A 57671-nucleotide genomic window follows, 5' to 3' on the forward strand; every position below is an offset into this window, starting at 1 on the left:
AAAAGCCAGTGATACCACCATTTCTGAATGCTCAGCCAGCAAACACTCATCGAAAAACGGCTAAATTCCAATGGGATATATGCGTATATCAACAAAAGCAGGACCTGCCTCACAAATAGGCAGGTCCTGCGATTTTTGGCTTAGGCGGGTGTTTTGAGAAAGGCGGTTACGCTACCCAAGCACACCCACTTCCCAGTAAGTCCCCCTACTCAGCGAGCATCCATGTGCTCTTGAACGGGGATATCAATGGTCGGAAGGTCGTGGACCGCCTGACGCACTGCCTTCGAAACTGCGCCGGGGACGGCCTCGTTGAAGACACCGGGGATGATGTAGTTCGGCGAAAGCTCGTCGGGGCTAATCACATCGGCAATTGCGTTTGCAGCTACGCGCAGAACCTCGGTCGTGATCTCCTTGACCTTTGCATCCAGGAGGCCACGGAACAGGCCCGGGAAGGCCAGAACATTGTTGATCTGGTTCGGGTAGTCGCTACGACCGGTCGCAACGATCGAGGCGTATTCAGCAGCTGCAATCGGATCGACCTCGGGGGTCGGATTTGCAAGAGCAAAAACGATCGCACCCGGAGCCATCTTCGCGATATCCGAAGGCTCCAAGATGTTGCCGTGGGAGACACCAATGAAGACATCGGCATCGACAATGCCTTCCTTCAGGCTGCCATGAACCAAGCGCGGGTTCGTATTTTGCGCCAACCATGCGCGTGAGGGGTGCATACCCTCGATGTCATCACCTGCAAGCGCGCCAGTACGACCGTAGCCGACAATGTCGCGCGCACCTTGAGCCAGCAGGAGCTTGATGATTGCGGAGCCTGCTGCACCAACGCCGGAGACGACGATGCGCACGTCCTCGATCTTCTTGTTCACGAGCTTGAGCGCATTGATCAGTGCTGCCAGCACAACGATTGCCGTGCCGTGCTGATCGTCGTGGAAAACCGGGATATCGAGCTCTGCGCGCAGACGCTCTTCAATTTCGAAGCAGCGGGGAGCAGAAATGTCCTCGAGGTTAATGCCACCATATGCGGGTGCGATTGCCTTAACAATCGAAATGATTTCCTCAGTGTCCTTGGTATCAAGGACAACGGGCCATGCATCAACATCACCAAACTGCTTGAACAGAACGGCCTTGCCTTCCATCACGGGAAGAGCAGCTTCAGGGCCGATATCGCCCAAGCCAAGAACCGCGGTACCGTCCGAGACAACGGCGACAGAATTGGCCTTCATGGTCAACAGGTGGGCCTTAGAAGGCGTGTCATGAATCGCTGTGCAGACACGTGCAACACCGGGGGTGTATGCGCGAGAAAGATCGTCACGGTTACGCAGAGGAACCTTGGGCTTAACCTCGATCTTGCCGCCGACGTGGGCCATGAAGGTCTGGTCTGCCACGGAAGAGGTGTGAACACCTTCAAGGTCATCGAGAACTTTTTCAACCTCGCGGCGATGTTCGGAATCACGCATGTCGCAGGTGAGGTCAATAACGATGCGACCACGGTCAGAATCGGCAACATCAAGGCCTTTAATCTGAGCACCGGTAGCAGAAACGGCATCCACGATCTGCGAAACCGAAAGGTTGGCTTCGTCGACTTCAAGACGGTAGGACGCGGTGTATGACGGAGAAGTACGCATTGGTCACCTTTGCATATCCGATTGTTTTGAGGAGAGCCGAGAAGGACTCCTCCTCCATCGTAGCCGCGCCAGTGCGCGGGTGCAGCAGTGTCCATTTTGAGCCTATTTTCCGAGGCCGTGGTATGAAGTCCCGATTCTTCGCCCCCCTGCGCTCCTCAACCCTCGACAGGCATGGAAAGGGCCCGGTCTGCTGTGCAGACCGGGCCACGGGCATTTAATCAACGAAGGATCAAGCGCCAACCATTTCCATAATAAGTTCGCGAACGCGGGCAGCATCTGCCTGGCCACGGGTAGCCTTCATCACCGCACCGACAAGAGCACCAGCGGCCTGAACCTTGCCACCCTTGATCTTCTCGACGATATCGGGATTTGCGTCCAGTGCTTCCTGAACGGCTGCAGTGAGTGCACCCTCGTCAGAAACAACTTCAAGTCCGCGTGCAGCAACGACCTGCTCGGGATCACCTTCACCCGCAAGAACACCTTCAAGGACTTGACGAGCAAGCTTGTCGGTCAGGCGACCGCTATCCACCAAGGACTGGAGCTGCGCGATCTGAGCCGGAGAAACCGGGAGTTCCTCAAGCGCAACCTGATTATCCTTCGAGTAACGCGCCAGTTCACCCATCCACCACTTACGTGCAGCTGCGGGATCAGTTCCGGCTTCGACGGTTGCCTCGATGAGTTCAAGCGCACCCGCGTTGATGACGTCGCGCATTTCCTTATCCGCAAAACCCCATTGCTCGCGCAGACGGCGCCTCTTGGCGATCGGAAGCTCAGGCAGGGACTGACGCAGGGATTCAACCCATTCCTCAGAGGGAACAACCGGGACAAGATCCGGCTCGGGGAAGTAGCGGTAATCCTCTGCATCGGACTTTTCACGACCGGACGAGGTCGTTCCGTCTTCCTCGTGGAAGTGACGGGTTTCCTGAAGAACTGATCCACCGTCAGCCAAGATCTGCGCCTGTCGCTGAATCTCGAAACGAACAGCGTTCGCGATACCCCTAAAAGAGTTCACGTTCTTGGTTTCGGTTCGAGTCCCCAAAGGAGAGGTCGGGGTCGGACGAAGAGAAACGTTGATATCGGCACGGACATTTCCGCGCTCCATACGCGCCTCAGAGACGCCAAGGGTACGAAAGATATCGCGCAGTGCCTGAACGTATGCAGCGGCAACCTCAGGTGCTCGCTCCCCTGCTCCTTCAATAGGACGGGTCACGATCTCAACCAAGGGGACGCCCGCACGGTTGTAGTCAACCAGCGAGTGGTCCGCACCCTGAATACGACCATCCGCACCACCGATGTGAGTATTCTTTCCGGCGTCTTCTTCCATGTGCGCACGCTCAATCTGAACGCGGAACATGGTGCCGTCCTCTAGCTCAACATCCACATAGCCGTCATAAGCGATGGGCTCATCTGACTGTGAGGTCTGGAAAGCCTTGGTCAGGTCCGGGTAGAAGTAGTTCTTACGCGCGAAACGGCAACTCTTGGCAATTGAGCAATTCAATGCGAGGCCGATCTTGATCGCGTATTCGACTGCCTGGTGGTTGACCACGGGGAGCGAGCCGGGAAGACCAAGCGACACGGGGGTCACGTAGGTATTCGGGTCGCCACCGAAGGCGTTGGGAGCCGCATCGAACATCTTGGTCGCGGTACCCAACTCGACGTGAACTTCAATTCCGAGAACCGGATCGAAGGAAGCAGTAGCCTCCTGGTAATCCATCAGCTCAGTCATTAGTTTTCCTCCCACTGCGCTGCGGGGCAGTTACCCGCGATATCGCCACTGAGTTGCTCAACGAGGCTTGCGACTTCGTACATCTTGAGGTCGTGGTGAGCCGGAGCAAGAATCTGGAATCCAACGGGAAGTCCCTCGGCACTGACGGCGTTTGGAACACTCATCGCAGGAATTCCGGCAAGGTTTGCAGGGATGGTCGCGATGTCATTGAGGTACATCGCCATGGGATCATCCATCTTCTCTCCGAAACGGAATGCCGTTGTCGGACAGGTCGGCGAGACCAGAACATCGACCTCTTCAAAGACACGCGCGAAGTCGCGCTGAATCAGGGTACGAACCTTCTGCGCGCTTCCGTAGTAGGCGTCGAAGAAGCCTGCCGATAGGACGTGAGTGCCCAAGATAATACGGCGCTTCACTTCATCACCGAAACCGGCTTCACGAGTCGCTGCCATAACGCGCTCTGCGGTAACAGGGCCTTCGCTGGGCTCGACGCGGATGCCATAACGCATACCGTCGAAACGTGCCAAGTTCGAGGAAACCTCAGCCGGCATAATCAGGTAGTAGGCAGCAAGTGCGTAATCGAAGCTTGGGCAGGAAACCTCAACGATCTCAGCCCCGGCGGCACGCAACTTCTCAACGGTCGCGTTGAAGGCCTCGAGAACATCATCTTGGTAGCCCTCACCGGAAAGTTCGCGGACAACGCCAACGCGCAGCCCCTCGATCTTCCCGTCCTTGGCGACCTGAGCAACACTTTCAGAGAGCGCAGGAACCGGCTCATTCAGGGAGGTCGAGTCGTGGGGATCGTAGCCACCGATCACCTCTGTCAGCGCAGCCGCGTCCTCAACCGTGCGGGTTACAGGGCCAATCTGGTCCAGCGACGAGGCCATAGCGATCAGTCCGTAACGCGAAACTGCGCCGTATGTGGGCTTTGCGCCCACGGTACCCGTCACAGCGCCGGGCTGACGGATCGAACCACCAGTATCAGAACCCAAAGCCAGAGGTGCCATGAAAGACGCAACAGCTGCAGCAGAGCCACCTCCGGAACCACCGGGGATACGATCAAGATCCCACGGGTTGCCGGTGCGACCGTAAGCGGAGTGCTCGGTCGAGGAGCCCATAGCGAACTCGTCCATATTGGTCTTACCCAGGATGGGCATTCCAGCCTTGTGCAAAAGCTCGACGACGGTTGCATCGTAGGGAGGCAGCCATCCCTCAAGGATCTTCGAAGCGCATGTCGTGGGAACGCCTCGGGTCACCATGTTGTCCTTGACCGCGATGGGCACGCCCGCCAAGCGAGGCAGTTCTTCCCCAGCGGCACGACGCGCATCCACGTCGGCAGCAGTTGCAAGAGCACCCTCACGATCGACATACAGGAAGGCGTGAACCTTGGGGTCAATCGCATCGATGCGATCCAAGCACGCCTGAGTGAGCTCAACAGAGGTAATTTCACCGCTACGGAGCAGGTCAGCAAGCTCGCAGGCGGACTTCTTCAGCAACGGATTCATCAGTCCTCCTCCAAAATCTGCGGAACCAAGAACATTCCGTCTTCTTGTGCGGGGGCCTGCGCCAAAACCTCGTCGCGGTCAAGCGTTGGGCCAACGACGTCTTCACGCCACACATTCGACAGTGGAATGGGGTGCGAGGTCGCGGGTACGTCCGGGGTCGCAACCTCGGAGACCTTTGCAACGGCCTCGGTAATAACGTCTAGCTCACCAGCAATTCTGGTGATTTCTTCGGGTGTAAGTGCAATTCGAGCCAATCCCGCCACACGGGTGACCTCATCAGTACTGATCCTTGCCATAACAAGGATGATACCCGCCCGGGGCGCACCTCTCATACCATGCCCATCGGTGGTCACTTTTGAGTAGGCTTAAAACATGTCTCATCATCGACTGTCTTTTTCTTCGCGTACCCTCAAGGCACTGAAAATCACTGGAGCAGCGCTTGTGGGTGCCCAAGCAGCGGCACTGATCGGCATCCATATCGTTGATAAGCTCCGTAAAGACCGCGTTCCGCAGGTCGCAGGCGGTTTCCCGACTTTCCCTCCCCTAGACACCGAAGTCGATGGGACGGATGTTCGCACCTATACCGAGGGCACCTCTCTTTATGAGGACATGCTTGAAGCAATCACCTCGGCAAAGGACTACATCTTCTTCGAATCGTATATTTGGCGCTCGGACACATGGGGTAAACGTTTCAAATCAGCACTCGTAGCCGCAGCGCAGCGCGGGGTCGACGTGCACATCGTTTACGACGGCTTTGCTGTCATGAACCAAGACCCATTCTTTTACGTCTTCCCCAAGACTCCCCACCTTTACATCCGCCGTTTCCCTGAAATCCGTTCGGGAATGTTTACCTTCAACCTGCGCAAGACAGGTCGTGATCACCGCAAGATCATGGTCGTCGACGACCGTGTTGCCTTCGTCGGCGGCTACAACATTGGTGATCCATTCGCCCTTGAATGGCGCGATACCCACGTGCGCGTAACGGGGGACGCAGTTGCAGAGTTGAAGTACGGCTTCATTGACTTCTGGAATCACTTCAAACGCCGTGGACAGCCTAAACTTCCGCGCATTCGAGCGCCCAAATGGGACAGCGATGTATCACTGGCCTTCAATCAGCCTTCACGCTTGCTCTACCCCGTTCGAGGCCTCTACATCGACGCAATCGATCGGGCGCAGCACTCAATTCGTATCACCAGTGCGTATTTCATCCCTGACCGAGAGATTTTCGAATCCCTGGTACACGCAGCGCGTCGCGGGGTCCGGGTACAGATTCTGATCCCCGAGTATTCCAACCACATCCTCGCCGACTGGGTTGCACGTCCCTATCACGGGCCACTGTTGAAAGAAGGGGTGGAAATCTGGCTGTACCAGGATGCAATGATCCACTCCAAGACCATGACGATTGACGGAGTCTGGTCAACTGTCGGAACCGCAAATATCGACAGGCTTTCCCTGCAGGGCAACTACGAAGTCAATGTCCAATTCCGTTCGCAAGCCTTCGCGGCAACGATGGATCGGATCTTTGAGCTTGACCTGACCAATGCGCGCAAGCTTAGCTTCGAGGAATGGGAAGAACGCTCACTGCTCACCCGAATTTCCGAGCGTCTTCTGCACCCCTTCGAGTTCATCGTTTAGTCATCGAGGGCGGCGAGCCCCTGCTCAAGTACCCGCTCAAAATAGCTTTCGTCAACGACGGGCACTCCCAGGGCCTCGGCCTTTGCGGCTTTCGAACCCGCACCGGGCCCTGCGATGACCAGCGATGTCTTCTTTGATACCGATCCCGAGGCCTTTCCTCCTCGGGCGACGATCGCTTCCTTCGCGCCCTCTCGCGTGTAGCCGGGCATTGCTCCTGAAACGACAACGGTCAGACCTTCGAGGGTCTGTTCGATATCCTCGCGAACTTCATCTTCCATACGGACTCCCGCAGCTTGCCACGCACGAATAATTTCCACATGCCAATCTACGTCGAACCATTCCCGCAAAGATTGAGCAATTACTTGACCAACACCATCGACTTGCGCGAGTTGCTCGACGGAAGCCTCCATTAAGAGATCCATCGAGGGGAAGGTCATTGCCAGAGCTGAGGCTGCAGTTGGCCCAACATGGCGGATCGAGAGCGCAACCAGAATGCGTGCAAGCGGGCGCTCTTTTGCGGCCTCGATCTGCTCAAGCATCATCTTCGTATTCTTCGAAGGAGTGCTCTCAACCGGAGTATAGACTCCGCTATTTCCCTTCTGTTTCCATGCCTTAGTCCAAAAATACCGAACCTGCATCCAGTCCCCGGTTTCTTGGCCTTCCTTGGTCACGGGCTTCCACACCATGACATCGCGTAGCTGTTCAGCTTCGAGGCTGAAAACATCGCTTTCCGAGGACAAAACTGGCGTTTGAACGGGGGAAAGAAGGGCCTCGGCATCACCGATCAATTCGCCATGAGTCAGTGTGTCGGTGTTTTCCATGTGCAGCGCGGTCCCGTTTTCCAGGAAAACAGTCCGCCCTGCCGCGAGCGCGGCGGCAACCTCATCGCGATTGGCCTCGGGCTGGGTAAGGGCAAGCGCAGCCTCGTCCCCAAGTCCTTCAATGTCCAAGGCGGAGCGGGCACCCAAGTGAGCAATCCGCTCGGTAATTTGTGCCGGGCACCCCGCTTGGTTCGGGCAACGAAGATCCACATCCCCTTCCTTCTGGGGAGCCAGCTTCGTCCCACACGAAGGGCAGTTCTCCGGCATAACGAAGGGATATTCACTGCCATCGCGGGCAGCGACTACGGGGGCGACGATCTCGGGGATAACATCCCCGGCTTTCCGCAAAACAACAAGGTCGCCAATCAGAACGCCTTTTCGGGCAACTTCACTAGCGTTGTGCAAGGTTGCGCGTGAGACGTGAGAACCGGCGACGAGAATACGCTCCATGACGCCGTAAGGTGTCACGCGCCCAGTACGACCCACTTGGACTCGGATATCAAGGAGGCGAGTATTAACCTCTTCCGGTGGGAATTTATAGGCGGCGGCCCAACGCGGAGCACGCGAGGTTGTCCCCAGGCTTGCCTGGATCGCTCGATCGTTGATCTTGACGACAACCCCATCGATCTCATGTTCCAAAGAGTGTCGTTGAGCTCCCAATTCACCGATACGCTTCTCGATCGCCTCGCGACCACACAGGAGCTTAGTGTGCGGAGAGACCGGCATTCCCCAATTTTTCAGGCACTCAAACCACCCAGACAAGGTATCGGGTTCTGTAAAGCCGCTATCTCCGGCTTCGACAAAACCAATGCCGTGCGCCAACATCGCAAGAGGCCGTTCAGCGGTTTTCTTCGAGTCTTTTTGACGCAAAGAACCAGCAGCTGCATTGCGAGCGTTCACAAAGGGTGCCTCACCTGTGCGGACGCGCTCAGCGTTAAGAGATTCAAAATCCTTCGTTGGAAAGTAGACCTCGCCGCGGATTTCAACGCGGGCGGGAACCACGCCCTTCAAACGATGAGGAATACACGAGATTGTCCGGACATTGGCGGTGACGTCTTCGCCAACCCACCCGTCACCTCGCGTTGCTGCTCGAGAGAGTACGCCATTTTCATAGAGCAAATTGACTGCAAGACCGTCAATCTTGACCTCGGTGAGCATGTCCAGATCGCTGCAACCCGTGTCATTAGCCATTCGGGTTTCCCAGCCTGCGAGCTCTTCCAAAGAAAAAACATCGTCCAGGCTGGTCATCTGCTGGAGGTGTTCAACAGGAGCAAAGGCTTCCGAAGCCGCGCCACCAACCCGAGTGGTCGGAGAATCTGCACTGCGATACTGCGGGTATTGTGCCTCAAAGTCTTCGAGTTCGCGGTAGAGCTTGTCATACTCTGCATCCGACAACACAGGAGCATCACGGTTGTAGTACGCCGCTCGTGCATCATCAACTTCCTGAATGAGTTGGTGGTAGCGGTCAACTAGCTGGCGTTCCTCTTCACTCATGCTTGTCATTGTGTCATCTCCTTTCAGGGCGCGCTTGTTCCCCACACGCAGATCTTCTTGTTGTTCATCAACAGGTAGGACAGAGAATCGGCGTTTTCCACAGCTTTCCCCTTTCACGGGCGCGAGCACGAAGGCTGGTCAAGGCTGGAATTTGAAGAGAAACCGGCCTCGCGCAACTACACAGTTCACGTGCTTACGCAGCGATGTTTTAGGAGGTGATCAGACTCGTGGGAGATGTTCCCTTGGCTCCAACGCTTCTTCAAGCTGCCCTTCGCTCCTCGTGGCATTTTGCATGCGTGAGTGGGCCAAACATTGGACTAATTGTTTCTCCCTTGGGGCACCCTCAAGAATTTCCCGCACAGATACAGATCTTCACCGATCGCCGAGGCCGCGAGCGCATGAGTTTCCTTCTCGACAGTGAGGCTGCGCAAATCTGGATTCGCCCGGCGGCTTTCATCCCGTGGCGACGCCTACGCGCGAAGCATATATATACCCCCGCCAGAGGGATGCAACTCAAAGTAGGCGGTCACTCTTCAACTGACTATTACCAGTTGCGTCAACGGCCGCGCGATCTTTCTTTTCCTTCTTCCTCCCGCGATTCCAGGCGTCTACCCGCGATGTCCTTCATTGGCATTGTTCCGCTTCTGCTTTTCATGGCGATTCGCATGCTGATCATGGGAGTTTACGGTGGAATGTCGCTTCTTCTAATTGCCCTTCCCCTCATCAGCATGTCAATCCTCGGGATAGTAGTCATGAAACGACGAAAACCCATACATCGGATTGATGCAGCGGGACTTGCACTTCTTCTTGAAGCTGCAGCTCCTTCCAGCTCAGAATCTTCGTTCCTCCTGATCTATCCCAACCAAATTGGGCGCGGGAAAGCTCACGCGGTTTCTCGCAGCGGCGGGGAAACATATCTTGGTTTTGTTGGCCCCGAGGCCAAGTTGAGCGCTTTGTGGTGCGCGGCTCAGCTCGCGGCGCAGTTGGGAGGAGCACGCGTCAACGATGGAAATGATGAACTTATCGATATCGGAAGGCAGAACTACCCTGGCCCGGGTTCCACTAATTCTGGGCCCTCTCGTATACGCATCAGACTTCACGCTCCGGGTGAGGATGAGAGCGGGGATGAAATTATTCACCTTGCCTGGGCGCCTCATTTCAGTGAACTTCCAACATGGTGTCACGCAGTGATACCCGCTTCCCGCACGCCTGTGTCTATTGCGTGGTGGAAGATGTTGGGCAGAGATGCACTTTCTGCTTCCATTCCCAAACACGTCGATTTCGATGAACTTCCATTTGAAGTAATCGATAGCAGTGAGGGGTTACGGACACCCATTGGGAAAGACACCTCAGGAATTGTTTCCATCGACCTCGTGGAGCACGGACCTCATGCCCTTATTGCCGGCACAACAGGTAGCGGAAAATCGGAGGCGCTTCGAACGTGGCTTCTAGGATTATGCGCGAGATACTCCCCTTCACGCCTCCGCTTGGTTTTGGTGGACTACAAAGGAGGATCTGCCCTTACTCCCCTCACTGCGCTCCCTCACACTGAGACCGTTTTGACCGACCTTAACCTTGGTCATTCCTCGCGAGCTCTCAGAGGTCTTGCGTCGTGCATTGCGACGCGAGAAGCGCAATTTGCACAATACGCAGTCAAGGACCTCTCACAGTGGCATGAACGTTTTCTTCAAGAGTGTGTTCCTCCCCCGCCTCCTCGGATCCTCATCGTCATTGATGAATTCCAAGTTCTTGCCGATCTGCATCCGGAAACCCTCGAGACCTTCTCTAGGCTTGCGGCTCAGGGACGTTCACTTGGTTTGCATTTGATCTACGCGACCCAGCATCCTGGCGCCTCGATCAACGCTCACATGCGTGCCAACACAGAACTACGGATTGCGCTTCGCTGTGTCTCTGAATCTGATTCACACAGCGTCATTGGCAGCGCAGAGGCTGCACACCTTCCCCGTATTCCTGGCAGAGCATTACTCGGTTCCGGAAAGCCTGTCCAATTTGCATATTGCAGGAATATCGAACAGATCATCGCTTCGATTTCGAAGAGGCAGTCAGATTCCATTGGCACGCCCTTGTGGTGTCCTTCTTTGCCCTCTCAGCTCACACGCGGCGATCTCGATCAGCTGCACTCTTCAGAAGGGGGCATACCCATTGGGCTCATCGACGGGATCGAGAATGGTGCACACCGATGTCTTAGGTGGCAACACGGAAATATCATGATGAGCGGTTCTGGGAGTTCGACGAGCAAGCTTGCGTTACTCACTCGTTCGTGTGCAACGACCTTAAGCGATTCGCTGGGCTTTCCTCTTTGCGGAGTGTCGATTGATTCGGGCACCCCGCGTTCAAGCGTAACTTCGCCCGACTACCTGATACGTGACATCGTGGATTTTGGGGTTCTTTGCGAAGACCTTTGTCATCGCGCTCCATGCGTTATCTGGCTCGAGGATATCGAAGGGACCCTACATATGTTGGAAGAGTGCTTGGGAGTTCTTCGTGCTCATGATCTGTGGGGCCAGTTCACTCGCTCATGCGATGGCGTCAACATTGTTCTCATTGCCAGCGATGTATCAGGCCGGTTTACCCCACGCACACTTTTTGGTTCCTATGAACACATTTGGCATGAGATTCCCAATCCCCAAATTACGGAAACCTGCCCAGCAATCCGCGGAGCCGAGTGTACAGATTCCCCCTCTCAGCTTTGGAGCAGTGCTCACAAGTCTTTACTCTGCTTATGCTCCGATTCCGTGAAGCCCTCTTTACCGCTGAGCATCCCATCGTGGAATCAGATACTTCACGACTGTCAGGGGCAATTGGGCACCGCGGCACCCCATCGATTGAACTCTTGCTCTTCCCTTCCATCGGCCGCACTCGATGCATCCGCTCTAGACCAACAAAGACCGCACTTCCCGATCACCCCAGCAACGTCCCAATCTAGAGTTGCTTCACTTACCAAAACCAGCCCTGACATGCGAATTCATTCGTATATCATTCGTTACGGCGCACAATTAAAACGGTTCTTATTTTCTGAAAATAATTGCACATTTATTGGAGAAGAGAATTCGGTATTAATTGACGCTCTTAGAGCAATAAATGCAGGTTGCATCATTCACCATTTCGAGCACTCACAGTGGATGAGGGCGCTTGAAAACCGCACCGAACTGCTACTTTTCGCGAATCCACCCAAAGAGGCACTTCGATTCATCGCCCAGAATTGCCAGAGTTTTCCCAGTTCTTTATATGCACATTCTTGGAATTCTTATTCCGGGGTAATTGTTCATCATGGCTCTGCTGGGCGTTTCGTCCTGACTTTTAAATAACGTGACGTCTTACACAGCAATTTGTGTTTTTTATGGCCTCTTGACTCTTGATATACACTCGCCAATCCCCGAAACTAAGGACTGTTGTTTTTTGTTCGGTGCGGGCAGCCCCTGCCTGCACTTACGCTCTTGAAGGAGTACCCATAATGGATTGGCGGAGTAAAGCCGCATGTCTCAGCGTCGACCCAGAACTCTTTTTCCCGATCGGAAATACGGGTCCGGCCATCGCACAGGCGGCTGAAGCCAAGGCAGTTTGTCGTGAATGCGCAGTTCAAGCAATCTGCCTGCAGTGGGCACTCGACAACAATCAGGACTCTGGTGTTTGGGGAGGGATGAGCGAAGAGGAACGTCGCTCCCTCAAGCGCCGCGCAGCGCGCGCCCGTCGTATGTCCTGAGAATTGCCTGCACACATGAGTGGTGGTGGGAACGCAGTCGTTCCCACCACCACTCATTTTTAGGTCTGCTTATCTAAGGCTCATCCCCTCCGATCTGGTCAGTCGCCTCAGATACCAATGCGACTATAGGCATCCTTTCCTTCCCCGACGGTAGAGCACCCCACCAGCAAGGGCCCCAACTCCCGCGAGCGAGATGATCAGTACACCCGGAGTGCCAGTACGAGCAACCTTTGGAGGCTTGGGTTGTTCTACGTTGAGGGTTTGCTGAGCGGCATTAATATCTCGATGGAATGCGATTCGCTGATCAGAGTGAAATAGATCTTCAAAGATGACAACGCTCTTTGCTTTGATGTCTTCTCCCTGGACATTAATCATCACCTCTGCACAGCCAGATGCTGTCTCAGCAGTGAAATCAGCTGTTCCTTCTACCGGTCGACCAGCAGCGCTCAATGGTTCACCACTTTCTCGGTCAACCACATTTGCTTTCAGCAAGTAACGTTCCCCTGCCTCGAGACCTTCATAGCAAACCTGGTCAACGATCTTGGATGGCCCCGAGCGACCAATGACTTGGTCACCATCACCTCCATCGCGAGCACGTGTTGCTAGGCGAATGATCGAGGGCGCTTGTAGCGTGTACTGTTCGTGCGGATCCTCGACGCTGGAACGGAAGGCTTCAACGCGCCCGTCACCATCAAACTCTGTTGTAAACACGTAGGTTCCGATGCGTTGCGGGTCCACTGCGAATCGAAGATCACCAAGCGATGGATAGTATCCATTCCTTGCAGGAACCTCGACAGCTCCAATTTCTTCTGCTTTTTCCCGGTTTTCTTCAAGAACCTCAAGCCCTTGGGGGAAGAAAAGCAGACGATGACGCATGTGCGATGTGTCGGCAGCGATTCTTTCAGAACCATTCCAATAAGTGTGTCTTTCCGGGAAGCCGCTAACCCATAGATCATCGATTAAGAAGTCTCCCCCATTGGTCTCTTTGAGCTGTGCGGCAGAGTGAATCTGGATCTTCCAGGGAATCACTTGCGTTTCATGAGTGAGTCCCAGCTGATCGGCCCAATCGGCGTGGATAAGGGGAGAGTATTGTCCCTGGGCTTCTTTACGCACCCTCCATACCCAAGAAACAAATCCTGGTTTTGCCTGTCCTTCAGGAAGAGGAATACTGACCTGGCGCTCCCCTTCTCCTCGAAAAATGACCGTTGTGCTTCCAAGAACTCGCATATCCTTCGAGATGAAACGTGTATCCAAAGGCTCATTTGGAGGTTCGGTCCCCAGATCGTAAGCAGTCCCTTCGAAGGCGACCGGTATCGGTCCGTGCTCATCATTGATCCACTTTCCATCACCGTAATTGGGGTCCGCAAAGGCCGTGACAGTATCGCTCAGGGTATTGTCCTTCACGCTGGTTTGGTCTACTTGTGATCGTCCCATTGGCTGAAAGTCCATGAGCACCTTCCAGGTCCCTCCCTTGAGGCGCTTTTCTTCCTTGTCGCCGCCTGGCCTGTTCCCGTACGAGGCCGTGTCCTGAGTCGCCGGGTTAACTCCGTATTTCGTGAGTGTAGAGCGCACAGGGTTTTCGTAGTTTCCTACCCATTTCACGGTTCCATTACCGGTTGCTTCCCACTCAAGACTCAGGGCATTTCCTTGCGTTTCTCCATCCCATTGACTGGTTCCCGTGGAAGTGAAACGTGCAGGACCAATAAGCATGAGGTGGAGTTTCAGTTTTGGAATCCACTCCCCTTTTTCATTCTTCACGCCGAGGTCTTTAAGTACGCCAGTGCGAGGAGTCTGGGTTTCTACGCTTCCATTTTCGTAGGTCGTAACAGCTGATTCCTTTGCTTGACGCACGTAATCTTTTGCCCTGTCGAAAACTTGCGGCAGCTGATGTCGTACGCCGTCAACCAAACTGTTGACGGAATCTTGAGTGTTCTTCCCCGACTGGTCTCCTTCAAAATTCGCGTGAATCAGGAATGAGAGCGCCGCACGGTTTTCCTGGTGTCGATCATCCTGGTAGCGATCAAGAAGCCATGCCATTTGCGCGGTCGAAAGATCAAGCTCATCCGGCCCCCAGCGCTTGGACTCTCCCAAATCTGTAATCGATGCGGTGTCCTGAGGCTTGGGGTTTGCTCGCCACATGTGTGTGCACCACACCGGGTAACGCGTCTCAACGTTGTGCGGTGCGGTGTAAGCCCCCAGCCAAAATCCTCCAACAGATTGCGCTCCAACGCCTTTAACGTACATACCGTTTCCTTCAAAGAGCGCGTGCGCCGGCTGTGGATTCAACGCAAGTCCGCTGAGAGTTCCAATTGCCGTTGCAAAGACCAGTGCAACAGTTCCCTTTCTTGCACGATGCACCCAGCCTTTTTGAATATTCGGATGCCTCCCGATCATGGATCATTCCTTTCGCAATCAGTGGAGGTCGCTCCTCCATGATGCGAGGGTATGAGGATGCCTCATCGCTTCGGGACGAGGATGCAAAATCTGTGGATAACTAGTTTCTGAGCTTGACCTGTGGACAAAGTTGCTGCTCAAACAACGCGAAATCTCATCCAGCGATCAGCCCATGATCGAACAGCGCTACGGATAAAGCACTGCCCGCGCTGCTGAGCAGCGCGGGCAGCAAAACGAAGGTTTAACGACGTTAGCCGCGCACCTCACTTATGCGACCAGAAACGAACCACCGTTTGAGGCTGGCTAGGATCTTGGAATGATCGAGCCATCTCCCCCTGATAGGCGTAGTCATCAGAAAAACGAGTGGAGGATGTCGGCAAGTACTGCGGGTCATCACCAAGGACAAAGTTGTAAACCTTCTTGTTGCCTTCCCACGAGAACTCCATACCATCATTGATCTGAACACCATCAGCCTTAGGAGTCCAGTAACGATGAGTCTTTCCATCAACCGGATTCAGTCGATCTCCGTCCCACCAGTAGAGGGCGTAATTCGCATCTTCAGGGATACCGCGATCAACCTTGCCATTGACGCGAGCATAGTTCACAACCAGATGCTGAGGCTCGTAGCCATCCCCGTCTCTGCGTGGATTATTGCCAATGCTCATACCGCGAAGTTTCATCTCTTCGGCATTGAATGCGAAGTCTGAGCGGACATCCTCTGCAAAAGGACGAACGATGATGTTGTCATTGAGATCAACGCCGGCAATACGACCGTTAACCTGAACTTCTTGGAAGTCGATCGCGCCGCGAGAGTTACCGTAGTAGTCATCTTTCGTTCCACTGCGAACAATCTTGTTGCGCTGAATGCTGGCCCTCTTGTTCAAGGTCAAGTTCCAGTCAAAATTATGACCACCAAACACGGTGTTCAGACGAATACCAGCACCTTCAAAATTCCCCGTAATGAGGTTGTTCTCTGCCTTCTGTCCCGATCCGCCAAAGAAGCCAATCCCACCTGCACGCCAACCGAGCTCGATCGTGTTGTGAGTGAACTCAATATTGTCGGTATGACGAGCGTTCGATACATACTGGACAGGCTCACCGGGTTGAGACTGTGCATGACTCGACCACGACGCAAGGCCATCATCACCATTTCCACGAATATTGGAATTGCGCACAGCCGAGTTCCGGCTTCCCTGAGAGTAATTCAGACCATCGGCGAAGTTATTGCGAATACGGGAGTGCTCGACCAGCATGTGCTCCGTGTATTGCATGTTTTTCTCGTCGACATAGTCACCCATCCAGAAACCGCACTCAAAATGTTCGATCCAGAGGTTTTCAAACCGAGAATTCTTGGTAACTCCCTGGAATCCCTTGTAGTTCGCCCCTTCGTTATAACGGGACTTGAGATTAGTCGACATGTAGAAGTCTCGGACCTGAAGGTCATGGCTGGTATGTTCAAGAACAATTCCACCGCTGGCCCTATTCGGGTTACGGAAGAAGACATTCGTGTACCAGATACCCGCACCTTGGATCGTCAGTTTGTGGTTGTCATTCGGAGAATGGTGGATTGCAAGCTGACGATCAAACTCGAAGGTTCCGCGCGGGATATACAGTGTCTTGTTCTCATCCGAGGCGCGTCTTAGAGCTGCCAAGAACGCATCAGAATCATCTTTTCCATCATTGGGGCGCGCATAAACCTTACGAGTTTCCCAAACACCCGGTGCTTTCTCTTCAGTGACCGTCAAGTCATCATCAGTGATGCTCACAGAGTTATCAGGACGCTGAATTTCCGGAAGAGCTTGCTCAAGCTCAACAAAGTCAATGCCGTAGGCATGGCCTTCGGTCCCTGTACGGACGACGCTGATCCTGTCTCCCGGGTTCACCTGACGGTTAAGAAGACCGTGAACCTCATCAAAAAGGAATCGTGCGTGCGCCGGACCATTACCGGGATCCTTCTGCCATTCCTCGTCATAAACCTTGCTCTTTTGAACATACTGGTACGCACTTTCTGACGAGAGATTAAAAGTGGCAGCAGTTTCGCCGTTGACACGAATATCAACGCTTCCGGCCGTGTGATCAGGAAGAGTGAATCGAAGATCAATCGCATTCCCAGGAACTTCGGCAGTGAAGCTCACTGAAGAATCCTTGCCTTCGAGCTCGACGTAGGACTGTTCACCGGCCTCAATCGCTGTTGAGTCAAGCATTTCGTTAACCGACTGACTCTCATCAAGCGAGACGACGTGTGCACGGTCAAGCTGGCCACGCTCGGCCTCGTAACGGGTATAGGGGAAGGAAGCCCCGTAGGTCGTGTCGTCACCGGCAGCGACGGCACTGTTACCGCCCAGTGAAGGCACCATTGCAATGACGGCAGCCGCGCCAACTGCTCCCACAATCTTTCGGTGTTTCATGAAGAAGTTCTTCCTTTGTATCGGCAGCGACACGACTTCCGCATATGAGATTGCGAAATTTGGTCGCCTCTAGGTGTCGAGATAGGCAGCCCGACCGTTTTTCGGTTATGAGAAGGCCTATACGTTTTCAACCTTAAGGAAGCTTCGTGGGAGCATTTGTAAAAGAATCTTGATTCGGACTCATCATCTGCTACAAGATTTCTGCACGAATTCTTATTAATTACTTATACATTTCGATGCGCATCACTCACGCATTAATTGCGCATCATGATGCGTAATCTTGGCAGTCAAAAATGAGAAATATACGAATTAATTGCTGATTCGTTGAGTATGGATAAAGGTGTGCCCGCACTGCGAGGGCAGCGCGGGCACGGAGAGTGAATAATTGCGGCGGATGCCGCCACACTCACTTAAGCGACCAGAAACGGATCACTGTTTGAGGCTGGTTCGGATCTTGGAAAGACTGAGCCATCTCACCCTGATAGTTGTAGTCATCCAAGAAACGAGTCGAGGAAATCGGCAAATACTCCGGCTTGTCACCAGGGGTGAAGTTATAGACCTTCCTGTTACCTTCCCATGAAAACTCCATACCATCATTGATCTGAACACCATCAGCCTTGGGGATCCAGTAACGATGAGTCTTGCCATCAACGGGATTGTTTCTGTCACCGTCCCACCAGAAAAGGCCATAATTCGTATCCTCAGCAAGACCGCGGTCGACCTTGCCATTGACGCGAGCGTAGTTCACAACCAGATGCTGAGGCTCATAACCGTCCCAGTCACGACGCGGGTTGTCGCCGACGTGCATCCCCCGCGAGTTCAGTTGCTCATCATTGAATGCGAAGTCCGAACGAATATCTTCTGCAAAGGGACGAACGATAATGTTGTCCTTCACATCGATATTCAGAATTGTTCCCCACATCTCTTGGAAGTCGATCGCGCCGCGAGAGTTACCGTAGTAGTCATCTTTCGTTCCACTGCGCACAATCTTGTTGCGCTGAATACTGATGCGCCTGTTCCGTTCCTTATTGAAGTAAAAGTTATGGCCGGGGAAAACAGTATTCAAGCGAATACCGGCACCCTCGAAATTACCAGTGATCAGGTTGTTCTCTGCCTTGTGACCAACGCCGCCAAAGAAACCGATACCACCGGCACGCCAACCGAGCTCAATCGTGTTGTGAGTAAACTCGTTGTTTTGGGTAACCCTGGACCTGGATTCGTACTGCTCTGGGTCCCCGGGCTGTGACTTCGTCTGGCTCGCCCACGAGGCAAGGCCATCATCACCATTTCCGCGAATATTCGAATTACGAACAGCGGAATCACGGGTTCCCTGAGAGTAGTTCAAGCCATCCGCAAAATTGTTGCGAATACGGGAATGGTCCACCAGCATTCGCTCGGTGTACTTGAGCTTGTCATAGTTAACGTCTTCACCAATCCAGAAGCCGCACTCAAAGTGCTCAATCCACAGGTTTATAAACTGTGAATCCTTCGTAACGCCCTGGAAACCCTTGTACTTCGCCTTTTCATCATGACGAGAGACAAGATTCGAATCCTCATAGAAGTCGCGGAAAGTCAGGTGGTGAGACGTATGTTCTAAGTCAAAACCGCCTTCTTTTTTACCCGACTTCGTAAAGTGGATATTCGTGTACCAGATACCCGCGCCCTGGATTACTAATTGGTGGTTATCCTTCGGAGAATGCCGGATCACAAGCTGGCGATCAAACTCAAAGGTTCCACGCGGAATGTACAGAGTCTTGTTTTCCTCCGAGGCGCGCTTTAGGGCTGCTAGGAAAGCTTCGGAGTCGTCCCGGCCATCATTGGCCCATGCATGAACCGAACGAGTCTGGGATTCCCCCGGTTTCACTTCTTCAGTGACTGTCAAATCATCATCGGTAACACTCACCGAATTACCGGGACGCGGAATCTCTGGAAGAGCCTGCTCAAGCTCAACGAAGTCAATTCCCATGGATTGTTTCTTGCCATCCGTACGGACGACACTGATCGTGTCACCAGGGTTCACCTGCCGATTAAGCAGGCCGTGGACCTCATCAAAAAGGAATCGGGCATGTGCCGGGCCATTACGAGGGTCTTTATACCGTTCTTCGTCATAGACCTTGCTGCCCTGGACGTACTGGTATGCACTCTCAGAAGAAAGATTGAAGCTGGCAGCAGTTTGACCATTGACGCGAATATCAACGCTTCCGCTCTCATGATCGGGAAGACTAAAACGCAGGTCGATCGCGTTTGCGGGAACCTCAGCGGTGAAGTTTACGGACGAATCCTGCCCCCACAGCTCAACGTAGGACTGCTCCCCTGCCTCGATTGCCTTCGAATCAAGCATTTTGTTCACAGGCAGGCTCTCGTCAAGCGAGACAACGTGTGCACGGTCAAGCCAGCCACGCTCGGCCTCGTAACGGGTATAAGGGAAGGAAGCGCCATAGGTCCAGTCCCCATCGTCTGCCACGGCACCGGTTGCACTCAAGGTGGGAACCATGGCGATAGCGGCAGCGGCGCCAACTGCTCCCACAATCTTTCGGTGTTTCATGAAGAAGTTCTTCCTTTACATCGGTCAACGACGTTGATGACCTGAAGGCGAATGCACCTAGCCACTCCCGTCGATCCTGAATATTCGATAGACCGCTTCCATGCTGTCTTCACTGATCATTAAGGAATGGCCTATTGGGCTTTAAGATTAGGGGCGCTTTGTGAGAACGGGTATAAAGGATTCTTGAGTCAACCTTGTCATCTGCTCCACGAACTCTGCGCAAATTCTTATGGCGCACTTAGAGGTTCTGATGCGCATAATTTAGCGGATTTGCGCGCAAAGTGATGCGCATCGATGCGTAACGAATCTTTGCTTCAGGTTGCTCAGAAAGCAGGCTTCTCGAAGTCTTGGAAGCGAATATTCACCAAGTTATTTTGCTGAAAATATCTCTTTCAACATCTTTGGAGAAGAAGTTGATGAACTCTTTGTGGGACTTGTAAAAACCATCTCCGTGCAAACGGATAAAACTGTGAAGTAGCTACAGAAAATCCCGAACCACCAACAGTGGTCCGGGACTAATTGTGGAGATGGGGGGAATCGAACCCCCGTCCAACAGCCGACCCCGAGGTCTTCTCCGAGCGCAGTCTGCGAGTTATTTCTCAGCCCCTGGCATCATGCAGACCTGCTACCAGATAGGCTCAGTTGATGAAGTGTCGGAGCCGTCCTACCAACACGAACGGCACCCAGTGGCTTCCTAAACGACGCCAGACACCGGACCGGAAGCAACTTCCGGGCTGACGGACTAAAGGTTCACGCGGCAATCAGGCGGCGAGAACGTAGTCGGTGCGATTCTGTTCGGCACCTATTGGTTTGCACACATCGTTAACGAGTAGAGCATGCCTCCTCGGCTCGCTTCCCCTCGATCGACGACCGCTGTCGAAACCGATCATCCCCTATTGAGTTCTTCACTCTCCGACGCCCTGCCACCACAGCAGCACAAACACCGGACTAGAAATCATACGTCCCCGCAGCAGAGCTGGCAAGAGAAACCCGAGGCCCCGCCCCCACTCCCCCGCACGCAGGCAGTCAGCGAGCCCTGGCCTCGGCAAAGAAAACCGAAGAAGAACCCAAGGAGGCCCTACATAAGCTTTGTAGACTCAAGCTTTTCAACCAAGAGTCGGTTGTTCTTGATGAGGAAGGGACGAATCCCCAATCCCAGGACCACGGCAAATAGGGCAAAGGCACCCAGTAACAGCATTGCATCAAGGTACTCACTGCCCGAGTACCCCGCGATCGAAGCGCGCAGAGCCGTGATCCCATGCGTTGCCGGAAGATACGGCGAAATCGACCGGAAGAAACTTGGCAGGATATCCAAGGGGAATGCGCCACCGGAAGCCGAAATCTGGAGCACCAAAAACAGCACGCCCAGCGCCTTCCCCGCATTCCCGAAAGTCGCAATGAAGGTATAGAGCAGGAATGAGAACACGAAAGCCATGAGCCATCCCGCACACATGAACTCCCACGGATGAGCGTGCTGAACTTTCAGGAAGAACAGCTCACCCAGGCATAGGATTGTCGCTTGGATAAGCGCGATCAGCCCAAAAATGAGGTAGCGCCCGAGGAAGCCTTCCCACAGCTTCACCTCGCGGCCCTTGAAATAGAGCGCAGTCGGATGTGTCTCTTCAAGTCCGTCAGCAACGTTCTCGGCAGTGACATCACTGCGCAGAGCAACAATCATCAGCACCGAGCCAACCCACAGCGCCAGCGCGGTGTACAAAGGAGCCATCTGTGATCCAAAGTTCTCCACCGGATACACCGGAATCGTCTCGATCCCCACCGGTGCTGCTAGCGCGATTGCGAGCGCTTGGGGATCCGAACCAATGATCGTTCGAACCTTGGCAAGATTCCCACCGTTGAGTGCGTCAGTGAGCTTCGTGTGGATCGTCGCCAGCTTTTCCGAGGCCTCGCGAAGGCTGGTCCCGACGTTGCTGAAGGTGGATTGAAGTTTCGTCAGTCCCTCACGCACTCCCGTTGAGCCGTCACCTACTTGAGAGCTCGCTGCGGAAAGCTGATTGCGAAGCGAGGCCATCGATGAAGTCGCAGAATTCATCGTCTGAGAAAGCTGCTCCAGCTGAGGGCGCAGCGTCGATTCGGCATCAGACTTGAGGGTGCTCACGGCCGTTTTCGCCTGTTCAATGAGGCTCTTCACGTCTTGATGATTTGCGGCTGCCGCTGCCCCGTTCTTTTCCAGATCATCCGCCGCCGCATTGATCGCGCTTTGAAGTGAACTCAGGCGATCAGCAGAAGCTTGCAGACGATTCAGCACGTCTTGAGAAATGGGAGAACCTGGGAGCTGTGAAAGAGTCTCTTTCACGTGAAGATACTGGGTCGCCTGGTTGCCCACGGCCTCGGCCTGAGAGCGCAAGGTTGCCACGGCCGAAGTTACGGTGTTCCCACCTTGGGAATAAACAGCATCAATCGACGAAGACAAAGCGTCCAAGGAACTAGCCGACGCACTCACCGCCGAGGAAAGAGCAGAAGCGGCCTGCGAGGCGCCAGAAGAAATTTGTGCAATCGATGAGGAAGCAGTGTTTCCTGCGTTAGAGAGCGGGTCCTTCGCCTGCGCAGCATTGTTAATCATCGTCTGCGTGGAATCGACAAGCTGAATGGACGAGCCAATAAGCCCCGCATAGGCATCAGCGCTCGCCGCCGCATTTCTGAGACGTGTCGAGGTCGTCTCCAGACGCGAATTGAGCGCCTGAATCCCGCGCACGTTACTTGGGTCCGAAAGAGAGTCAGAAAGCGATGAAGCAGTATCGACAGCGATCTCAGCCAGAGTCTGAGCAAAAGCCTGATTGATCTGAGCGGAAACATGCTCTGCTCCCTGCCCCGCGATCTTCGGACTCAAACCGTTCTTCTTCTCGTTGATGTAGTAGGTCAGCGGAGTGCTGTGTGCATCCGAAGAGAAGAAGGTCATCATCTCGCGCGAGAAATCCTGAGGAATCACGACCGCCGCGTAGTACTCACCGGAGCGAGTCTTCTCAACTGCCTGCGCTTCACTATCAACAACCCAGTCGAAATCCTCATTCGCACGCAGCGCGGCAACAACCTGATCGCCAATATTGATCTTCAAGGGCACCAGATCCGACTTGTACCCCTCGTCGCTATTGGCAATTGCGATTCGAAGATTCTTCGTATTCGCGAAAGGATCCCACGAGGCCGCAATGTTGAACCACGCGAAAATCGACGGAAGAACGACCAGCCCCAAGACAACGACCATGGAGATGATCGAGCGATGAGCACGATGGAGATCAGCCCGGAAAATCTGCCATACAGCTTTCACTTCTCGCTCCCCTCTTCCGTATTTTCCTCATTGCCGAGGCGGTGTTTCCCCAGTTGCGCAGCGGAAGCCTTCACTCCATGAAGCCTGCGACGCAACAAGGAGCGCACATCAGAATCATCCATCGAGGTGAGCAACTGCTGACGAGCCAAAGACTCGCGAATGTATTCCAGAGCAATGAGGAAAGTAATAATCACAAGAATCCAGATAATCCAAAGCCCCAGAAGGAGTGGGACCTCAGCAACGCTCGCAACGGAGAGAATTGCAAGGACCGCCGGAATCACGATTCCCAGAATTAGAGCCCCGCGGCGCATCTTCGGATAACGCCGTTCGAAATTACGCGCACGACGGGTGACCGAACGCGAATACCCATCGTGATCGGCAAGGACTGCAACGATCTGAGACAGGCGGTAGCGCGAGGACGGAAGGTGCGTGGCCTCGGCAAGGAACAATCCCGAACGAGACAGATCTCGACTGACCATCGCATTGAGGTTGACCAAGAAGGGACGAACCAACAGGCCCAAAGCAAAAGCTATAAGAACGTGAATCCCCAAGACTCCAAGCGATCTCAGGTAGGCGTTGCCGTAGAAGCCACCGACGGTCTCGCGCATCGCATTGATCCCATAGGTGAAGGGGAAAAGCGGGTGGAGGAAACGGAAGAAGGAAGGCATCATCTCGATGGGATACAAGCCCGCTGCTCCGGGGATCTGAAGAATCACGATAATGACGCACAGGCCCTTACCGATATGTTGGAAACAGGTCGCCAGCATGTAGATCACGGAAAGGAACACCAAAGAAACAAGGACAGCAGTACCTACAAAGGCAAACTTGGAGACCGTTTGGACACCGATTATCAGATCGCCGATGGAAACAACCAGAGCTTGCCCGATCGCGAATAGAGCCAAGAGCATCCAACGAGACATGTACTTTTGCGCCGAGGTCATGGAACCGACGCCCTCTTCATCGACCTCAAGCTTGAGAATGATCACGAGCGCGAAGGCACCGATCCAAAGGGAAAGGTTCGTGAAGAGCGGTGTCATCGCTGAACCATATGTGGCAACCGGGAAAACAGTCTGGGTTCTAATCGATGTCGGAGCAGCCATGAATTCTGCGATTTTCTCAGGATTGAGATTCATCGAGCCCGCCAATGACTGAATCGCGTTGGAGGAGGAAATCAGCTGGATGTCCCCCTTGGCGCTGTCCAGATCAGACTTGAGAGACGCAATGTTCACTGAAGACTGTGCAATCGTTGTTTTCGTTGAATCAAGCAAGGTATCAAGCTGGTCAAGAAGGCCCGAAATCTGCTCGCGCTGCCCTTTAAGAACAGCGATCGCGGAGCGAAGATCAGCTGAGGCAGAGGACATCTGATCCAAGGCACTGGAAATGACTGGGAGCTGGCTCGTCACGCCAGAGCGCGCCTGCGTTGCCGCCTCGGTCAAGGACTGGCTGGCGGAATTCAGTGAGTTGAGTGCCTGAGCGATCGATGTTGAGGTCGAGGAGAGGTTCCCATTGAGCGCCGATAGATTCGACAATGTCTGCCCAACCTGCGCGTTTTGTGTGCTCAGATCTTGTAGTGTCTGCGAGGCCGTGGGTAGATTCGCTATCCCCAAGCTTTGCAGGTCACGAAGAATCTCACCGTTGGCTTGGTTGATGGATTGCCCCTCGGTGAGTACGCCGCCGATTGTCGTCGTTGCCCCCTGTACTCCTCCATTGAGAGTTCCACCGGCACTCGAGGCTTTAGCCACGGCAGCGGAGGCATGCGTCGAAAGCCCGTCCAGAGAAGTCGACATATTCGCGGTGAACTGCGAGAGGCTGGAGCGGGTATCGGCGACAAGCTGATCGGCCTCAGACAGCGCGTCATTGAGATCGCTTAGCGCTGAGTCAGCGCTCGTCATTGAGCTTCGCGCACCACTGACCTTACCCTTTGCCGAATCGAGCTTCTCCCCCATTCCGTTAAGGGATTCCTCGGCCTGCCCCAATTGTTCGCTCGCGGTCCTTACTTTCTCACTGATGTCTGAGCGTCCGTTTTGGAGGACTTCAGAAATAGATTTGCCCGTGGAGGTGATCTTCTCTGAGAGAGTCTGCGCAACAGTTGAAACAAAAGCCGAGTTGATCTGCTGATCTAAAGAAGAAGCTCCTGCTCCTGTGATTTTCGGAGCGACAGCATTGTTCTTCTCATTGACGTAGTACTGGACATCGGGTTTGGAATACGTACCGTCAACAATACCCGTGAGGCGCGTGGAGAAATCGGAAGGAATGATGAAAGCGGCATAGGATTCCCCGCGTTCAACTTCTTTCTTTGCTTGATCTGCCGAGACGAAATGCCATCCAAGCTGATCGTTCTCGCGTAGCTTGGATTCCAGCATCGTGCCCACGTTGACGAAACCGATCGCATCTTTCGTAGCGCCCTGATCTTCATTGGCAACTGCAACGCGGATCTTCCCTGTATTCGAATAAGGATCCCAAAAACCGACGATGTTAAACCATGCATACAGTGCAGGTACGAAGAGAAGGCCGATGATGACAATCCACGCGGCAGGCACGGTCACCATTCGCCGTATGTCTCGCTTGAGCGATCGCACAACGGGCCTCATCAGCGCTCCTTAAAAGAACAGGCTGTGTACCTTCCGTATGGAGGGCACACAGCACTTCCTCGTGAGCACACCACCGATCAGCGACGTGCTTGTTTGACATAGCGACGCATCGCGCGCTCTGCCTCACGCTGGTCCTGTTTTTCGCGCAGGGCCTGACGTTTATCCCACTCTTGTTTACCGCGAGCAAGGGCAATCTCAACCTTTGCACGGCCACCAATGAAGTACAGCTCAAGGGGGACAATCGTGTACCCCTTGGCGGAAGACTTATCGGCCAGAGTGGAAATCTGACTGCTATGCAGCAGAAGCTTCCTCTTTCGCGTCGGCGCATGGTTGGTCCACGAGCCCTGCGCATACATGGGGATATTCGCCCCATACAGCCAGGCCTCGCCGTTCTTAATCTCTACCCACGCATCGACCAGCGAGGCACGTCCCATTCGGAGGGCTTTCACTTCGGTGCCCGAAAGCACCATGCCAGCCTCCCACGTATCTTCAATGAGATAGTCGTGGCGAGCCTTCTTATTGCGCGCAATGGTTTTCTTCGCGTCCGAGGCAGCCTTACGCTTCTCGGATTCGGTAGGCTTTGGTTTCTTCCATTCCTTCGGCATAAGCACCCCCTCAGTGAGAAATTACAGGAGAACTATTGTCCTACAAGTAATCCAGAGGTTCAACATCAGCACCATTGCGCATGACAGACAGGTGCAAGTGGCAGCCGGTGGCGTATCCGGTAGCGCCAACCCAGCCCAGAACCGTATCGCGTCCAACGTGCTGGCCAACATAGACATTGGTGGACTGCATATGAACATAGGCGGTCGACATGGACGCGCCATTCATCATCCCGTGGTTCACGTAGACCACGTTTCCGCCAGCCGTTTCAACGGTCACAGCGGTGACAACACCTTCGGCAACCGGATAAATTTCAGTACCGCAGTTTGCCGCAAAGTCTGTCCCATTGTGATAGCGAGAGATCCCAAGGACGGGGTGGACGCGCCATCCGAATGGTGAAGTCACAACCAAGGGAACGGGAAGCGGGCTGGAGAAGTTCGACGAGGAGGTGTAGCGCCTATTCTGGCGGCGGTTCTCTTCATCGATCGCAGCGAGCTTCGAGGTCGCATCCTGGTATTCGCGCTGCCACTGGCCAAGTTGTTCTTCAGCCTGAGCCTTCTGCGCATCCCACTGGGCGCGTTTTTCTTCCGAGGTCTTCTTCAGTTCGTCGAGCTCGCGGAGCTTCGTTTCCGCAGTGTTCTTTGCGCTCTCTGCTTCTTCCGAGGCCTTACGTGCCTTCTCCTCCAGAGAAGAAATTCGCGAGGTCACGGCGTCTTGTCTACTCTGTTGGTTACGCGTTGCCGCCTGCATATCCATTGCCTGGCTAAGTGCACTGTCTTGAGCGCGTGTCATCGCATCCGCTGCGGCTGCTCGATCAGCAATCTCTTCAGTTCCTGAAGAGGACAGCGCGATCAGAAGGGGCGAGCTCACTCCCCCGGACTGATACATCTCGCGCGCCAATGCACCCACAGCTTTTTGAGATTCCTCTTGCTGTTTGCGCGCCTTCTCCATCGCAGTGTTGAGACGAGCAACCTCAGCCTGAGCTGCATCCAGTTGTGCCTGTGCAACGTCATGCTCGCGCTTGGCGCCCTCGTAGCGTTCATTCGCAGTGTCAAGCTCAGCCTGGGCAACGGGGATCTGAGCATTCGCTGTTTCAAGGTCTAAGTAGACCTGGGCGAGCGAAGCGTCCAAACCCTCAAGGTTGTTGCGAAGCTCTTGCACGTGCTGCGCGGACTCACGCTGAGCCTGAGCAACGCGATCACGGTCTTCATCCGCAAAAGCGGGTGGTACCAGAGCGAGCGGTGCTGCAACAACAAGCAGCGTCACCGCACTGGTAAGTCCCGTTGAAAAACCGTGAAAACGCGTCTTTGCCATAGAGATCAGATCTTCGTGTACTTCGCCAGTGAGAATGCGGATGCCGAGAGCGCAAGGAGCACTGCAGCAATGATGAGGATCGGCGACATGATCCACACCTCACGCATGCCAATAAAGTTCGTCCAACGGAAGGCCTGTGCAAGCCATTGATTCACCAGGACGTGAACACCAACGAACAGGGTTCCCACTGCCAAGAGAGCACCGACCACTGCAGCAATCGCGCCCTCAATCATGAAGGGGGCTTGGATAAACAGATTCGAGGCACCAACCAGTCGCATGATGGAGGTTTCACGTTCACGACTCATCGCGGACAGGCGAATAGTGGTCGTAATGAGCAAGACCGCGGCGACGATCATCACGCCCGCCAAGCCCAGCGACAGGCCTCGGGCTTTACCCAAAACCTGGAACAAGGGCTCAACGATCTCACGCTGGTCCTTCACAACGGATACGCCAGCTGAACCCGTGAACTCGTCGCGAATAATGCTGAATTGCTCGGGATTGACCAGCTTGACGCGGAAAGACACTTGCATCATGTCCTCGGTCGTCCACTGCCCCAGCGGAGAATTACCGTAGATCTTCACGAAGTTCTTAAAGGCCTCAGCCTTCGATTCTTCGTAGACGTCCTTAACGTAGGGAGCCAGCTCAGCAGAACGGAGCTTATCGCGCACCGCTGCAATCTGCGTTTCCGTTGCCTCTTGGTTATTGCAGCTCGGAGTCTGGTCATTGTTGGCACACATGTAGATCGACACCTCGATCTTGTCGTACCACTGACTCTTCATTCGAGAGACCTGCATCTGCGAAAGGCCTGCAATACCCACAAATAGCAGGGACACGAAGGTCACGATCACCACGGCAACAGACATCGCGCGGTTTCGCGACAGGCCCTTGCCAACTTCCGAAAGAATAAAACGTAACTTCATTACTTCACCGCCCCGTACACGCCGCTGTTCTGATCACGAGCAACCGTTCCATCGTGCAATTCAATGACGCGCATACGCATCTGGTTCACGATTGCAGCGTCGTGCGTTGCCATCACAACTGTGGTGCCATTGCGGTTAATACGATCCAGCAAACGCATGATTCCAAGCGATGTATCCGGGTCCAAGTTACCGGTCGGCTCATCCGCAAGAAGCAACTCGGGACGGTTCACCATCGCACGAGCAATTGCCACACGCTGTTCTTCGCCACCGGAAAGCTCATGGGGAAGGCGCCTTTCTTTACCAGCCAAACCGACCAGTTCCAGAACATCGGGAACCTGGGTTTCGATAGCGTGGCGAGGCTTACCAATGACCTCCATCGCCAGAGCAACGTTCTCGTATACGGTCTTCGAAGGCAGCAAACGGAAGTCCTGGAACACGGTCCCGACCTGACGTCGCAGCTTAGGAACCGACCAACGCGAGAGTTTACCCACGTCGTGGCCGAGGACCCACACCTTTCCTGACGTCGCACGAATTTCCCTCATGGTGAGTTGAAGGAAAGTGGACTTACCGGAACCGGACTTTCCCACGAGGAAGACAAACTCTCCGCGCTTCACTTCAAGGGAAACATCATCTAATGCCGGACGTGCACCAGGCTGATACACCATGGTGACGTGATCAAATCGAATCATGAGCCGTCTCTGATTGGGGTTATGGTCCCTTTTACCCTATGCAGCTCGCGCCTCAAAACTTAGGCGACACGCGCAAAAGCCCGGGCCAGGCCCGGGCTTTTCGCATCAGTCTTGATTCTGCTGATTCTTACGCCAACGAATTCCGGCGTTGATGAAGCCGTCGATATCACCATCGAAGACGTTCTGGGGATTGCCGGATTCGTATTCGGTACGCAGGTCCTTCACCATCTGGTAGGGCTGCAAGACGTAGGAGCGCATCTGGTCACCCCACGAGGCCTTCACATCACCCGCGAGTTCCTTCTTCTTCGCCTGCTCTTCCTCGTGGCGCAGCACAAGAAGGCGAGATTGCAGAACTCGAAGAGCGGCCGCGCGGTTTTGAATCTGCGACTTTTCGTCCTGCATCGAAACGACAATACCCGTCGGGATGTGAGTCATTCGAACGGCGGAGTCCGTCGTATTCACCGACTGACCACCGGGGCCGGAAGAACGGAAGACATCGACCTTCAGTTCGGACTCGGGAATCTCAATGTGGTCCGTCGACTCGATCAGAGGAATAACCTCAACAGCCGCGAAAGAGGTCTGGCGACGTCCCTGGTTATCAAAGGGGCTGATACGCACGAGGCGGTGGGTGCCGGCTTCGACCGAAAGAGTGCCATAGGCGTAAGGGGCTTGGACCTCGAAGGTTGCGGACTTCAAGCCAGCTTCTTCTGCGTAGGACGTATCCATAACCTTCGTCGGATACCCGTGGCGCTCTGCCCAGCGCAGGTACATGCGCAGCAGGATCTCAGCAAAATCTGCAGCATCCACGCCGCCAGCGCCACTTCGGATGGTGATGACTGCGTTGCGCTCGTCATATTCGCCATCAAGAAGAGTGCGGATCTCAAGGGCGGACATATCGTCCTTCAATGAGGCAAGGTCAGATTCGGCCTCGGCAAAAATATCTTCCGCGTCCGCAGGATCGCTCTCAGCGGTCTCACGGGCCATGTCAACAATCGCCTCGAGGTCGTCAATGCGTTCTTCCATTGCCAGAACACGATCGAGCTCACTCTGGCGGTGCGACAGCTGCGAAGTCACTTCCTGCGCATGCGCGGGGTCATCCCACAGGTCAGGAGCGGCTGCCTTCTGCGACAGCTCCGCGATTTGGGCGCGAAGACGCTCGGGCTGCACAACGGCGGAAATATTTTCCATCGTCGTACGCAAGGACTGGATCTCTTCAGAAAACTCAATGGCCACGTCTAAAGGGTAGCCGATTCATCGAATTATTGACGAGGCCGGGGCCGGGTGAGGGACAATCACTCCCCTCACCCGGCCCCGGGCCGTGCAGTTATTTCATTGTATGAACGCCTCTACGGCGCATCCGCCTGCATTCAGGAGATTGCGTCCAGCAGTTCAGGAGGCCAGCTGGCCAGAAGGCAAGAGCCACGCCTTTTCGGCCTCGATTCCCAAGCGCACATACTGCCCTTCTTCAAGAAGGTCCTCTGCACGCGGGTCGGAGACAACACACACCAGCGAGCCAAACTCGGTTTCGATCTCGTATTCAACGGTTTCGCCGTAGAAGATCGAGGTGACAACTTGGCCCAGCGAACCGGTGAGCGCCGCAGGCTTTTCATCGGTTGCGGAAATGCGCATGGATTCAGGACGAACCAGAACAACCAGCTCGTCGTCCGAACGAACGGCTTCCTTTGCGCTCTCAGAAGCGTGGACGTTGAGCTGCTGGCCCAGAGCCTCAATCTGAACCTTGCCGTCCTCGCCGACCTCACTGGCCTTTGCGGGAACAAAGTTCGCGCGACCAACGAAGTCAGCAACAAAAACGCTGGCCGGGTGCAGGTAGATCTCTTCGGGGGTATCCACCTGTTCGATTCGTCCCGCATTCATCACGACAATGCGGTCGGACATTGCCATTGCTTCGGACTGATCGTGCGTCACGTAAACGGAGGAAATCCCCAGACGCTTTTGCATCCGACGAATTTCCACGCGCATCTTCACACGAAGCTTTGCATCCAAGTTCGACAAAGGCTCATCGAAGAGCAGAACCTTCGGACGTACGACCATTGCTCGGGCCAGTGCAACACGCTGCTGCTGGCCACCGGAAAGTTGGGAAGGAGCGCGATCCGCCATCGCGGTCAGGTTCATTGCAGCAAGTGCAATATCGACCTCTTCCTTGATTTCCGCTGCGCTCTTCTTTCGCAGATGCAGGCCGTAGGCCACATTCTCACGCACGCTCAGGTGAGGGAACAACGCGTAGGACTGGAACACCATAGACATGGGTCGCTTGTTCGGTGGGACAACCACCATGTTTTCGCCATCGAGCATGACCTGACCTGAAGTCGCGTCTTCAAAGCCCGCGATCATACGCAGGGTCGTGGTCTTGCCGCAGCCCGAGGGCCCAAGAAGGGTGATGAATTCACCGGGGTGAATATCCAGGTTGATGTGATCAACCGCGGTGACCTCGGAAGCGGTGTTCGAGAAGGTCTTGGTCAGCTCCACCAGGGACAGGCGGCCGGGAGCATTTGTGTCATTCGTATTCGACATGGGTCTTTCCTTTGTCAACAATTACATGCCCGCGCCATTGGTGGCGGTGACAGATTTATCTCGAACAAGAACATTTGTTAGGCCGATAACAGCCATCACGATGACAATCAAGATCGTGCAGAAGGCAAAAGCGTTACCGAAACGGCCTGCATCAACCTCAGCAAGAATCTGAGAGGTCATGATCTTCGTCTTAGGAGTCGTGATGAAAATGATCGGCGACAGCGTCGTCATGGATCGCGCAAATGCGTAGGTCAAACCAGCGATGAATGCCGGACGGATCAGAGGAAGCGTCACCTTCATGAAGGTATGCAAGCCCGATGCACCCAAGGAGGTTGAGGCCTCGTCAATCGAATGGTCAACCTGGTGAAGGGAGGCAATACCGGAACGCTGGCCCGAGGGCATCGAACGCGCAACGTAAACCATGATGATTGCCAAGGCGCCACCAAAGACCGCGGAACCACCCGCGAGCGCGGGCATCAGCATCAGTTTTCCGCCGACAATGATCGGCTTGTTATAGGTGATGAGGTAACCAATACCCAGAACCGTACCGGGAACAGACAAGCCGAGCATGCCCAGGAAGTCCATGAAGCCAGCCGAGGCCTTAAGGCGGACAACCACCAGCCATGCAACAACCATGCCCAAGATGCCAGCGATCGGCGTTGCAATCAGAGCCAGGATGGTCGTGTCGATGATGGCATCGTTGCCGATACCCGAGAGCACGTACTTGAAGTTCTTCAGAGTGAATGTATTGTCCACGCCTAAGATCGAGACGAAGGCTCCGACAATAACCGTTGCATAGATGGTGACAACAAAAGCTGCCAGCAGCAAGGTTGCAATTCCCAGCGGGATTCGCGCCTTCATTGAGCGAACCATACGGACCTTGCCGGTCGGCTTGCCCGTCACGGTAACCGTTGAGGAGCGTCCTGACCAGTAGCGCTGTAGAAGGAAGACAAGTAGCGCTGGGACCAAAAGAATCAATGAGTATGCCGAGCCCGCAGCAGTGTTGTATTCACCGTTAACAGCGATGTATGCACGCGATGCCAGAACGGTGAAGTCACCGCCGATAACCAGCGGGTTCGCCAGGTCAGCAATGGCCTCGACGAAAAGAAGAAGGAAGGACGCGGCAAAACCGGGGACGAGCATCGGAAGCGTAACGGTGCGGAAGATTGTCCACGAAGATGCACCCAAGGATGCAGCGGCCTCTTCCATCGCAGGGTCAAGGTTCTTGAGCATTCCGAGCATATTCATGTATGCGACGGGGAAGAAGGAAAGGGACAAAACCAGGGTCAGACCTGAGAGGCCATAAATATTCCACTGTTGTCCCAGAACCTGCGTCGAAATCAGGCCGTTACGACCAAACAGAGTGATGACCGACGTCGCCACAGCGAAAGGCGGCGAGACAATCGGGATCATGCAGATCAGGTGGAGGATCTTCTTACCCGGGATATCCACTCGCGCCTGGACGTAGGCGAAGAAGAAACCAGCAAGAGTACCAATCAAGCCAACAACTAGGCCCAGAACGATCGTGTTCAGCGCAATCGTTCGGTTCGTTGTCGAGCTAGCAAAAGAGGTCAAGACCTTTAGACCATCAGTCGAGAAGGCTCGCGCCAAGATCGTGACCAGCGGCAGCAAGACCAGAAGGAAGAGAACTGCTGTAATGATCGCGACGATCGCAACCGTCACGGGGTCGCGTCGTACCTTCGTTCGTTTTTTCTTTCCCGAGGCCACGGCTTGCGCCTGCGGGGTTTGTGCCCCTTGGGTGCGTGGTGGCGCAACTGTCTCCACTGACATTGGCTATCCGATCTCTCCAAGTACCCGCGTAACGCGGAAAAGTCCCTGATAATGTGCGCGTCCTTCAGTGGACACGCGAAGAAAGAGGGAGGGGATGGAACAGGGACATGGAAAGAACCATCCCCTCCCTTGCACCACTACTGGCGCGGCTTTGCGGCAACCTCTTCATCGAAACGCTTCGTCAGCTCGGGCTTTGCGGCCGCTGCTGCAGCGAAGTCGTAATCGATCAGGTTGATCTCATCGAGCTTGGCCATCTTGTCGTTGGTCTTGGCGTTCGGGTTGGTCAGAATCTGGTTCGAGCCAACGGTCTGGCCAAGGTTCTGGGCGTCAGCCGAGATCGCCCAGTCGATGTACTTCTTGGCGGCCTCGGAGTGCTTCGAGTTCTTCACCAGAGCGACGCCACCGATCTCGTAACCGGTGCCTTCCTTGGGGAAGGAAACAACGAGGTCCTTCATACCCTCATCGCGGTACTTCACGCAGTCGTGAGAGAAGACCAGGCCCACTGCGACCTCGCCGCGTCCTGCGATCTGGCCGGGAGCAGTACCGGACTTGGTGTACTGCAGGACGTTTGCGTGCATCTTCTTCATGTAGTCGAGGCCGGCGTCTTCACTACCGCGAAGAACAACCTGGGTCCACAGTGTTGTGAACGCAGTTCCCGAGGTCGAGGGGTGTGCCGTTGAAATCTGGCCCTTGAGTTCAGGCTTGAGAAGGTCATCCCACGACTGGGGAACCTGGAGGCCCTTTTCTTCAAGAACCTTCTGGTTCGAGCAGAAGCCCAGAACACCGACGTAAACACCGGTCCAGTAGTGCTTCGGGTCCTTGTACTTATCCGGGATTTCCTTAGCGGTGGGCGAATCGTAGGCCTCGATCAGGCCCTTTTCTGCAGCTGCACCGTAGCCGTCAACCGGGCCACCATGCCAGACATCAAACTCTGGGTTGTCCTTTGCGGAGTCCAGACGAGCGACGGTCTCACCGGAGGAAAGGCGAACGTAGGTTGCCTTGATTCCGGTCTGCTGGGTGAAGGTTTCTGTCCACTTCTGGCAGAGGTCTTCCATTGCGCCACAGGCAACGGTAATGGAATCCGAAGATCCGCTTTCACTGCTACCTGAGGAGGCGGAATCATTCACAACACAACCGGAAAGTGCTAGTGCACCCGCCGCGCTGAATGCTGCAAGGGAGATGAAGCTCTTCTTCATCAGATTCTCCTTTGAATCGAGGGTATGCACGGGGCTGTAACTAGGCTCGTGCGCTCTTGGTTTCATTCTTACGTGAAACAGAACACGAAAAAGGCACCCTTAGTAACGAGCGGTAACTGATCTGTTACCGAAGATCTGGCATCGTGTACCCAACTGAGCGAACCGATTGGATCAGCTCTCCCCCACGATCCCCAAGAGCGCCTCGCAAACGATAAGCAGTCATCTTGATCATGTCTTTCCCACCTGAGCTATCCTGCGTTTCCCACACAGAGTTAAGGAGCTCGCGGTAGCTCACAGGCTCTCCAATATGTGAAGCAAGGAAATCCAAGAACCGTCGTTCTGTCGAGGACAACTCCACCGGCACACCGTCGACGTAGACTTTGCGGTCACGCCGATCAATACGCAAAGGACCGTTGGACACAACATCGTTGGGGTCCTTCTTGCTTCGGCGCAAAAGAGCCTGAGCGCGAAGAGTCATTTCCTTAGGGCTAAAAGGTTTCGTAATGTAGTCATCCGCACCGCTTTCAAGTCCCTTAATGCGGTCGGACTCTTCAGAAAGCGCCGTAATCATGATGATCGGAACATCACTCATCGCTCGGATTCTTTGAGCAAGCGAAATCCCTGAGATCACGGGAATCATGAGGTCAAGAATGACCAGGTCGTAGTAGTGAGTTGTAAATTTCTCCCATGCCTTCGCCCCATCGCTTGCGGTTTCTACAGTTATTCCCGCAGTTTCAAGGGCGAATTTGATAATCATGAGGATCTGGGGCTCATCATCAACAACTAAAGCCTTCGCGCTCATTGGCCCTCCTCAGGCAGGAGTGATTGATCGCCACTTCGTATGGTACGCGGAATAGTCAGATAAAAGGTTGTTCCCTTGGAGGAAACCGTATCAACCAAGATCGTTCCACCGTGAAGTTTCAGAATCTTTTGCGTAAGCATCATCCCTAAGCCTGTTCCAGGTCGAAGCGACCCTCCGGTATCGAATGGGATGAAGAGGCGTTCTTTTTCTTCCTGGGTCATTCCGCGACCGTCATCAACGATAGAAATGGTGACGTCTTCATCAAAAGCTTGTACCGTCACGACAATCGAAACATCATCACCCGCATGACGGGCTGCGTTATTAATAACATTCGCGATCGCCTGCCCCATCAAGCGCGGGTCCAACGACATATAGATGGGTGCTCCGTGGTTTTCCAGACGGATGGGCGAGGAATGAAAACGCCGCATCTGCGCGACGTTTCGACGCACCAATTCGCGCATTTCAACGCGTTGAAGACGAAGATTGAATAAATCAGATTCCAGGCGCACTTCGGCAAGAAGATCATCAGCCATTTCGACGACCTGGTGCGCATTTTCCGCAATGGTCTTCGCAAACTTCATTTGCACGTCATTCATAGGTCCAGCCGAACCATCAGCAAGAAGTTCTGCCGCTCCCCTGACAACAGTTAATGGAGTGCGTAATTCATGGGAGAGCACCGCTGGACCGGCCATGTAGTCCTGGTGGAGTTTACGTAGTTGTTCTTTTTCTGCGCGTAGGCGCTGAACGTCTCGGCGCATTCGTAGAGCAAAGACGATCGCAAGAGCGGCAAGGAGCCACGACAGCGCGATAGCAACTATGGCAACTAATTGCATTGTCCTGCTCACCTTTCCATTGCACTCTCAACGATATCCCCACCCGGTCACGAAAGGCGGATAATAAAGTGTAAACACTCGCTCATTTCTTCTCTTCTGAAGCTTTGATCGGGTGGCGGATGATCGTTTTGAGCTTGCCAGGCGCCACTTTGCGCGCGTCTGAAAGATAGATTTCGTGGTGACGCCGCTCTTGCGTCAGGTCGATCGAGTATCCGCACTCACGCGCATGGGCGTGCATGGCCTCGCGCGAGACAAAGTCAGGCAGCCGGATAACGGCAATCCAGCTAAAAGTCTCCTTGCGTGTGTAATCAGCGCCTTCAACGCCGTCTTGCCACCAGAATCCCTCGAGTGGCGGTACGACGAAATCGACATACCCGTCAATCTGACGGGAGCCTTTCTTACTCATCTTGATCGTGTAGGAAATGGCGTATAGGACAGAAATTGCCCTTTGGTAAGCACCCTCCACATCATTAGGGTCTCCACTGCCCCGTACTGCGACGAGGTGCATCGTTGGAACTTCAACGATATCCGGCCCTTTCTTAGGCGCGTAGAGTTCCTTACACTCCTTCTTAAAGTAAAATGCCATCTCAGACTCCGGGCGAGCTCAACAGTGAGGACTATTGGCCATCATTGTTACAGGTGATGGAAGCGATCACACAAGGAATGCGGCCGTCAATAACGGTGTAGGTAACGTTCCGGTATCCCAATTTTTCAAAGAAAGCTCGATAGGAGTCCACATCGAATTGTTCCTTGAAGTGAACGCCGAGCCTCGCAAGAATCTTCGGGATTATTCCTTGTTTGCTTGGCCGACGCTTGACGTAAGTCGGGACGACGATAGTGCCTCCGGCGCGGACGACTCGTTCAAGTTCCCTCATAACAGCACCAGGATCTGGAAGCAGATGGATGACATTACCTGCGATGACGATGTCGAAGGAGGCATCCTCGTAGTGAAGGCACGTGATGTCAGCTCTTTCGATCGTGACATTGCGATACTTCGCAAGTTTCTTCCGCGCTTGTTTGAGCATTCCCTCAGAAAAGTCAGTAGCGACCAGCCTCTTGCACTTTGGCGCAAGGAAAATACTGATTGCACCGGTTCCGCAGGCGCATTCAAGAACCTCGTCTTCGAGGCCAACCAGCTGAGCGACGGCGACGCCTGTTCCGTCGTACACGCCGCGATTGAATGTTTTTTCGAAGAAGTCATAAAGGGGCGCAACCCGATCCCAGAACATCACTGAACCTCCGCTTGCCCAATGCCTACGCATCATTGCGATACCGAGAATGCTACGCGCGCCCTGTATTTCGCACCAGACCCAAGGAAAGCCGCTCTGTTTCGGTGAGTGCGCTCCCCCGCCTAGTACAGCAGGGGGGGCTTCACGCCCACCGGCGCGAAGCCCCCCCTGCTGCGAGTCTTCGAATTAGATCAGGCCCTGAGCAACCATCGCATCGGCAACCTTGATGAAGCCGGCGAGGTTTGCACCTGCAACGTAATCGCCAGGAACGCCGTATTCGTCAGCGGTTGCAAGACAGTTCTCGTGAATGCCAACCATGATCTGGTGAAGCTTTGCATCCGTCTCTTCGAAAGGCCACTGCGTGCGGCCCGAGTTCTGTTGCATCTCGAGTCCCGAGGTGGCCACGCCACCGGCATTCGAGGCCTTACCGGGCGCGTAAAGGACACCGGCGCGGCGCAGCTCGTCAATGGCCTCGGGAGTGGTGGGCATGTTCGCGCCCTCCGCAACCATCTGCACACCGTTATGAATCAGGGCCTCGACACCTTCAAGGCCAAGCTCGTTCTGGGTAGCACAGGGAAGAGCAACGTCACAGGGGACCTCCCAAATCGAGCCTTCTGAGAAGAAGTGCGCGCTGGGACGCTCAGCGGCATAGTCGCTGACGCGACCGCGACGAACTTCCTTAACGTCCTTCAGCAGATCGACATCGATTCCCTCTTCATCGATGACGAAGCCAGAAGAATCCGAAACCGCAACGACCTTCGCACCCAGTTGCTGAGCCTTTTCGGTCGCATAAATCGCCACGTTTCCTGAACCGGAAACAACAACGCGCTTACCCTCAAAAGAGTCTCCACGCGCACGAAGCATTTCCTGTGCAAAGTAGACCAAGCCGTATCCGGTGGCCTCGGTGCGAGCAAAGGAACCGCCCCAGGTCAGGCCCTTGCCGGTCAGAACACCGGCATCAAAGCTATTGCGAACACGACGGTACTGGCCGAAAAGGTAACCGATTTCGCGGCCACCCACACCAATATCACCGGCGGGAACATCTACGTTGGGACCAATATGACGCTGAAGCTCAGTCATGAACGACTGGCAAAAACGCATGATTTCGGCGTCAGACTTACCCTTGGGGTTGAAGTTTGCGCCGCCCTTTGCGCCTCCCATGGGCAGGCCGGTCAAAGAGTTCTTGAAAATCTGCTCAAAGCCAAGGAACTTGATGATCGACAAGTTCACCGAGGGGTGGAAACGCAGGCCACCCTTGTAGGGGCCAAGCACGGAATTGAATTGAACGCGGAAGCCGCGATTAACGTGAATGCGGCCCTGATCATCGCTCCAGGGAACGCGGAACATGAGCTGGCGTTCAGGCTCAACAATTCGCTCGAAAATCGCCAGATCCTGGTATTCGGGCTTGCGGGCAACCAGAGGAGTCAGGGTCGAGAGAACCTCGAAGACTGCCTGGTGGAATTCACCTTGGTGGGAGTCGCGCGCCACCAATTCATCGAAGACCGATGCGAGCTCGCGGGGAAGCTGGGATGTATCGAACTTTTCACTCATGTCTTGATCATGGCACTGCTCCGGTTTATTTACCTTTTCTTTTCCAACATATGGACTCTGCATTGCGCATGCCCTGATCACAGGCGCGCGATACCCGCCACGAAGGCTCACGTATTTGGTGTACTTGGCGGCAATTTTGCCTTCTCTCGATGCGCCTGCCCCGCTGTTTTCGCCCAGCACATTAAGGTCTAAACGTGACTCGATCTAAGACTCCCTATGAACTTGCTGCCCTTGCAACAGTTGCGGTTCCGCGGCTTGAAGTAGCCGGACTGCGTCCTCCGCAGTTCAGCGATGAGGTCCTTTCAGTCACCGGACTCATTGATACTTCAGGCGATCGCTGGATGGTTGTCTGCCCGCACGACACTGTCGGCGGACTGGATATGGAAGCCCAGAACGCGGTTCTAGAGCGTTTGGGGAAGGCTCACGATTTCTCGAAGATTCCATTTGAGGTTCCGCGTCCCGCTGGTTTCACCCGCACCCCAGAGGGTGATCGAGTCATGGTCCACCGCGATCTGGGTGGGCACGTCATGGAAACCTCGGATTTCGATGACCCGCACTTGCTTCCTGCATCTTTGGGAAATGCATTGGCCTCACTGCACAATCTTCCCGAGCTGATCTACACCGGCGTCAATCTTCCGGCTTATTCGGCAATCGAGTGCCGTGACCGCCACCAAGCCGTTTTGGACGAGGCCGCGCAGGAAGTTGTCATCCCCGCGAACTTGTGGGATCGCTGGGAAGAGTCGCTGGAGAATTTGTCCCTGTGGCGTTTCCTCCCCTCCCCCATTCACGGTGATCTTTCTGAGACTTCAATTCACGTTGACCACGGTCGGGTCTGCGCGCTGACAGGGTTCTCATCTGCGCACGTTGGTGACCCCGCGGTCGATATCGCATGGGTTTTTGCGCGTGCCTCGGATGAGTTTTTAGAGCGCTTCCACGAGGCCTACCAGCAGACTCGTTCGGAGAAGGACCTGCACCTTCTGGCGCGCGCTGAGCTTCTTTCCGAGTTGGCCGTGGTGCGTTGGTTGGTTCACGGACTGCACAGTGGGGATTCCGATATTGTCGACGAGGCGCGAGCCATGTTGGCAGAGCTCTCGGCAAGTGTTGGAGAGAGCACTCCCAAGCGCACGGAAGAGCCTGTGAAGACTGCAAGTGGTTCCTCGACTACTGAAGAGAAGTCTTCTTCACAGAGCAAGGACACAACCCCTCGGACATCTGAGTCGACTCCCGAGAGCCCGCTCGCTATCAAAGCAGCTCGAAGCGATGCATCCACCGGCACAAGTGAAGGTCATACTCGTCCTCACTCCGGTCCGATCAGGCTAAGTGCCCACACCTCAAAAGCTGATTCTGAGGGTGCTTCTGAGCAGGCGGCCGAGGCGCCAACTGAGCACATCGATATGAGTGCGATCCTGCCTACTCACGAGTAAATCAGGCTCAGCATTATTTCTCAGATTTCTACTTTTCTGCGCGGTGCTCTGCGGCGCTAGGCGGATGCCTTCAGCGCGCGCTCGTTCCTCCCTTCACTGTCCGTTAGTGCGAGCTGGGGTTTTTCTTCTGGAGTTCGGTGAGCGCCTGAGTCAGCTGTGATTCAAGCTGATCGACGGGCGCACCGGTTTGAGTCACGATGTCATCGATGCTGTAGCTAATGGGGCCCCTGAGGAAGCACACTTGAGCCTGCACTTCATTGGGAGAGAGGCCTTCACGCTGTGCCCAGGCGATACGGTAGAGCTGAAGCTGACGCGCGTAGTATTCCCACGTTGAAAGCGGCGTGTTCTTCCCCGGAAGGTGCGATGTCTTCCAATCAATGACGGTGTATGTGCCATTGGCATCTTTAAATACCGCATCGATTCTTCCTTGAATAGATATTCCCGCAAGGGTAAGCGCAAAGGGCTCTTCGATCGCAATGGGTTCAAGCTGTTCAAGGTCTAGCGAATGGAAGTTCTCTTGCATCTGAGCAAGCAGCTGTTGATCAGAAGCTTCCAATGCTTCGCTGCCTTCCACAGGTTCGTCCCAGAGCTCACCGGTACTGAGGTGAAGTTCTTTTTCAACCCATTTGTGGAAGATTGTGCCAAGCACGGAACTTGATTGAGGTTCAACGGGCAAAGGCCTGCGGATATTGTTAATCCACGTATCTGCCTTCCCAATCAAGTCCGAAATTCCAGTGGCGCGAACACGATCAATGTGAATATCAAGGGCTGAATGAAGAGCCTTTTCTCGTTCTTCAAGCAGTAAGTGGGTGTCATGAATCAAGGGATCTCCGCTGGCATCCATGACATCTAGATCCTCTTCGCTCTGATCTAAAAGAGCTTGAACGCGTGCAGCACTTTCAATGACCAGTTGGCGTGAACGCCCTGGAAGGATTGGATACTGCCGTAGTCGGGTATCGACCTCAATAAGCTGTTCAGATTCCCAGTCTTCGTCAGGTCGCGCAGCGATCTGCTGAGCATCTAGATCAAGTGCGTCGACCGTTTCCATGAGATACCGAGATGGATCGCGCGGTTTGAGGCTTCCTGAGTCAAACCAAGAACCACAGAGAAGCAGATCGTGTCGTGCTCGAGTCCATGCAACATAAGCCAAACGCCGTTCTTCGCATTCATGGTGAATTCCTTGGCGATAGTGAATGCTGTCTTTATTTGTTTCCTTGCCGGATTTTCCCTGCATGTGATTGTTGAAGATACTCATCGCAGTCGTCCGCGAACTTGTTGCTTCAGATGCAAGCAGATCGAAATATGCTGCTATTCCGATCTCCCCGTACTCTTCGGGGACGATCTGGGGAAGGTCCGAATAATCTCTGCGCACGGGATAGGGCAACTCTGAAAGAGAGTTAAACCATTCTTTCGCTCCCGGAGGGTCCTGCTTCCAGTCTCTTGGAGAGGCGCTGTGGTTAGGGAAGCGCGAATCTTGTAGGCCAAAGACTACGACCGAATCCCATTCCAATCCCTTTGCAGAGTGAATCGTCAGCAGTTGGACGGCATCGGTTCGAGTGGCGCTGGTAGGGATTGGGAGTCCTTTTTCTTCTTCCTCTGCGACTGCTAGCCATGTAAGGAATCCAGATAGATCAGCACCTGCAACCTGTGCTTCGTAGTCAGCCGCGATATCAACGAATGCATCGAGCATTTCCATTCCCCCGTCGCCCAGGGGGTCGGACATGATGGCTTCTCTGAGCCCAAGGATGGACATTGCACGCTCGATTTGTTCATCGAGTGGCCTGCCGGTTCCTTGACGAATAATTTCAAGTCGGCGTGCAAGAAGCGAAAGCCGTTCATGTGCGACAGTGGTAAAGGACGGGCCTCCTGAAGGTACATGCCATCCCACAGGCGGAAGTTGATCGATGGCATCCATGAGGAAAACATCCGGATGCTCCTGTTCAGACTGTGTTCCCTGTCGAGCCCGGTATTTTGCATATTGGTTAAGAACCAGAAGGTCCGACGCACCAATATCCATCGCGGTCACAAGGCGCATAAGGGCTGGGGCATTCGTCGGATCTGAAGCGAGCTCAAGGGCGGCTCGAACGTCACTCACCGAGGGCTGGTCTAAGAGGCCTCCTAAACCAACAACTTGAACCGGGATATCTGCGTCTTTGAGTGCACGTTCAATCGCAGGAAAATCTGCACGACGACGACACAACACAGCGCATGTGTTCCACTTCCCTTTTTCGTCTTGGATGCGATGCTGTCGGATAAATTCGACGACACGCTCAAGTTCTTCCTGGTAGGTCAGCGGATAGCTTGCGCTGACTTTCCCTTCTCCCGCTTGAGGCCTTGGCCCAAGAACTGGAGGTTTGACCTGGGGAACCTTAATGGAGCTGCTTCCCGAGCCGTTTTCTTGCCCGATTCTGGGAAGGCCTCGCAGCGGAAGAGCAACCGCATTTGCTGCCTGAAGGATCGCGTGGTCGTTTCTCCACGCGGTAGATAGGGTGAGCTGCTTTGCCTCATGCGGGGTTGAAAATGCGGTCAAGAAGTTACTGAGCGCGGATGCCGAAGCACCTCTCCAACCGTAAATTGCTTGACTGGGATCACCGACTGCGGTGGTTGGATGATCTGCAAAAAGGGCGGATAGGAAGGTCATCTGGATAACCGACGTATCTTGGAATTCGTCGAGAAGGACAGCTTGATAGTCGGAGCGCACCTGACGGACAACTGAAGCGTTCTCTGTGACGATTCGTGTTGCAAGAAGAAGCTGATCGGAAAAATCAATCAGACCGTGACTGCGTTTGTAGTCTTCAAACACCCGCGCCATATCAAGGAGCAGAATCCTATTGGCGTTGACGGTAATCATGGATTTGAGGGAACCGGTCGGATCTTTTCCTGCAGATTGAGCGATTTCTTCCAGCTCTTCGCTAAATGCACGAAGGGCTTTTGCCCCTTGGTCAAGGGTCATATTTTGTTCCGCGATATGACCACTTAACGAAAGTACCGCAGCAACAATTGATGACGTTGGTTTGTATCGCCCGTCTTCTTCTGGGTACTCTCCCCTCCAGTTTTGGACGATCTCCGTGAGAATCTGAACCTGCTGCGCCTGTCCAATCAAGCGCGAGTCGGGATCTACCCCAATTGTTGCGCCGTACTCGCCAAGGATTCGAGCGGCGAAAGAGTTATAGGTCAATGCCGTTGGATCGCCTTGGAAATTACGGCCAAGATTTGATGCCAAGACCCCGAGGTCTTGTCGCATTTTGAGGCCCAGATCCCCGGCTGCTTTCCGCGTAAAGGTCAAGCCGAGAATTCGCTCCGGCTCGATTCCGTGATGGGCAACCATGTAGAGCACACGCTGTGACATGGTGGTTGTCTTCCCAGCGCCCGCTCCCGCAACGACAAGCAGGGGCTCAAGAGGTGCTTCAATTACGGCACGCTGCTCATCTGTGGGGGGAAAATACTGGCGGCTTCGGGGGGTGGCCAAACGCAGAATTTCATCAACACTGACCTGTGAACTATCGATGCTCATTCCACACTCCTCTTTCCTTGCTCACGAGCCGGGCAAGAACGGGCGAACTCGCAGTATTGGCATGCTTCATCAGAGGGTGTCGCGATAAAAGATGGGCCTTTCATTTTCTGCCCAATCTCATCAAGCTGGCTGATCCAATCCGCCCTTGTTTCCGGGTCTAAGGGGTCTTGCGAGATAGTTCGGACGTCACCGTAGCCAAGATATTTGAGCTCTGCTCCTAGAACTTCATAACCTAGTTGTTCGACTGCGAGTTGATAGAGAGCGAGCTGCGGATGGTCCGGGTCCTTCTTCGCGCCGGTTTTATTTCCCTTCTTCCCGGTCTTGAAGTCAATAATCCGAACGCCTCGGCCTTCCACTTCCATTCGGTCAATTCTTCCGCGGATGTGAACTGAAGAGATCGGAACATCAAAGGGCACTTCAACTTGAACGTTTCCGTTCGGATCTGCACAACTTCCCATTTGAGTAGATTGCTCAAGATATTCACCGAGCGCAGATGCCATCTCTCGAAGGTGGTCCATGTGGATCTTGCTGGCAGCCTGTCCTTCATCCACGCCCATCGCACGAATCTCTTCTTCGAGCGCATCCATAACAGCGCTGCGAGGCCCGCATGGGAAGCGCTCGGCCAGACTGTGGATTAAGGTGCCATCTGCTGCGCTCTGCGTCGGCATTGAAGTGCCGCTATTAGAAGCAAAGAACCAGCGAAGAATACATTGACGTGCACTATCAAAACTGGAAGGACTCACGGCGACACGTTGCTGCTCGTAGATCGGGCTATCCGAGCTGATCCCTCCGGCTCCAATCCAATTGCTGGGGATTGCGCTGGGCACCCCGCGTCTGGCAAGAATTGCAAGCAGACGGGTAGCAATCTGAGATGTTTGGGGGTCATGCTCCTGCGCGGCAAGATACCTCAGTCTGGAGATATGACCAGAAAGATCTAATGCGGGCGGGACGTCTTCAATCGCAAAGCCGTCTTCGGGAATCTCGATCCCCGCGCCCTGTGCAACGAGTTCAACAAATTGTGACGGTGCCTGGTCTTCATTGGAAACAACTCCAATGTGCAGTGCCAGATTCGTTCGTGAAACAGCAGCAAGAAGTCGCCGAAGTTCATCGTCTAAGACTGACCTGCGTTGGATTCGAGGATCATCGATGACTTCTTGGGCCGGGTCGTTACTACGTGTGATCTCCCCAAGAAGATCAGCGCGCAGCAAACGCTGTCGAAGCCGCAGATCTGGCCAGCTGCCATCTTGAAGCCCATAAATTGCCACGACATCCCAATGCCGCCCCACTGCCTGTTCCGGGGTGAGAACTTGGATCCCTTCGTGACGATATGCGGTTGCAGCAATGGTGTCGGTAGCGACGTCGGATTCAAGGAGCTCACGCGCAAACTCTGCGGCGGTTCTCTGCGGATTTCTTTGTTGCCAGATATCCGCGACTCTAAACAGTGCAATCACCGAATCTAAAACGTCATCAAAATAATCTGAATCCGAGTCGTGCGCTAATGCCCGTTGACTGAGTTCCTCCGCTACATCTGCCGTCGCCCATGCTTCCCAGAGCGCTTTTTGTGGGCTGAGGGCTTCTACTTCTTTCCATAGCGTCGAGGCCTTAAGAAGCTTGCGCAGTTCCGTTTCCACATTCTGTGACAGAAGAGAGGAGTCCTGAAGAATGCGGGAGACCATATCTGTGCTGAGGTGCTGAACGCGTCCCTGTGCCAACTTCTGTTCGCTATGCGCCCAAACATAGTTGTGAAGGAGCGAACTGACGTGCAGGGCATCGATCGAGATCAGATCTGAACGTAGCCAGCGATCGATAACTCCAACGCCATTGTCTTCATTCGGAATTAAGGCTTTCAGCAACGCGCTGGTCATTGAATTGGACGCAAAATTGAAAGCTTGCTGACCTCCAGCAAGGGGAATTTTGCTACGTTTCAGGGCCCTTCTGGCCTGCTGAATAAGAGATTGCGAACGAACAATCACTACCTGCTGAGACCAAGGAATGTTGTCACGCAGGTAATGGGAGCGCAGCTGATATCCCAAAGCCGCCCCCATCTGTGCAAGGCTGGCACAGTTGTGGATGAATATCCCTTGCTCACCGAGCCGTCTTTCAGAGTCACCAGCAAATGCGGCATTTCTTCTTCCGGCGGGTCCGCTTTGCGTAATGCGTGAGGCAAGCGAAAGGGTCAAAGCATGAAGCTGAGGAGTACCGACGTAGCCAGCCCCGCAATCTTCAATTTGAATGTCGAGGATTCTGGCCAGATCGAGATCCATATGGGCATAACCACGCTTGTATGAGGTTACTGAGAGATCCGGATTCGAGAACGCAATGATACGACTTCCCAGTTGGTGCGCGACATGAAGTAGCGCCAGCAGCGAGGGAGTGCAGTCCTGTAGGTCATCGATCAGAAGATACTGTGGAATCGGGGCAAAAATCCGTACTCCAGCGGAGTGCGCACGATCATCCCAATGGGCAAGGAGCTTGGCAGCTTGCCTTCCCAGGCTAGCCCCGTGCGCCAGCATGGTTCCTCGGTACTCCACCCCCAGCTGCGGAAGTTCGTTCCACTTCCTGAGAAGGGGTGCGAGGCTCACCCACTGCTTCATTGCGCGAATGCGACCGAGCTGCTCGAGATGCTCAGCAGTGGTCCCAGACTCTGCAGCAGTATCAATGAGATCACGTAGTTCCATCCGAAATGCCGGAAGTGAACGGATGGTGTCTGAAAGCTCTTCGGGCCACTGAATCGCAGTTTCTTCTAGCAGTTGAGAGACCATGCGATCCATGTTTGCGCCCGTCATGAGCTCAACATCACCCAGCGGTTGATCACGCGTATTTCGCCACTGCGACACGATTGAATAGGCCCACCCAATGGGGGTTCGAACCGGGCGTACCGCATTGGGAGCAAGCGCTTGTACTGCAGGCATTAATTGATCGGCACGCAAACGATCCGGAGTGAGAACTAAAAACGAGTGGTCGTTGCGCACTAGTTCAGCAACAGCAGCAAGAAGAAGAGTCGTCTTCCCACTTCCGGGTGCACCGCGAAGTACAACATCACCTTCAGTAATCTGCTTAAGCAGCAAGCGCTGATGGTCGCTGAGTTCCGGTAGCCCTGAAAATTCAGAGCCAACCGTGATACGCACCGGTGTGTTGTTCATATAGTGATTCTGACAGAGGCCACCGGCATTTGGAGACCACTTTGGGCTTCAGAGCGAAATTGAGAAAAATGTGCCCCCGAAGCGGAGGCTTCGGGGGCACATTCTGGCAGTCCTACTCAAGGTGGGAGATTAACCCTTTACTGAAGTGAATATTCCTTTTTGAATGCCTTCGTTGAAGGGACAGTGCTGTCAATCATCAGCGTAACTGGAGCAGCTGCATCGCGAAGAACATACCCTTTCACAAGGGTCATGCTTTTACCAGCTGGGAGCTCTTCCGAGTCCGCGATAGGCTCATATCCTTCAGGCATTAGATTATCGGAATAAACTGCACTATCGAGCGCAGCCTTGTTTTGGGATACCTCAACATAGTATGCAAAAGGATTCAAACTACTTGTGTCATTATTTGTGATCTTTAATGTCACAGCGACCGTTGGCTCACCTTCCTGGTCATCTACCGACTCCTCGACCTTCTTCACCTCAATCGTGACTTTACCGTTCTCCAGCTGAACAACATCCGAGGTCGCCGCACCTTTGGAAGCTCGAGACGATACAGAAGGTGGCCTGAAGGCCTTACCATTAGCCTTCGAATACATAGCTTGGCTTCCAAAAACAACAACAATGGCAAGAATCGAAATCACCAGTGAAGTGATTGCTATACCGGAGCCGCGGTGGGCCTTATTTGGGCGCGTCTGAACGACAGCAACGATTGCCACGACTGTAGCAATAAGGGCCAGAATGAAAATTAGATTGTGAAGAATCGGAATCCAGGACAGGAGAAGAGAAATAATCCCCAACACGAGTGCGGTGATAGCAAGGGGAGATAAGGGTTTAACTACAGTTGCTACTCCAAATTGTCCTTGAGGAGGAACAGTCGAATAAACCCCCTCAACGGGCATTTCCTGAGGATAAGGAGGAAAAGACATCGTTCACCTTTCGAGTAGATTCAACTTTAAGCTTTACCGCCAGAACACAAAACAACTCGTCAACACAACCCTACCTGCTCACCACTTAGACACTAAACCGCGGCGACGCTTCGACTGCCCCACAATTACGCCCTTGCAGAAATAGCAGGCCCGCTCCCCCCGTCTGCACGTACTATGGGGACACAGAAAACCATTCGATCCACAACATCTGGGAGTCGCAGTGAACATCACGATCGGTATCAACGCCAGCCCGCGCGAACTCGACCTTGAGCTGGACCTCAGCGAAGACGAACTCTTCGCCCAAGTCACCAATTCCCTACGCGAGCAGACTCCCCTGATCCTTACGGACACCAAGGGAGAGAAAACACTCATTCCTGCCCAGGCAATTTCCTACGTGCGCGTGACTGCCCCGCAAACGCACCGCGTCGGCTTTGCAATTCACTAAAAGCGAGCCGAATGACCTGACACCTATCCACCTGCGTCTAACCGCGCAGGTGGATTCCTTTCATGCGTTCTGCATGCTCAACACTCAAAGTCTGAGCAATAGCATCTGCATCTTCAGGAGAGTCTGATAATTCAGGGTGCATGAACAGGGTTGAACGCACCAATCCCAAAACCTCTCCGGCAACCCTTCGCGCCCACAACGACAGGCGAGCGGCAAGCTGCTCATCGGCCTCGAAAATCGGAGCCAAATTCTGGCGCTCCCACTCCCCCTGCTCAAGATCCCACTTTGCTTCCGGGAACAGGTTTTTACGCGACGCAATCTCACGCAGCAGGCCACCTAAGATTCCCAGGGTCACATAGGTTTTAACCGTGCGCTCATACCAGGTCGTCGGTCGCGTACGGGCATCCAGATCGTCATATAGCCCATCAAAAGCCTGAGCTTTCTCAGCTAAGTCAACGCCGCGATGCTGACACCACGTTTCAACCTGGGTGTAGGTATCGAAAACTCGAGTGGCCATGCGCGCATGCTCGACCTTCGCCTCGAAAGTCGGAGCCTGGTCACTGTCCTTAGCCAAGCGTGTCATTGCAGCCAAAATCGAATACGCGATCAGACCGACAACGTCAGCGTCGCGATCCGGCACAGGTTCATAGGTGCGTTCCATGCACTAACACTACATCAGATAAACGTGACGGGTTCCTCCTCGAGCGATCCGCGTCAACCTCGTAGAATACAAATGACAGTGCTGACCGATCGCACGTGAGATATTTTGCCCGGGCGCCTTTGCCCCTTGAAGAAGAACCGCGATCGGCTGCAATTTCCAACGGGTTTTTCCCAGAACAGGTTGATCGTGACTTCACCGTCTGACTACTCTGCTGGCGTCGTACGTTTGGGCTCAATCAAAGCCCCTTCGACCCAAGAAGATGAAACCACCCCCGATATTACGAACTCGGGAAATGAAACATACGAAGCGAAGTCTTTCGCTGATTTCGGGGTCAGTGACCCCATTGTTGATGCGCTTGAAGAACGCGGCATCACTCACCCCTTCCCTATCCAGGCACTGACTCTTCCCGTCGCTCTGGATCGCCACGACATCATCGGTCAGGCAAAAACCGGTACCGGTAAGACTCTGGGATTCGGCATCCCAGTATTGGAGGACGTCATCGCCCCGGATGAAGAGGGCTACGAGGACCTTCTCAACCCAAATATGCCTCAGGCGCTCATTATTTTGCCGACCCGTGAGCTCACCAAGCAGGTGGCCGAGGACCTCCGCACAGCGGCTTCTAAGCTCTCAACACGCATTGTTGACATCTACGGTGGTGTCGCATTTGAACCACAGATTGAGGCACTCAAGCGAGGGGCGGATATCGTCGTCGGCACCCCCGGACGCTTAATTGACCTGCTGCGTCAAGGCGTATTGCACCTGAACGGCGTGGAGAACGTTGTCCTTGACGAGGCCGACGAAATGCTTGACTTGGGCTTCCTCCCCGACGTGGAGACCTTGCTTTCGCGCATTCCCGCGGACCGTCACATGATGCTCTTCTCGGCAACTATGCCCGGGCCGGTGATCACGCTGGCTCGCAAGTTCATGACCCAGCCGACCCACATCCGCGCGCAGGATCCCGATGACCAAGGTCAGACCGTCAACACGGTCCAGCAGGTCATTTACCGCACTCACGCCATGAATAAGACCGAGGTCGTGGCTCGCATCCTGCAGGCACGAGGCCGCGGTCGCGCAGTGATTTTCTGCCGCACCAAGCGCGCCGCTGCGCGCGTTGCTGATGAGCTCACCGAGCGCGGTTTTGCGGTTGCTGCCCTTCACGGCGATCTTGGTCAGGGTGCGCGTGAGCAGGCTCTGCGCGCCTTCCGCAATGGCAAGGTCGATGTTTTGGTCGCAACGGATGTTGCCGCACGCGGTATCGACGTTGACGATGTCACCCACGTCATCAACTACCAGTGCCCCGAAGACGAGAAGGTCTACATTCACCGCATTGGCCGTACTGGTCGCGCCGGTAATTCGGGCACAGCGGTAACTTTCGTGGATTGGGATGATGTTCCGCGCTGGTCGTTGATCTCGAAGGCTTTGGGCTTGGGAGTTCCCGAGCCTCTGGAGACCTACCACACCTCGCCGCACCTGTACACGGACTTGGATATTCCCGAGGACGTTACAGGACGTCTTCCACGCGCGCAGCGTACGCGCGAGGGGCTGAGCGCAGAGAAGATTGAGGACTTGGGTGGTTCCTCGCGTGGTGGCCGAGGCCGAGGCCGCGGTGGCCGTTCATCTGCCCGCTCGGGAGGCCGCGGGGAGCGTTCAACTTCTGGCGAACGTACCCGCACCCGACGCCGTACCCGCAAGGATGGCGATCAGACACTGAATTCCGGAAAGCAAGGACGTTCTGACCGCGGAACCAAGGGCCGAGGCCGAGGCGAGCACTCCCCCGCTCCGCGTAAGCGGGTGCGCCGCCGTAAGGGCAGCGAAGAGTAAGGCGTGCGTTTACCGGCCGAGGAAAGGCATGGTGTTTGCGCGTAAGACAGGGTTCGCAAGCACCCAGTGAACAGCGGCTTCCCTCAAGACATCGCTGGCCTCGGTTGATTTTCCACCGCGAAGGTCCCCCACTGCTTGCTTGGCGCGCACAAGCACGTCTGCACTGAGGGGGACCTGGCAGGAGGATTCAGACCCCAACTACACCCCCAATTATGAAGAGCCCCTATTATGTATATGGTAGACCAAGTGAGCAATATAGATTCTGACCCACGAGAATTAATAAGCTTATATACTGCTATCTCATTTTTACCAACTCAATTAGTGGGTTTTGAAAGTCCATTATGGCAGACTCTATATGATGCGTATGAACGTGTTACCGGTCGAACTGTTATAAATCGGTACTCTAATGATAGTTATATGGGAAAACGCGAGTCCGCTCATATGAGCCCCGTAGAGGTTGCTAAAGGTGGGGCTTTGCGTGGAAATCCGGTATATGACAATATACGGTTCGGTGCACAAATTACACTTTCACAAGCCGGCCTATACACAGTAGATGATTTTAAAACAATTACTAAACAAGAAGTATTGATGCTACCGAGCATTGGTAAAAAAACAGTGGAACAACTAGAGCATAATGGTGTTATATTTAAAGCCTAAGATGCGACTTGAATTTAATAGCGATCCTAGGATAACGAAGGGCTGTTTGTCTTTTTCATAATTAATATAATCCCTTTGATGAGTATCTTGGTACTGATCAAGGGGATTTTAAATTACTACAGGGTTGTACTAATTTTTGTCCTATAACCCCATTATTACGCTAATGTTAGAGCGTTGGGCTAGTTGCTAAATAAAAGAGCTAGAAAAGCGTCTAACCACTTGCAAATGTAGTAGGCGAATACATTTACCATGACGGCTAGCCAAAACAAATAAAATAGCTGCCACAAATACGAAATAGACATCGTAATTTATGACAGCTATTTGGCAGTACATGGTCGATCTTATAGTGTAATTATTTAGTTATATTCTATTTTATAAAAGCCTCACCGATGGAATAAATTCCGTCAAATAAGAAACCGAAAGCGATAAAGTAGATAAATACCACACCGGAAGCAATCGGCTGGAATATGAGTAATAGGCCTAATAGTAAAAGAATTAGTGCAAGCCATTTTGCATTGCGTCCCATGAGTGATACCATGCTGTCGGACTTTCTTGATTTAATGAAAATAAAGATGGCTTCAATTACCATCCAGATGCCGATTGTGATTGGGAGTACTAATGGTAGGAATGCAAATCCGCCGAATATTAAATAGATACCGAATAGAGCATCGATAATGCCGCTGATAAGATACCAGCCGCTACGTAATTCAGACGGTAACGTAAAATAATTTATAATAGAGCTGACCGCCCTGACGAAAAAGATAATAGAAAAAAGCCAGGCATAAGCTACGAGATAAATAACGGGATTTAAGAGTAAGAATATCCCCAGGATAATGCTTACAATACCCGATAAAATAAAGAAGAATTTGCTTGAACCACTCACAATAGTTCCTCCTATCATGTGTACTGCTTATTTACGGTATACGTGAGATCATGGGGGATGTCAAATTGTAACGATAAAACTGTGTTTTCACAAAACTCACATGTCCATCCTGTTGACACAGTTCTATAGAATACCGTATAATACCGGCTCTTCGCATTTGAGGGTGTAGGTGTTGTGGGCGGGGTTGGGCGTGTCGTGGCTGGGTAGGGGTCGAGGTCTTCCGATGATGGGGGTTCCTACACCGTCCATCTGAAAGACCTCGACATGGCCAATACTATCTTTGATCGCCCTGATCTGAGCGTGTTCACGCGCCTGGGCCTGTGCGCAAGTTGTTGACGGTTTGTTTATGCGGCCGTTGTCCAGGCCGCTTGGTGTAGTTCGTATTCGATGGGGGATCTGCCGCCGAGGCTGGTGTCGACGCTGCGGGTGCCAGGGCATTTCTCGTGACACGGTGGTCAGGCGCTTGGCGCATGAGCCCTGCGGGTGGCGTCCCACGATCTTGCATGTGAGCGTGCGCCGCTACCGGTGCCCAGAGTGTGCTCACGTGTGGCGTCAAGACATGAGTCAAGCGGCCGATCCGCGCGCGAAGCTCTCGCGTGCGGCGGTGCGCTGGGCACTGACGGGCCTGGTGGTCCACCATCTGACGGTGGCGCGCGTCGCCCAGGCCCTAGGCGTGTCCTGGAATACCGCCAATACTGCTGTCCTGGCTGAAGGGGCGCGCCTGCTGATCAATGATCCAGCACGGTGTGAAGGCGTGCGTGTCATTGGCGTGGATGAACACGTGTGGCGCCACACCCCCTACGGCGACAAATACGTCACCGTCATCTTGGATTTGACACCCATCCGAGAACGCAGCGGCCCCTCGCGCCTCTTGGACATGGTCCCGGGCCGCTCCAAGCGGGTTTTCAAAACCTGGCTGGCCTCCCAGCCCCACACCTGGCGCGAACGCATTGAGATCGTCGCGATGGATGGATTCACCGGATTCAAAAGCGCAGCCGCTGAAGAACTCCCCGGCGCGAGGGCGGTCATGGATCCCTTCCATGTCGTGCGCCTGGCCGGTGATGCTCTCGATGAGTGCCGCAGGCGCATCCAGCAAGAACTCCACCATCGGCGCGGGCGTGCCACGGATCCCCTGTACAAGGCCCGCAGGATGTTACACACCAGATCTTGCCTGCTCACGCCACGCCAGCAACACCAGATCCTCGACCTGTTCGCCAGCGATTACCACGTCGCCCTCGAAGTCACTTGGAGCGTCTACCAGAACATCACCTGGCGCCTATCGTGATCCCAACAAAATCCGCGGTAAGGCCCTGATGCAAGCCGAAATCAATACACTGACCTCCACGCGCGTACCGAGGGGCCTAACCGAGCTCATAACGCTGGGCAGGACACTCAAACGCCGAGCCGGGGACATCTTGGCCTACTTCGACCACCCCCACACCAGCAATGGCCCTACCGAAGCGATCAACGGACGTCTCGAACACCTACGCGGATCCGCACTCGGATTCCGAAACCTCACCAACTACATCACCCGAGCACTCCTCGAAACAGGAGGATTCAGACCCCAACTACACCCCCAATTATGAAGAGCCGTTAAAGGTCGGTTCCCAGTTAATGCCGCCATTGTCGTAGACCTCGTAGGCGACCTTGCCCGTGATCCTGATGGCTTCGCCTTGAAGTGTCTCGGCCTGATTATCAAGTGGAACGAGCAAGTCCCAGAGTTCGCCAGAAAGCTTCTTCCAGCTCTTTGAAGAATCGAGCTCAAGCTTTTCTCCAACGCTTGGTGCCGGACGTGCAACTTGCTGAGCGACGCCAAACATTTCACACAGCTGCCGCAAGGCTTCCGCGGCTTCAAGGAAGCGGGGATTGTTAGCGTCTTCGAGGCTGTGTGCGATGATCGAGCAGCGATCTTTATCCATGGCTTGAAGAGCTTTGTATTCCTCGCCGCTTAGGTGCGCGCCGTGGGCACGCAAGACATTGAAAATACGCAGGATTCTGGGAGAATCGAACAAGTTGTACCAACTCAGCGCGTACTTCGTCAGCGTGTAGTCCCCATAGATTATTGAATGCGCATCAAGAGTGGGGTCAGCACCCCATTGGATCATCTGTTCCACCTCGGGCGCGTCTTGGCGTTCGACAGCGCCGAACAACGGAGTTTGGTCCGCGTTATCTCGGGCATTGATATCGCCGCCAAGGGCAATGAGACCGGGGATCAGATCGGGTCGACGGTTCTTAACGCGGCAGTGAATGGGGGTTTGTCCGCGTTCATTGCGACAGTTGATGTCCTCGCCTCGAACGACCAAGAACTCGACAATCTCTTGCGAGCAGAGGAGGTGCAAAAGCTTGGGCTTTCCGTATTCACTTCGCAGGTATGCGCCAATCTCGCAGTTTTTCACTGCCTCAGCCACGGCCTCGACGTCCCCGCTTGCGAGGATTTCTTTGATGTCGTTGGGGAGAGTTTTGCGCATACCAGCCTCCGTGTGAACGTTATTCTTCAAGAATGGCGTCTTGACTCACGCCTCTATTCAGAACGCACTCCAAGTTTTATGTAAGCGACTCATCGGTGTTTGGTCATTCGTATTCCAATCGCCTGGATCGTCCAAACGACAGCACCTCCAAGGACAGCAGCCGCAAAGCTTCCACGAGAGCTATGACGCTGCGCTACGGATGCTGGTGGCTCAGCAGAGGAGGGTAGCACTGCAGTTTCTAGCTCTTGTCCTGGCAGATTCTGCTGATTCTGAGCGCCTTCTAGAGAATCTGAAAGCGATCCAGATTCTCTCGCATTAGTACCATCACCCGTGAGCCAACTAATGAAACGCTCGATTGTAGGTGAGAGCATACTGACGAAAAATAGAACCATTAATGCCGTTGAAAACGCAATAGCCATTGTGAACACCGGGATTGTTCCAATTGCTTGCGTTTCGCATTGCGCCTTGATAGACGTGTCTTCCGGTAGCGGGGGCGCGCAAGTTGCTCGCACTAACGCATATGAGTCGAGCAACTTAGGGAGAAGAATACTGATGACGAACAGGATACCGCCGACACCGATACGAATTTTATTCCGGTACTTATCATTCATCACCGACAGGATCTGAAGTATCGCGCCGAACGGGAAAAGCACCCAAATAAAGACTGCTTCATAAAGGGAAACAACTCCCGGTTCTGGCTTACCGAGAAAAAAGGCTAAAGCACTCCCTCCAGCAAGGTCTAATACGATACAAAATACCCCCAAAAGAACGGTAAAATTTACCAACTGGACTGTTAGATACAGCCGCTTCGACGCCTCGATCACTCCCGTCCTGCAAAATGCAATAGTCACGGGAATTAATAGGGGTAAAAAATACCAGGCAGCATATATACGTTCAGTACCCTCGACGGCCTGAGTCCTAATCTCTGCAAGCGTTCCCCAAACACAGCAAATCATAAGAGCCAAAAGACCGACCCAGATAAACCCGTAGACAGTAGCGGTAAATAGCTTGCTTGGTTTGCGTCGACTCTGAACACTCATAAGCAGATTCTAGATCCAACCAATATTGCAATTTTCTTCTCACACGGTTTACAAAGTGCGATGCACAATTAGAAGCAAAAGCTTCCACAACTTTCGCTACAAATCTGTATCAAAGACGAACTGATGGACCAACGAACTCACAAGTACATGACATACACAAGCGTCCGGCAGTGTTTCCACCGCCGGACGCTTCAACTCCCTCGATGAACCTGCGCGATCCCGTACTGATGAATGAACGCAAGCTCTCAAAGTGAGCGGTCTATATCTCCTGATCAGCCAACGCGGGTGATCTTGACGATCGCACCTTCATTACTGACGGCAACCAGCTCGTAAGAAAAATCGCCCTCAAGAGTCATGTCGATCTGGTTGAGAAGCGGCGTGGGCACGTGAGGTGCAACCAGCTCCATGGCCTCGCCGACGTTCAAAGAAGAAACTGCGCCCAAAATCGCGGGGTGACGCAGACGAGGCGGGAAGGGACGTGCATCCAAGCGCGGAAGCTGAGCACCGTGATCGCAACCGCAACCGCATCCTCCGGACTGAGCAGGCTCCTGAGCCTTTTCGGCAGAAACATCACGAAGTTCGAATTCGGGCAGGTCGGAATTAGGTTCGATCATGAGATCCCTTTCGTGGGGCTCGGCGACTAAATGAAGCGCCTGAGCAACAGCTTCTAATAAAACATAGTTTATACGTTTTTATTTGCTGAGCCCCAACGGGAGGCGTGAGCTAGAAAGCACACTTATTTCCACTCCCTACAAGCAGGTTTCACATCACGTTAAAGGCCATTCCCAGAGCGACTAGGAGATTTGCCAAAGAGTGCAGCATCCAACTAGGGATCACAGAACCACCCGCCGCTTGTTCGTTCAGCCACCCCATAATCCAGCCATTGATTCCAGTAAGGACCGTGATGGCGACAAGACTCAATACGGGGAGATAGTTGATAAACAACAGCAAGTGAAGAAGAGCAAACACAGTGGCTTGAATGGCGTTTCCAAGGGGAAACCCAAAGGACGCACATAGGCGCTTAGCTAAGAAACCCCGGAAGAAAAGTTCCTCAGCCAATCCGGTCTGAATAAAGGCGTAGAGAAGGATCGGGACGACTGCAAGAAGTCCAGCACCCATAAAACGCGAGGTCGCCAGAGCGCCCCATACCGAACTTGCAATCCGAAGTGACGCCAGTGAGACAGCGACCCAGCAGACCAAGGCGATGCCCAGTTGTTTCTGCGAAACGCGCTGAACTGGACCGATTTTCCATGTCGGAACATAAAGACCAATCCAGGTCGCAAATTCCAGGCGACGTTTAGTTGTCACAGCCCACCAAATCGCTGGAATCAGCAGAGCAATTCCCAACTGAACGAAAGATGAAATAAAAGTCGCGAAGAGCATGGGTTTTTCCTGTCACACAAGCAGATAACTCTCAAAGAATACAGCTGTGCCCGGGACGCAGGTTAATGCATCCCGGGCAGTACACC

40 protein-coding genes, 1 other RNA gene and 1 pseudogene are annotated in these 57671 nt (G+C 54.0%); 8 read left to right on the forward strand and 34 right to left on the reverse strand.

Annotated features, from left to right (window positions below; all coding sequences use genetic code 11):
• Positions 1 to 209: 209 nt before the first annotated feature.
• From HGAS_RS07555 to gatC, 4 genes are all read right to left on the reverse strand, one after another.
• Complete coding sequence (locus HGAS_RS07555; protein ID WP_019127201.1) at positions 210 to 1637, reverse strand: NAD(P)-dependent malic enzyme; 1428 nt, start codon at positions 1635 to 1637, stop codon at positions 210 to 212.
• Between the two features lie 229 nt (positions 1638 to 1866).
• Complete coding sequence (gene gatB / locus HGAS_RS07560; protein WP_019127202.1) at positions 1867 to 3363, reverse strand: Asp-tRNA(Asn)/Glu-tRNA(Gln) amidotransferase subunit GatB; 1497 nt, start codon at positions 3361 to 3363, stop codon at positions 1867 to 1869.
• Entirely contained in the window at positions 3363 to 4868 is a 1506-nt protein-coding gene (gene gatA, locus HGAS_RS07565; RefSeq protein ID WP_019127203.1) for an Asp-tRNA(Asn)/Glu-tRNA(Gln) amidotransferase subunit GatA, read from the reverse strand. The genes gatB and gatA overlap by 1 nt, the downstream gene beginning before the upstream one ends.
• A complete protein-coding gene (gatC, locus tag HGAS_RS07570; protein ID WP_019127204.1) occupies positions 4868 to 5164 on the reverse strand; it encodes an Asp-tRNA(Asn)/Glu-tRNA(Gln) amidotransferase subunit GatC in 297 nt (98 codons plus the stop codon). Before gatC ends, gatA begins: the two co-directional genes overlap by 1 nt.
• Before the next feature lie 76 nt (positions 5165 to 5240).
• Here gatC and HGAS_RS07575 point away from each other — a divergent pair, with 76 nt between their 5' ends.
• Positions 5241 to 6503, forward strand: a complete 1263-nt coding sequence (locus tag HGAS_RS07575; RefSeq protein ID WP_019127205.1) for a phospholipase D-like domain-containing protein — start codon at positions 5241 to 5243, stop codon at positions 6501 to 6503.
• Here HGAS_RS07575 and ligA read toward each other — a convergent pair.
• On the reverse strand, positions 6500 to 8827 hold the full coding sequence (ligA, locus tag HGAS_RS07580; protein ID WP_019127206.1) for an NAD-dependent DNA ligase LigA: 2328 nt from the start codon (positions 8825 to 8827) through the stop codon (positions 6500 to 6502). The genes HGAS_RS07575 and ligA overlap by 4 nt on opposite strands.
• Before the next feature lie 218 nt (positions 8828 to 9045).
• Here ligA and HGAS_RS07585 point away from each other — a divergent pair, with 218 nt between their 5' ends.
• Together HGAS_RS07585 and HGAS_RS07590 are read left to right on the forward strand one after the other, a co-directional pair.
• Entirely contained in the window at positions 9046 to 12147 is a 3102-nt protein-coding gene (locus HGAS_RS07585) for an FtsK/SpoIIIE domain-containing protein (RefSeq protein WP_019127207.1), read from the forward strand.
• 146 nt (positions 12148 to 12293) lie between these two features.
• Entirely contained in the window at positions 12294 to 12542 is a 249-nt protein-coding gene (locus HGAS_RS07590) for a WhiB family transcriptional regulator (protein ID WP_009408183.1), read from the forward strand.
• Between the two features lie 123 nt (positions 12543 to 12665).
• Here HGAS_RS07590 and HGAS_RS07595 read toward each other — a convergent pair whose 3' ends face one another.
• The 19 genes from HGAS_RS07595 to gdhA all read right to left on the reverse strand — a co-directional run bounded on the left by HGAS_RS07595 (position 12666) and on the right by gdhA (position 39223).
• Positions 12666 to 14900 (reverse strand): VaFE repeat-containing surface-anchored protein, encoded by a 2235-nt coding sequence (locus HGAS_RS07595; protein ID WP_233993745.1) that lies wholly within the window; start codon positions 14898 to 14900, stop codon positions 12666 to 12668.
• A 299-nt stretch (positions 14901 to 15199) separates the two neighbouring features.
• A complete protein-coding gene (locus HGAS_RS07600; RefSeq protein ID WP_019127209.1) occupies positions 15200 to 17344 on the reverse strand; it encodes a hypothetical protein in 2145 nt (714 codons plus the stop codon).
• 406 nt (positions 17345 to 17750) lie between these two features.
• The gene (locus HGAS_RS07605; RefSeq protein ID WP_019127210.1) at positions 17751 to 19889 is read right to left on the reverse strand and encodes a glycosyl hydrolase family 28-related protein; all 2139 of its coding nucleotides are present in this window, start codon (positions 19887 to 19889) and stop codon (positions 17751 to 17753) included.
• Between the two features lie 519 nt (positions 19890 to 20408).
• Positions 20409 to 20783, reverse strand: a transfer-messenger RNA (tmRNA) gene (ssrA, locus tag HGAS_RS08750).
• Between the two features lie 184 nt (positions 20784 to 20967).
• Positions 20968 to 23172 carry a YhgE/Pip domain-containing protein gene (locus HGAS_RS07610; RefSeq protein ID WP_019127211.1) on the reverse strand — a complete coding sequence of 735 codons (2205 nt, stop codon included), beginning with the start codon at positions 23170 to 23172 and terminating at the stop codon, positions 20968 to 20970.
• The gene (locus HGAS_RS07615) at positions 23169 to 25763 is read right to left on the reverse strand and encodes a YhgE/Pip domain-containing protein (protein ID WP_019127212.1); all 2595 of its coding nucleotides are present in this window, start codon (positions 25761 to 25763) and stop codon (positions 23169 to 23171) included. The genes HGAS_RS07610 and HGAS_RS07615 overlap by 4 nt, the downstream gene beginning before the upstream one ends.
• 77 nt (positions 25764 to 25840) lie before the next feature.
• Entirely contained in the window at positions 25841 to 26368 is a 528-nt protein-coding gene (gene smpB, locus HGAS_RS07620) for an SsrA-binding protein SmpB (RefSeq protein WP_009408200.1), read from the reverse strand.
• A gap of 40 nt (positions 26369 to 26408) precedes the next feature.
• Complete coding sequence (locus HGAS_RS07625; RefSeq protein WP_009408203.1) at positions 26409 to 27680, reverse strand: M23 family metallopeptidase; 1272 nt, start codon at positions 27678 to 27680, stop codon at positions 26409 to 26411.
• A 5-nt stretch (positions 27681 to 27685) separates the two neighbouring features.
• A complete protein-coding gene (gene ftsX / locus HGAS_RS07630) occupies positions 27686 to 28600 on the reverse strand; it encodes a permease-like cell division protein FtsX (protein ID WP_009408205.1) in 915 nt (304 codons plus the stop codon).
• Positions 28600 to 29289, reverse strand: coding sequence for a cell division ATP-binding protein FtsE (ftsE, locus tag HGAS_RS07635; RefSeq protein WP_019127213.1), 690 nt, complete (start codon positions 29287 to 29289; stop codon positions 28600 to 28602). Before ftsE ends, ftsX begins: the two co-directional genes overlap by 1 nt.
• Positions 29290 to 29394: 105 nt before the next feature.
• Complete coding sequence (gene prfB, locus HGAS_RS07640; RefSeq protein WP_009408209.1) at positions 29395 to 30522, reverse strand: peptide chain release factor 2; 1128 nt, start codon at positions 30520 to 30522, stop codon at positions 29395 to 29397.
• A 156-nt stretch (positions 30523 to 30678) separates the two neighbouring features.
• A complete protein-coding gene (locus HGAS_RS07645) occupies positions 30679 to 31821 on the reverse strand; it encodes an ABC transporter ATP-binding protein (protein WP_019127214.1) in 1143 nt (380 codons plus the stop codon).
• 21 nt (positions 31822 to 31842) lie between these two features.
• Positions 31843 to 33612 (reverse strand): ABC transporter permease, encoded by a 1770-nt coding sequence (locus HGAS_RS07650; RefSeq protein ID WP_051007873.1) that lies wholly within the window; start codon positions 33610 to 33612, stop codon positions 31843 to 31845.
• Positions 33613 to 33749: 137 nt separating this feature from the next.
• A complete protein-coding gene (locus HGAS_RS07655) occupies positions 33750 to 34808 on the reverse strand; it encodes an ABC transporter substrate-binding protein (RefSeq protein WP_019127216.1) in 1059 nt (352 codons plus the stop codon).
• Positions 34809 to 34932: 124 nt separating this feature from the next.
• Positions 34933 to 35610, reverse strand: a complete 678-nt coding sequence (locus HGAS_RS07660) for a response regulator transcription factor (protein ID WP_019127217.1) — start codon at positions 35608 to 35610, stop codon at positions 34933 to 34935.
• Positions 35607 to 36455, reverse strand: coding sequence for a sensor histidine kinase (locus HGAS_RS07665; protein WP_233993746.1), 849 nt, complete (start codon positions 36453 to 36455; stop codon positions 35607 to 35609). The genes HGAS_RS07660 and HGAS_RS07665 overlap by 4 nt, the downstream gene beginning before the upstream one ends.
• A 70-nt stretch (positions 36456 to 36525) precedes the next feature.
• Positions 36526 to 37029, reverse strand: a complete 504-nt coding sequence (locus HGAS_RS07670) for a GyrI-like domain-containing protein (protein WP_019127219.1) — start codon at positions 37027 to 37029, stop codon at positions 36526 to 36528.
• A 31-nt stretch (positions 37030 to 37060) separates the two neighbouring features.
• Entirely contained in the window at positions 37061 to 37672 is a 612-nt protein-coding gene (locus HGAS_RS07675) for a class I SAM-dependent methyltransferase (protein ID WP_019127220.1), read from the reverse strand.
• 186 nt (positions 37673 to 37858) lie between these two features.
• The gene (gdhA, locus tag HGAS_RS07680; RefSeq protein ID WP_019127221.1) at positions 37859 to 39223 is read right to left on the reverse strand and encodes an NADP-specific glutamate dehydrogenase; all 1365 of its coding nucleotides are present in this window, start codon (positions 39221 to 39223) and stop codon (positions 37859 to 37861) included.
• Positions 39224 to 39417: 194 nt separating this feature from the next.
• On the opposite strand from gdhA, the gene HGAS_RS07685 reads away from it, so the two are divergent.
• On the forward strand, positions 39418 to 40647 hold the full coding sequence (locus HGAS_RS07685; RefSeq protein WP_019127222.1) for a phosphotransferase: 1230 nt from the start codon (positions 39418 to 39420) through the stop codon (positions 40645 to 40647).
• Between the two features lie 103 nt (positions 40648 to 40750).
• On the opposite strand, the gene HGAS_RS07690 is transcribed toward HGAS_RS07685, so the two are convergent.
• The 3 genes from HGAS_RS07690 to HGAS_RS07700 all read right to left on the reverse strand — a co-directional run bounded on the left by HGAS_RS07690 (position 40751) and on the right by HGAS_RS07700 (position 48227).
• Positions 40751 to 44161 carry an ATP-dependent helicase gene (locus tag HGAS_RS07690; RefSeq protein ID WP_019127223.1) on the reverse strand — a complete coding sequence of 1137 codons (3411 nt, stop codon included), beginning with the start codon at positions 44159 to 44161 and terminating at the stop codon, positions 40751 to 40753.
• Entirely contained in the window at positions 44158 to 47304 is a 3147-nt protein-coding gene (locus HGAS_RS07695; protein ID WP_034234157.1) for a PD-(D/E)XK nuclease family protein, read from the reverse strand. The genes HGAS_RS07690 and HGAS_RS07695 overlap by 4 nt, the downstream gene beginning before the upstream one ends.
• 137 nt (positions 47305 to 47441) lie before the next feature.
• The gene (locus HGAS_RS07700; protein ID WP_019127225.1) at positions 47442 to 48227 is read right to left on the reverse strand and encodes a DUF5067 domain-containing protein; all 786 of its coding nucleotides are present in this window, start codon (positions 48225 to 48227) and stop codon (positions 47442 to 47444) included.
• A gap of 220 nt (positions 48228 to 48447) precedes the next feature.
• On the opposite strand from HGAS_RS07700, the gene HGAS_RS07705 reads away from it, so the two are divergent.
• Positions 48448 to 48672, forward strand: coding sequence for a DUF3107 domain-containing protein (locus tag HGAS_RS07705; protein ID WP_019127226.1), 225 nt, complete (start codon positions 48448 to 48450; stop codon positions 48670 to 48672).
• Positions 48673 to 48709: 37 nt separating this feature from the next.
• Here HGAS_RS07705 and HGAS_RS07710 read toward each other — a convergent pair whose 3' ends face one another.
• Entirely contained in the window at positions 48710 to 49333 is a 624-nt protein-coding gene (locus HGAS_RS07710; protein ID WP_009408228.1) for a ferritin-like fold-containing protein, read from the reverse strand.
• A gap of 186 nt (positions 49334 to 49519) precedes the next feature.
• Here HGAS_RS07710 and HGAS_RS07715 point away from each other — a divergent pair, with 186 nt between their 5' ends.
• Positions 49520 to 51154, forward strand: a complete 1635-nt coding sequence (locus tag HGAS_RS07715) for a DEAD/DEAH box helicase (protein WP_019127227.1) — start codon at positions 49520 to 49522, stop codon at positions 51152 to 51154.
• Between the two features lie 9 nt (positions 51155 to 51163).
• On the opposite strand, the gene HGAS_RS08825 is transcribed toward HGAS_RS07715, so the two are convergent.
• The gene (locus HGAS_RS08825; RefSeq protein WP_009408230.1) at positions 51164 to 51304 is read right to left on the reverse strand and encodes a hypothetical protein; all 141 of its coding nucleotides are present in this window, start codon (positions 51302 to 51304) and stop codon (positions 51164 to 51166) included.
• A 96-nt stretch (positions 51305 to 51400) separates the two neighbouring features.
• Here HGAS_RS08825 and HGAS_RS08560 point away from each other — a divergent pair, with 96 nt between their 5' ends.
• Positions 51401 to 51811 (forward strand): hypothetical protein, encoded by a 411-nt coding sequence (locus HGAS_RS08560; protein ID WP_199774004.1) that lies wholly within the window; start codon positions 51401 to 51403, stop codon positions 51809 to 51811.
• Between the two features lie 367 nt (positions 51812 to 52178).
• On the opposite strand, the gene HGAS_RS07725 is transcribed toward HGAS_RS08560, so the two are convergent.
• On the reverse strand, positions 52179 to 52694 hold the full coding sequence (locus tag HGAS_RS07725) for a DUF308 domain-containing protein (RefSeq protein WP_019127229.1): 516 nt from the start codon (positions 52692 to 52694) through the stop codon (positions 52179 to 52181).
• Positions 52695 to 52958: 264 nt separating this feature from the next.
• Here HGAS_RS07725 and HGAS_RS08565 point away from each other — a divergent pair.
• Positions 52959 to 54280: pseudogene (locus HGAS_RS08565) on the forward strand (ISL3 family transposase).
• Here the strand turns inward: HGAS_RS08565 and HGAS_RS07735 are convergent.
• From HGAS_RS07735 to HGAS_RS07750, 4 genes are all read right to left on the reverse strand, one after another.
• Positions 54275 to 55162, reverse strand: a complete 888-nt coding sequence (locus HGAS_RS07735) for an ankyrin repeat domain-containing protein (protein WP_009408233.1) — start codon at positions 55160 to 55162, stop codon at positions 54275 to 54277. The pseudogene HGAS_RS08565 and the gene HGAS_RS07735 sit on opposite strands and share 6 nt — an antisense overlap.
• Positions 55163 to 55251: 89 nt before the next feature.
• The gene (locus HGAS_RS07740) at positions 55252 to 56202 is read right to left on the reverse strand and encodes a hypothetical protein (protein ID WP_019127231.1); all 951 of its coding nucleotides are present in this window, start codon (positions 56200 to 56202) and stop codon (positions 55252 to 55254) included.
• A gap of 272 nt (positions 56203 to 56474) precedes the next feature.
• Entirely contained in the window at positions 56475 to 56816 is a 342-nt protein-coding gene (locus tag HGAS_RS07745) for a DUF2249 domain-containing protein (RefSeq protein WP_019127232.1), read from the reverse strand.
• A gap of 148 nt (positions 56817 to 56964) precedes the next feature.
• Positions 56965 to 57585 carry a CPBP family intramembrane glutamic endopeptidase gene (locus HGAS_RS07750; protein WP_019127233.1) on the reverse strand — a complete coding sequence of 207 codons (621 nt, stop codon included), beginning with the start codon at positions 57583 to 57585 and terminating at the stop codon, positions 56965 to 56967.
• Positions 57586 to 57671: the final 86 nt, after the last annotated feature.

Source organism: Actinomyces sp. ph3, from assembly GCF_000308055.1.
Taxonomy (GTDB): Bacteria; Actinomycetota; Actinomycetes; order Actinomycetales; family Actinomycetaceae; genus Pauljensenia.

Coding starts and splice junctions, on each gene's coding strand:
- ftsX (WP_009408205.1), bottom strand. CDS start 28,600: ATGAAGTTACGTTTTATTCTTTCGGAAGTTGGCAAGGGCCTGTCGCGA.
- HGAS_RS07675 (WP_019127220.1), bottom strand. CDS start 37,672: ATGTTCTGGGATCGGGTTGCGCCCCTTTATGACTTCTTCGAAAAAACA.
- HGAS_RS07700 (WP_019127225.1), bottom strand. CDS start 48,227: ATGTCTTTTCCTCCTTATCCTCAGGAAATGCCCGTTGAGGGGGTTTAT.
- HGAS_RS07650 (WP_051007873.1), bottom strand. CDS start 33,612: ATGTCAGTGGAGACAGTTGCGCCACCACGCACCCAAGGGGCACAAACC.
- HGAS_RS07745 (WP_019127232.1), bottom strand. CDS start 56,816: ATGATCGAACCTAATTCCGACCTGCCCGAATTCGAACTTCGTGATGTT.
- HGAS_RS07615 (WP_019127212.1), bottom strand. CDS start 25,763: ATGAGGCCCGTTGTGCGATCGCTCAAGCGAGACATACGGCGAATGGTG.
- HGAS_RS07660 (WP_019127217.1), bottom strand. CDS start 35,610: ATGAGCGCGAAGGCTTTAGTTGTTGATGATGAGCCCCAGATCCTCATG.
- gatA (WP_019127203.1), bottom strand. CDS start 4,868: ATGAATCCGTTGCTGAAGAAGTCCGCCTGCGAGCTTGCTGACCTGCTC.
- HGAS_RS07575 (WP_019127205.1), top strand. CDS start 5,241: ATGTCTCATCATCGACTGTCTTTTTCTTCGCGTACCCTCAAGGCACTG.
- HGAS_RS07735 (WP_009408233.1), bottom strand. CDS start 55,162: ATGCGCAAAACTCTCCCCAACGACATCAAAGAAATCCTCGCAAGCGGG.
- HGAS_RS07555 (WP_019127201.1), bottom strand. CDS start 1,637: ATGCGTACTTCTCCGTCATACACCGCGTCCTACCGTCTTGAAGTCGAC.
- HGAS_RS07655 (WP_019127216.1), bottom strand. CDS start 34,808: ATGAAGAAGAGCTTCATCTCCCTTGCAGCATTCAGCGCGGCGGGTGCA.
- gatC (WP_019127204.1), bottom strand. CDS start 5,164: ATGGCAAGGATCAGTACTGATGAGGTCACCCGTGTGGCGGGATTGGCT.
- HGAS_RS07590 (WP_009408183.1), top strand. CDS start 12,294: ATGGATTGGCGGAGTAAAGCCGCATGTCTCAGCGTCGACCCAGAACTC.
- HGAS_RS07605 (WP_019127210.1), bottom strand. CDS start 19,889: ATGAAACACCGAAAGATTGTGGGAGCAGTTGGCGCCGCTGCCGCTATC.
- HGAS_RS07670 (WP_019127219.1), bottom strand. CDS start 37,029: ATGGCATTTTACTTTAAGAAGGAGTGTAAGGAACTCTACGCGCCTAAG.
- HGAS_RS07645 (WP_019127214.1), bottom strand. CDS start 31,821: ATGTCGAATACGAATGACACAAATGCTCCCGGCCGCCTGTCCCTGGTG.
- ftsE (WP_019127213.1), bottom strand. CDS start 29,289: ATGATTCGATTTGATCACGTCACCATGGTGTATCAGCCTGGTGCACGT.
- HGAS_RS07710 (WP_009408228.1), bottom strand. CDS start 49,333: ATGGAACGCACCTATGAACCTGTGCCGGATCGCGACGCTGACGTTGTC.
- HGAS_RS07695 (WP_034234157.1), bottom strand. CDS start 47,304: ATGAACAACACACCGGTGCGTATCACGGTTGGCTCTGAATTTTCAGGG.
- HGAS_RS07750 (WP_019127233.1), bottom strand. CDS start 57,585: ATGCTCTTCGCGACTTTTATTTCATCTTTCGTTCAGTTGGGAATTGCT.
- HGAS_RS07625 (WP_009408203.1), bottom strand. CDS start 27,680: ATGGCAAAGACGCGTTTTCACGGTTTTTCAACGGGACTTACCAGTGCG.
- gdhA (WP_019127221.1), bottom strand. CDS start 39,223: ATGAGTGAAAAGTTCGATACATCCCAGCTTCCCCGCGAGCTCGCATCG.
- HGAS_RS07600 (WP_019127209.1), bottom strand. CDS start 17,344: ATGAAACACCGAAAGATTGTGGGAGCAGTTGGCGCGGCTGCCGTCATT.
- gatB (WP_019127202.1), bottom strand. CDS start 3,363: ATGACTGAGCTGATGGATTACCAGGAGGCTACTGCTTCCTTCGATCCG.
- HGAS_RS07690 (WP_019127223.1), bottom strand. CDS start 44,161: ATGAGCATCGATAGTTCACAGGTCAGTGTTGATGAAATTCTGCGTTTG.
- HGAS_RS07740 (WP_019127231.1), bottom strand. CDS start 56,202: ATGAGTGTTCAGAGTCGACGCAAACCAAGCAAGCTATTTACCGCTACT.
- smpB (WP_009408200.1), bottom strand. CDS start 26,368: ATGCCGAAGGAATGGAAGAAACCAAAGCCTACCGAATCCGAGAAGCGT.
- ligA (WP_019127206.1), bottom strand. CDS start 8,827: ATGACAAGCATGAGTGAAGAGGAACGCCAGCTAGTTGACCGCTACCAC.